Here is a 57671-nt window from a genome sequence, read left to right on the forward strand (position 1 = left end):
TTCAACTAAAAATTCCTGAAGAAACAGAAAATTAATAGATTAGTTATATTTTTTTACGATACATTTGCTTTGCCCTAACCAAATTAAAACCTACAAGTGATGTTGTCAAAAAAGAAAATGCATTTCGAAATTTCGGAGAGGAAGATATTGCTCCTTACTTTCGATGTTGTTTTTATTTTATTTGCTTTATATCTATTAAGCGCAATCTTTGATTATCATTATTTCACTTTTGATTTAAGTAGCTCGCTAAGTATACTATTATTAGTCAGCTATCTTTATGCCTTTGGTGTGATATTTGAAATCTATAATTTACAAGTAGCAAGCAATCATCTTCAGATTCTGCAGAATATCATTTTTACAGCTACTGCTACTGTTTTGGCTTATTTACTTACGCCAGTTCTATCTCCTGTATTACCCAAACAAAGATTAGTAATAGTAATATTTTATTTTACAATTCTAATTACATTATTGCTTTGGCGCTTATTTTATTGCTATTTTTTAGCCTCTCATCGTTTTTCGCAAAATGTTGTTTTGATTTGTGATCAAAGCGAAGTCGAAGAATTAGTTTTAGGATTGGAAAGCGTTGATCCTCATTACAAAATTGTTGGTTTTGTTAATTCTGATTCCATTACAGATGAGAATTTAGATTTTCATTATGTAAGCGAAATAAAGAAGGAAGATTTAGAACGTTTTGTGTCTACCCACTATGTCTCAGAAATTGTAATCGCCTCTCAGAAAACAGATGGTATTACTTCCGACTTATATCAGCAGTTGCTTCATTTATTGGAAAAAGGAAATATTATTCGCGAGTACACGCAAGTTTACGAAAGCAAAACACAACGAATTCCTGTTCATCATATAGAAAGAGATTTTTATAGATTTTTTCCCTTTAGCAGAAGTAATAGCAACAAACTCTATTTATTTTTCGTTCGTCTTATTGAACTTATGTTTTCTGTTTTAGGACTTTTGATTAGCTTGGTTTTTATTCCTATAATTTTTGTTTGCAACCTTTTTGCTAATAAAGGAAGCCTTTTTTATACCCAGGAAAGAGTAGGTAAAAATGGAGTAGTTTTTAAAATTTATAAATTTAGAACTATGACCGAGAATTCAGAAACCGATGGAGCTGTTTTTGCGACTCATAATGATAAAAGAGTTACTCCGTTTGGTAAATTTATGCGAAAGTCTAGAATTGACGAATTTCCTCAATTCATTAATATCTTAAAAGGAGACATGGGAGTAATCGGACCAAGACCTGAAAGACCATTTTTTGTTGAAGAAATTGCTGCTGTAATGCCTTTTTATGAGACACGCCATGTAATCAAACCCGGGCTTACGGGTTGGGCACAGGTTAACTACTCTTACGGAGAATCAATAGATGAAAGTTTGATAAAACTTCAGTACGATCTATATTACATCAAACACAGAAGTATATTTCTAGATTTGAGTATTACTTTCAAAACTATTACGACAGTTTTATTCTACAGAGGTCAGTAAAATTTTAAATTATAATCGGAATTGGTTTTTTGTTGCGAATTGCGGTTCGCACTAAAACCACTCCGCTTGTAATAATCAACGGTAAAGTGATAAAGAAATGTGCTTTATTGATTAAAAATAAAAAGTAAATCACTAAAAGCACAAAGTTGATTAACGAAAATCTATAAGTCCATAGTTTGTTTTTGAAAATTGAAAACAAAACTAGAACCAATAAAAGCGGACTAAAAAGTAATACGTTATAATTCATCGCCAGTTCTTGGTGAAATGAATAAAATCCCATAATAACGAAGAATATCCCAATTAAAGATAGAATCAGAAAATAGATTTTATCGACTGTTTTGTTTTTGGCGAAGATTACAAAAAGCAAAATAAAAAGATAGGTGTAAATGTTATTCCACCAAGATTTAGGTGTTTCTTTTGTAAACTCTAATAGTGTTTTGCTTTTAGCGGATAAAGGTCTGTTTTGGAAAGTAGTTTTGTCCAAACTGTTTTTCAATTCAAAAGGAAGAAAAATTCTGGTTCCCATTTGATCGACTTTAGTTCCAAAAATAATGCTGGTGCCCAATTGATCGTAAAAATGTCCATCAAAGTATGGGAATAGGATAGAACGATAAGTTTTGTCTGTATCTTCTTTTTTAACGATTACATTTCCGCCTAAAGTTTTATTCACCACATCAACAACCATCGAAGTGCAGTTTTTATCGATAAATTTATAAGTATAATAGCGCTCTTCAGAATCTAAAACAGCATTTAATTGGTTAAATAGCTTTTGTTTTATATCTTGAGAAATCAGTAGCTCCTGTTCATAAATACTTCTTTTTTCGTAAGTGTATTCATTAAAAAAATCAGCAAATGAATGCACAGTCGCAAAATATTGCAAATCTCCTTTAGCAAATTTCAAAACAAAATTTGGAGTTCTAAAATCAAAAGTTCCGTAATTATAAACAACGTCAAAATTGTTTGCAGGATCTAAAACTCTAATTCCGGTATGTCCAAAGTAGGAATACGTTTCATTTCCAAGACCGCAAGTCAAAATGCTTATTTTTGCGTCCTTCGATAAAGTTAAACTTTGGCTGAAGCCAATAAAACTGAATAAGAAGAATAAAATAAAAAATGCTTTTTTGAACATGACAGTTTTCATGATTTTAAAATTTTAATTGTTATGAGGGTTTCTAATCATTACCTAAAGATACCCAAATCTACTTTCAACGAAAAAATATTAGAATACAATGCAGTGCTTTGGTTTCCTAAATCGGTCAGTGCATAATCAATTTGTATGCCTTTATATCTAAATCCTACGCCAATATTAGGTTGAAAATTTACTTTTTCGGTATTGTCCAACTGCATTACATTTTGAAAGTTTCCTGCACCAGCTCTTACGAAAACCAAATCGGTATAGCCAAACTCAAACCCTAGAGCTGGGTCTATACTTACAGCTTTTGAGGAGATGATATCATTGGTTTGTTCAAATCTCATATTTAAATTAGCAGAAGTTACCAAACTGCATTCATTATGAAAATCAAATCGTTTTGAAACACCTAACTGTGCTTTTGGTAATGTAATTTCTGTGCTTTCTGGTAAAGTATTGTTTTCTCCTGGAATTGCATTTGCGATTTTTTGGTACTCTTCTTCATCAATATTCCAGACGTTATAAGTTGTAGTGATGTCGCGAAGCATTAAGCCAAACTTCCAATCATTTCTTTCAAACTGAAGTCCGATATCAAATCCAAAACCCCACGAATTGGCAAATTTTCCAATTACTCTTCGGATTACTTTAGCATTTACTCCATATTGGAATCCGTCAACAGGCAGTTTACGAGCGTAAGAAAAAGTAAAACCATAATCTGCAGTAGAGAAGAGGCTGATTCTATTGTAATCAATATTTCCTTGGTTATCGATTAATTGCGTAGTGTCCATGATGTCGTCTACTCCAAAACGAATCATCGAAATTCCCCACGCACTTCTGTCATCAATCGGACTTGCGTAACCTATATAATCGTACTGTGCAATATTGGCAAAATAACTGGCATGCATTAAAGCAATCTGATGATCTTCTAGATGTGTCAAACCTGCCGGATTCCAGTAAACTGCATTTACATCATTTGAAGAAGCAGTTACGGCACTTGCCATTCCAAGAGCAGCGGCATCAACCCCAATATTCATAAACTCATTCGAATATTTTCGAACGTTTTGTGCATATTGAAAAGTACAACTCCAAAATAATAAAAACACTAAATATTTCTTCAACTGATATGTTTTTGCAGATCGAGGCCTGTTTTAAATTTTCATCAAAAATATAATATTTTACTCATCTAATAAGTTCCTTTACTTAAATATTCCCAAAGTCGCACTTAGAAATAAAAAACTCTCAAAAAAACTCGTTTTTCATCGAGTTATTATACTAAATTTGTTCTCTGCCATTATCAAAAATTAAAGCTATGAACATTAAAAAGCATATTCCAAATCTAATTACATTAATAAATCTTTTCTGCGGCTGTGTCGCAATAGTTTATGTTTCTCAGAACAATTATTTAATGGCTTTTTATATGGTTTGTTTGGGAATCTTTTTTGATTTCTTCGATGGCTTTTTTGCTAGATTATTTAAAGTGTCAAGTCCGCTTGGATTGCAGTTAGATTCTCTTGCGGATATGGTTACGAGTGGTGTAACGCCAGGATATGTTATGTATAGCATGTTTACTAATAGTGCTCATGAATTTGGAACACATCCAGCAATTCCGTTTTTAGGATTCATTATCACTTTAGGATCTTGCTACCGTTTGGCTAATTTTAATATCGATACGCGTCAGACTGATTCTTTCATCGGACTGCCAACACCTGCGAACGCTTTGTTTATTTTAAGTCTTCCTTTGGTTATTTCGTTTTCAGATTCTTTGATGGTTTTAGAAATTTTAACTAATCAATGGGTTTTATTGGTGATAACTTTATGCAGCGCTTACATTTTAAATGCTGAAATTCCGTTGTTTGCTTTAAAAATTAAAAAATTCAGTTTTAAAGAAAACGCACTTCAAATTGTGTTTTTGATTATTTCTGTATTAATGATTGTTTTCCTTCAGTATATAGCAATTCCATTAATTATTGCTTTTTATGTATTGCTGTCGATCATTAATAATCTTTTTTTGAAAAAGTAATTCTGTTTAATGGCAAGAAAAACGACTTATCGTAAAACATATTCAAGAAAACCAGCAGGAAGATCTTTTCTAAGCAGACTTTTTCGAGATCTTTTATTGATTTTTTTCGCACTTTTATTTATTGGGATAATCTATCATTATCGCAAAGGACTTGCTTATTACTTAGGTTTTAAAACAGAAAAAGTTTTAGATGAAGATGAGGTTGGCAAACATCTTTCTGATGTTCGAAATATTCGAGTTCTAGAAAATCATAAAGGAAAAGTAATTGGAATAGACGTATCTGAATTTCAAGGAAAAGTAGATTGGGAAGAAGTCGAAATTTTGGACGAAAAATATCCCGTTCAGTTTGTTTTTATTCGTGCAACGGCAGGAAATGATCGTGTAGACAGGCAATTTAAAAAAAACTGGGAAGGCGCAAAAGAGAATAAAATAATGCGTGGTGCTTACCACTATTATCGTCCTAACGAAAATTCAATAGAGCAAGCTGATCTTTTTATCAAAACAGTGAAATTGCAGAAGGGAGATCTTCCGCCTGTTTTGGATATCGAAAAATTGCCTAAAAATCAATCTTTAGACAGTTTGAAAAAAGGATTAAAGCGTTGGCTCGTTAAAGTAGAAAAACACTATCAAGTTCGCCCAATCATTTATTCAGGAGAAAGATATTATTCTGATTTTTTAAAAGAAGAATTCGGAGATTATTTGTTTTGGATTGCCAATTACAATTTCTACAGAGAAAAAATTGAAGATGATTGGCTGTTTTGGCAGTTTACAGAAAAGGCTTCTTTACCAGGAATCAAACATCGTGTTGATGTTAATATTTACAATGGCGATTTAGAACAATTGCATTTTATTACGGTTGAGTAATAGTGATCAGTGTTCAGATTTTTAGTGTTCAGATTTTGTCAAAAAAACAGTTTTTTAGTCTTAGTTCAAAACTGAACACTAAAAATCTGAACACTGAATACTTTTTTAAAATTATTTGCATAAAACCAAAATGACAATTATTATAAAAGGCAATAAAAGCATTACAGAGTATGGATTGGCAAAATTTACTGTGTAGCCCATCCATTGAATCTTTTTGGGAGGAAGTAATCTTTTGTCTTTTGGGTTGTAATAAAAGCTATTGAAGAAATACCAATTTTTTGGGTCTTTATGCCAATTATCGTAATCTTCCTGAGTTGGTTTTTCTGATTTCATCATATTTTAGATTAGTAATCAGTGTTCAGTTTTTAGTGTTCAGTAAAAAAACTGATTACTTAAGGCTGAACACTGAACACTTTTCTTAAAATTCCAATTTCTTTTTACGAAGCTCGAAGTTTTGTCCAAGATAAACGCGGCGAACCATTTCGTCTTCTACCAATTCTTCTGGAACTCCGGCTTTAAGAATTCCTCCTTCAAACATTAAATATGTTTTGTCGGTAATTGCTAGAGTTTCCTGAACGTTGTGATCGGTAATTAAGATTCCGATGTTTTTATTTTTTAATTGTGCTACAATTCTCTGAATATCTTCAACTGCAACAGGGTCAACTCCTGCAAAAGGCTCATCCAACAAAATGAATTTTGGATCGGTTGCCAATGCGCGTGCAATCTCTGTACGACGACGTTCACCTCCAGAAAGCAAATCGCCTCGGTTGGTGCGAATATGTTCTAAACTGAATTCCTCAATTAAACTTTCCATTTTGGCAATTTGCTCTTCTTTAGAAAGTTTAGTTAATTGTAAAACACTTAAGATATTGTCTTCAATACTTAATTTTCTAAAAACAGAAGCTTCTTGCGCCAAATAACCAATTCCTTGCTGTGCACGTTTGTACATCGGATAATCAGTAATATTTAAATCATCAAGAAAAATATTTCCTTGATTTGGTTTTACCAATCCCACAATCATATAAAAAGACGTTGTTTTTCCCGCTCCATTTGGTCCCAAAAGCCCTACAATTTCTCCTTGATTTACTTCAACAGAAATTCCTTTTACAACGCTTCGTCCTTTATAGGTTTTGATTAAATTATCGGCTCTTAATTTCATTTTTTAAGTTTAATCGTTTAATCGATAAATCGTTTATTCGTTGCAAATTAACAAATAAACGATTCAACAGTTAAACGTATTAACAATTATTTATTTTCCAGCTTCTTCAAGCGCTTCCCAGAATTCGTAAGCTCTTCTTAAATGAGGAATTACAATTGTTCCTCCAACAAGAGTTGCGATTCCCATTGCTTCCATCATTTCTTCTTTAGAAACACCTTCTTTATAACTTGTTTCCAAATGGTATTTCACACAGTCGTCACATCTTAAAACTGCTGATGCTACCAAACCTAAAAGCTCTTTTGTTTTTACGTCAAGAGCGCCTTCAGCATAAGCATTGGTGTCAAGATTAAAAATTCGCTTTACAATTTTGTTGTTGTCAGCAAGCAGTTTTTCGTTCATTCTAGAACGATAGTCGTTAAATTCTTGAACTATATCAGACATTTTCTTTTAATTTATTTTTATAAACAATCTTCGAAATTAGAATACTAACCTCGTAAATAAGCAACATCGGAATTGCAACAATAGTTTGGCTCACAACATCTGGTGGCGTTACGATTGCAGCAATAATTAAAATAATTACGACAGCATATTTCCAATACTTTCTTAAGAATTCAGGAGTTACTAATCCTAATTTTGTTAAGAAATAAATAGCAATTGGAAGTTCAAAAAAGATCGCACTTCCAAGAATACTCGTTTTAACCATTCCCATATAAGATTCTAGAGTGAACTGGTTTTTTACGACATCACTGATAGAGAATGTGGCAACGAAGTTTACCGACATCGGAATTACGACAAAATAGCCAAACAATACTCCCAAGAAGAAAAGTAAAGAAGAAACAAAGATGAATAATTTAGCATTTTTTCTTTCTTTCTCATAAAGTGCAGGGCTGATAAACTTCCAGATTTCCCATAAAATATAAGGGAAACTCAAGATGAAACCCGCCAAAAGACACATCCAGACAAATATATTTACCTGGCCTTCCATTTCGGTATTTTGAATAATGAAGTTTAGCTCTGTAATGCAGATACTGTCTGCAAATCCTAATGAATGAGATAAGTCGCAAAACCAAACATACGTAAAGAATGTTGGTCTAATTGGACCTAAAATAATTTGATCAAATAAATAATCACTAATAAAATAAGTTACAATTGCCATAATAATTGTTGCAAGTGTACTTCTAACTAATAACCATCTTAGTTCTTCAAGATGATCCAAAAATGACATTTCGCCAAGATTTTTCTTTGCCATTATACGATTCCTTCTTTTAAAATGTCATGTAAATGTAAAACTCCTTTATATTCTCCGTTATCCGCAACGATCAATTGTGTAATCGAAAAGTCTTCTAAAATATTTAAAGCATCGACAGCCATAGTCTCAGACGAAACTACTTTTGGATTTTTAGACATAATATCCTTTGCAGTTAAGTCCGCAATACTATCTACGTCGTTTAGCATTCTTCGGATGTCTCCATCCGTAATAATTCCAACAATTTTATTGTCTTCAATTACTGCAGTAACTCCTAATCTTTTTTCAGAGATTTCAAAAATTGCTTTTTTGATAGAAGTTTCTGGAGTGACAGCCGGTCTTAATGAATGTTCGATCATATCTTTTACACGAAGCAGTAATTTTTTCCCTAAAGCGCCTCCTGGATGATAAACCGCAAAATCTTCGGGTTTAAAATCACGCATTTCCATTAAGCAAACAGCCAATGCATCGCCCATTACAAGCTGTGCTGTTGTACTATTTGTAGGAGCTAAATTGATAGGGCAGGCTTCTGTGTCAACAGTTGTATTTAAAACTAGATCAGAGCCTTTTGCTAAGAATGAAGTTGTGTTTCCTGTAATGGCAATCAAAGTATTTCCGAATCTTTTTAATAAAGGAACAAGCACTTTAATTTCTGGACTATTTCCGCTTTTAGAAATGCAGATAATGACATCATCATTTTGAACCATTCCTAAATCACCGTGAATAGCTTCTGCTGCATGCAAAAACATAGAAGGGGTTCCAGTTGAGTTAAAAGTAGCCACCATTTTTTGTGCAATGATCGCGCTTTTTCCAATTCCTGTAACGATCAGACGGCCTTTGGATTCGTATATGCGTTGGACAGCTTCGTAAAAATTTTCGTCCAAAAAATCAATTAGTTTTGTAATTGCTTCACTTTCAGAGAGTATTGTTTTCTTGGCGATCGCCAATATATTTTCTTTTGTGATCAAAACAGAATATTTAAAATTTGTATGTATAAAAGAAAGTTGTATCTTTATGTGTTGCAAATTTATACAAAATACCATTAATATAGAGAATGAATTCAAATGAAATTGAAATACATAAAGAATTAAAGAAGTATTTCGGCTTTAGCCAATTTAAAGGCTTGCAAGAGCAAGTCATTACGAGTATTTTAGACGAGAAGAATACATTCGTAATAATGCCGACTGGTGGAGGAAAGTCTCTTTGCTATCAACTGCCAGCTTTAATTCAAGAAGGAACAGCAATTGTTGTTTCTCCTTTAATTGCTTTGATGAAAAATCAGGTTGATGCAATTCGAAGCCTTTCGTCTGAAAATGGAATTGCACATGTATTAAACTCCTCTCTAACCAAAACAGAAATTGCTCAGGTCAAAAAAGATATTACTTCTGGATTGACCAAACTTTTGTATGTAGCCCCAGAATCACTAACAAAAGAAGAATATGTAGCCTTTTTACAAAGTGTACCTATTTCTTTTGTAGCCATTGATGAGGCGCACTGTATCTCAGAATGGGGACATGATTTTAGACCAGAGTACAGAAATCTGAGAAATATAATTAAGCAGTTGGGTAAAGTGCCAATTATTGGTCTTACGGCAACTGCGACACCAAAGGTTCAGGAAGATATTCTTAAAAACCTTGATATGGCTGACGCGAATACTTTTAAAGCGTCATTCAACAGACCGAACTTGTACTATGAAGTTCGCACAAAAACAAAAAACATTGAGTCGGATATTATTCGATTCATTAAACAGCATAAAGGCAAATCTGGAATTATTTACTGCTTAAGCCGTAAAAAAGTGGAATCGATTGCCGAAGTTTTACAAGTAAACGGAATCAGTGCTGTTCCTTATCACGCAGGTTTAGATGCAAAAACGCGGGCCAAACATCAGGATATGTTCTTGATGGAAGATGTCGATGTCGTTGTGGCAACAATTGCATTCGGAATGGGAATTGATAAACCAGACGTTCGTTTTGTAATTCACCATGATATTCCAAAATCGCTTGAAAGTTACTATCAGGAAACGGGTCGTGCTGGTCGTGACGGCGGAGAAGGGCATTGTCTAGCGTACTATTCTTATAAGGATGTAGAAAAGCTGGAGAAATTTATGTCTGGAAAACCAGTTGCTGAACAGGAAATTGGTTTTGCACTTTTGCAGGAAGTTGTGGCTTATGCCGAAACTTCAATGTCGCGTAGAAAATTCTTGCTGCATTATTTCGGAGAAGAATTTGACAGCGAAACTGGTGAAGGAGCCGATATGGACGACAACGTTCGTAATCCGAAACATAAAGTTGAAGCCAAAGAGCAAGTGGTTAAATTGTTGGAAATTGTTCGCGATACCAAACATATTTACAAATCAAAAGAAATTGTCTTTACTTTAATTGGCCGTATAAATGCGGTTATTAAAGCACATAAAACAGATACTCAGCCTTATTTTGGTGTAGGTTCAGACCACGACGAAAAATATTGGATGGCTTTATTACGACAAGTTTTGGTAACAGGACTTTTGTCAAAAGATATTGAAACCTATGGAGTAATAAAAATTACGAAAGAAGGTCTTGACTTTATCAAAAAGCCTGTTTCATTTATGATGTCTGAAGATCATGAATACAGCGAAGCAGATGATGAAACTATTGTAACAGGAGGTAAGTCTTCTGGAACTGCAGACGAAGTTTTAACGGGAATGCTTCGTGAACTTCGTAAAAAAGTAGCCAAAAAATTGGGAGTTCCTCCGTTTGTGGTTTTTCAAGATCCTTCAATCGAAGATATGGCTTTAAAATATCCAATAACAATTCAGGAATTATATAATATTCATGGTGTTGGTGAAGGAAAAGCTAAAAAATACGGAAGCGAATTTGTTGCTTTAATCAGTCGATATGTTGAGGATAACGATATTATTCGCCCAGACGATTTAGTAGTTAAATCTACAGGAGTAAATTCTGCCAACAAATTATATATTATTCAGAATATTGATAGAAAACTGCCGTTAAGTGATATCGCTTCCGCGAAAGGACTTTCTATGGATGCGCTTATCAAAGAAATGGAACAAATCGTTTATTCTGGAACTAAACTGAATATCAAATATTGGTTAGATGATATTTTAGATGATGATCAGCAGGAAGAAATACATGATTATTTCATGGAATCTGAATCTGATAAAATCGAAGATGCGCTGAAAGAATTTGATGGCGACTACGATATTGATGAACTGCGTTTAATGCGTATTAAGTTTATTAGTGAAGTAGCGAATTAAAGTAATCAGTGGTCAGTTTTTTAGTGATCAGTGAAATGGCCAATATGACTGTGAAAAGTATTTAGTGTTCAGTGACTATTAAAGCAGATTAGCGAAATAATTTATTTTATAAAAATCAGTAATCAGTTTTTAAGTACTCTCTGAACACTAAAAAACTGATTACTGATCACTATAAACTTCCCCACGATGCGGTTTCAAAGCATCTCTTACCTGAATCATATTTTCGTCAGTTACTACCATAAAAGCTATGGCGTACATTTCGTCTATGATTTTAAATCCAGTAATATTTAAAGGTAGCTTTTCTATTGCAATATATTCTTTAAGGTGTATTTCGTGATGTTCTGCTGTTTTTGCAGAAGCTGGTCCGCGGAAATCCCAGATTAGTTTTATTTTTCTAGACATTTTATTTAAAGGTGCAAAGGTTCAGAGTGACAAAGGTACAAAGTCTTTTTTAAAGGTTCTAAGGTTCTGAGATTCTAAGGTTCTGAGTTTTTTCTGTAGAGACGCACCGCAGTGCGTCTAAACGTTCTCGAAGAAATCTTTTTTAATCTAATTAATCTGTGGCTAAAAATAAATAATAAAGATTTTAGAAAGAGGAAATTTGCTGTGTAATTAACCGCAAAGTGCGCTAAGATTTATTATTTCTTTACTCATAGAAAACACAAAGTTCGCAAAGCTTTATTAATACAAAGCTTTGCGAACTTTGTGTTTTTCTACAACCATACCTTTAAAAAAAACTTAGTGACCTTTGCGGTTAATTACATAAAGTCAGTTCAAAATAGTACTTTTGCATCTTCTTTTCATAGAAAGAAAAGCTAATAGAATAAAAAAGACAAAATGCCAAAAGAACTTTTACTTCAAGTTACACCCGAAATTGCTGCAAACGAATCATTGCTAAAAGACTATTTGTCTAAGCAGATTAAAGTTTCTGCTCAAGAAATTCAGCATGTTTCAATTTTAAAACGCTCTATTGATGCACGTCAGAAAGCGATTAAAATTAATTTGAAAGTTCTTATTTATTTGAAAGGCGAACCTTTTCAAGAAACTAAAATCGAGCTTCCTATATATAAGGATGTTTCCAATGCACAAGAAGTTATAGTTGTTGGCGCTGGCCCAGCGGGACTTTTTGCAGCATTGCAATTAATTGAACTAGGTTTAAAACCAATTGTACTCGAAAGAGGAAAAGACGTTCGTGGCCGTCGTCGTGACTTAAAAGCGATAAATCGTGAGCATATTGTAAACGAAGATTCAAATTATTGTTTTGGAGAAGGTGGAGCAGGAACGTATTCTGATGGAAAATTATATACTCGTTCTAAAAAACGTGGCGATGTAACTCGAATTTTAGAACTTTTAGTGGCTTTTGGAGCTTCTGAAGATATTTTGGTAGAAGCGCATCCACATATTGGAACTAATAAACTTCCAAAAATCATTGAAGACATCAGAAATAAAATTAGAGAATTTGGCGGTCAGGTTTTGTTTGAAACACGTGTAAGCGATATTTTGGTAAAGAATAATGAAGTTGAAGGAATCGTAACGCATAACGGAGATAAAATTCACGCCAATAAATTAATCTTAGCAACAGGACATTCGGCGCGTGATATTTTTGAATTATTAGATAAAAAGAAAATTTTAATAGAAGCAAAACCTTTTGCTTTAGGAGTTCGTGCAGAACACTCGCAGGAACTAATTGACAGCATTCAATACAGCTGTGATTTCCGTGGAGAGCATTTGCCACCAGCACCATATTCTATAGTAAAACAAGTTAACGGTCGTGGAATGTATTCATTCTGTATGTGTCCAGGAGGTGTAATTGCGCCTTGTGCGACAAGTCCGGGTGAAGTGGTTACAAATGGTTGGTCGCCATCTAAACGAGATCAATCAACAGCAAATTCTGGAATTGTGGTCGAATTAAAATTAGAAGATTTTAAGCCTTTTGCAAAATTCGGCGCTTTGGCCGGAATGGAATTTCAAAAAAGTATCGAACAAAAAGCTTGGCATTTGGCAGGAGAAACTCAAAAAGTTCCAGCTCAAAGAATGATTGATTTTACGAAAAGCAAAGTTTCAGCAGATATTCCGAAAACTTCTTATGTACCAGGAACTACTTCAGTAGAATTGGGACAAGTTTTTCCAGGATTTTTAACTCAGATTATGCGTCAAGGATTTCAGGATTTTGGAAAATCAATGCGAGGTTATTTAACTAACGAAGCCATTTTACATGCGCCAGAAAGCAGAACCTCATCTCCAGTGAGAATTCCGAGAGATCCAATGACATTAGAGCATTTGCAAATCAAAGGTTTATATCCTTGCGGAGAAGGTGCAGGTTATGCTGGCGGAATTATTTCAGCAGCAATTGATGGCGAAAAATGTGCCTTAATGATTGCTGAATCCTTGAAATAACCTGTTTTTTTGTAGTAAAAGTTTTATATTTTTGTAAAATATTTTAAACTTTTAAATCTAATAAAAAATGACGCCACAGGATATTGAAAAGAAATATGGATTTGAATTTCCACTTTTGTACAAACAATTAGAAGCAGAAGGTATGCTTAATGTTGGAGAATACGGACCTAATTGGTCTTCTGAAGTATATCCAAAATTAAAAGAGAATCCGCCTTTGCTTTTGCATTCTTATGATTTTGAGCTGCTTACTCTAGAGGGAGTTAATGAGGAAATAAAACAACTTAGGGATCCAGAAGATTATCGTCAGATTAGAAAGGAATTTAAATTTATTCCTTTTGCACAAAGCTATGGCGGTGATCATTATTGTTTTTTCTTAAATGAAGAAAAGAATGGTGAAATGCCAATAGTTTTTCTCTCACATGATGCAGTTGAAGCAGATTATTTAGCAAAAAATTTACAAGATTTTATTTTTAAAATGTTTTTGACTGATATGGCATATTTTGATAATGAAGATGTTAGTGATCAAGAGCTTAAAAACAATCTTGAAAGTATGTTTAGAACTCATAAAAAATACTTAACACATCAACAACAAGACATTTTACAAAACATATTAAATCGGGAAATTATAGATTATGAAATTTCATTTTCTTATGGTAATGAAGAAGCAAAAGGATTATTAACTGATGATGAAAAGAATATTTTGCTTAATGAAATTATTCCTTTCGACAAAATGGGTACAAGTTTTGAATATTCAGATGAGGAATAAATTTAGTTTTGGATTCAAAATATGTACTGATGGTTGCGTAATCCTTGAAATAATTGGGCCTTAGGTTTTTCATGCAATAAAAAGATTGTTATCTTAGTATTCTGATTTTAATAGAATATTCCCCCAAAGATGACAATACAAGAAATCGAAAAAAAATACGGATTTGAATTTCCGCTCTTATACAAACAGTTAGACGCAGACGGCATGTTGGATGTCGGAGAATATGGTCCAAATTGGTATACAGAGGTTTATCCTACTTTAAAAGATAATCCACCTTTGCTTTTGCATTCGTATGATTTTGAATCGCTGAATTTGAAATCGGTTGCCGAAGAAATAGAAGAGCTCAGAGATCCAGAAGATTATCGAAATATAAATCCAGAATTTAAATTTATTCCGTTTGCTAAAAGTGGCGGCGGCGATCATTATTGTTTTTTCTTAAACGAAGAAAACAATGGCGATGTGCCGATTGTTTTTGTTTGGCACGATTCCAACGAGGTCAATTATCTGGCAAAAAACCTTCAGGATTTTATCTTCAAAGTTTTGTTGATTGATATGTCAAAACAAGATGTCTACAATGAACTGACGGATGAAGAGTTTAGAGATGATATTGAATCAGTTTTTAAATCGCATAAAAAGTATTTGACAGAACAGCAAAATACAATTCTGTCAGCTATATTAGAACGAGATATAATTGATTATGAAATACATGTTTCGCCAAAAATAGTAGAATCAGCAAGAGGATTATTGACAGATTTCGAATTAGAATCGATTGTTAATGAAGTAATTCCTTTTGATAAAATGAATCAGAGTTTTAAATATTCAAACGATTAACTTTTTAATGTAAAATATTTCATGGGCTTTTTCTCCAATTTATTTAATAGAAACAACGATCCGAAATCAATCATTTCTTTTGATGTCATTGATTCGATCTATAGTAATTTACATCACGTATCGAATAGTATAGAGTTCAAAGTAAAAGGAATTCATGACACGGTTACCGTAAATTTATATTCTGTTCCTTCTTCATTAGATCACGAAGAGGGAAGAGCAGAAGTTAAAAAAGCGGGATTTAATAATGCGTATGAAGTTCTGAACGAACTCTATAAAAAACTTAATATTGGAGGCCTGTCAGAAGAAGCGATGCAGGATGATTTACAGTATGATTTTATTCATATTCAGTTTTATTCAAGGCCAAGTGAGGAAATGAAAAAACACTTTACAAGTGTGATTAATAATTTCATGATTTTCTTTTGCTGCACCAATAGTTTAGAAGTAAACGATTTTAGAATGTTATATTCTAGCAGTCATTTTTCAGATTATGTAAAAGGTTTGCTAGATTCAGAATATCTTGATTTTAAGAACCCTCAAAATGAAACTCAGGAAATAGGAATTAAAGATTTTAAAAAAGTCTTGCAAGCCATTTGCCAGTATTTTAATATCGAAATTCCTGCTGATGTTGAGCTTCCGTCTTCAGAAAATCTAGTACTAGATGATAAAGCGGCCGTGGAGGATTTTGAAGAATTCGTCAAATTAGTTTCGAGAAATAGTATTGAGGAAAATGAGGTGAAAAAATATTCAGAGAAGCTTTTTGAAAGTTTCAATGCCGAAGCTAAAACGTATTATGAGACTACAGAAGATCATTTTAGTTTTTTTGACGAAATAAATACTTGGCATAGCGATTGGAAATTTGATCCAGAAGACGCAGAGTATTTTATTTCTGAGATGCTTGGTGAAGATTTCAAATTTGATTATCCAGAAGAAACCTATAGTCATGATTTGTTTCCATATATTCAAACTGAATTGGAAAAGTCAAATCTAGAGTTATTGACTTACGAAACGTATGGAGATAGTTATTTGTTTTTTGTGGTGAACAAAGATGAAGTAGAAAGAATTTTAGAACTATCTGACCGAACTAAAATTGAAGTTACTCAGCTGTAAAATATTGCCACGAATTACACCAATTTTCACGAATTGTAATTTTTAATATTAAAAAATTAGTGCAAATTGGTGTAATTCGTGGCGAAAAAAAATTAAGGAATCAAAATAATTTTTCCTGTGCTTTTTCTGCTTTCTAAGAAATCGTGCGCCAGTTTTCCTTCAGACAATTTGAAAGATGTCGGTTCTGAAAGTTTGATTTTTCCTTCTGTAATCCAGCTGAATAACTGAGTTGCTCTTTTGATTCGTTCTTCTTTAGAGTTTAAATAACTCCATAAATCGCCACCCGTTAAAGTTTTAGAACCGTCCATTAACATTCTTGGATCTACAGGTGCAGGATCGCCGCCTGCCATTCCGAAGAAAACAACTTGTCCGCATTCTTTAGTGACTTCAAAACTTTCCATTAAAGTGCTTCCGATACTGTCATAAACAACATCAACACCGTTTGGAGCCACTTCAAAAACTTGCGATTTCCAATCGTCATTATAAAGAAAAACATGGTCTGCACCTTGCTCAAATCCGATTTTTGCTTTTTCTGTAGATGAGGTTAAGCCAATAACGGTTGCGCCAAGAAGTTTACTGATCTGAGTTAGAATCTGTCCAACTCCGCCAGCAACCGCATGTATTAAAACAGTTTCTCCATTGGCAGTTTTATGGCTGTCTGTTGCAAGATAGTGAGCAGTTAAACCTTGAAGTAAAACCGAAGCCGCAGTTTCAAAAGAAATATTTTCAGACAACGGAATAATATGATTTACATTAACGGCAACCAATTCTGCATTGGCAAAAGGTGCATCGGCAAAAGCCACGCGATCACCAACTTTGTATTCTGGATGATTGTTGGCATCGACCACAATTCCTGCTCCTTCATAACCAGCAATAAAAGGTGGATTTCCTTTTAGATGATAATTTCCTTTTCGGCGGTAAACATCAGCAAAATTTAATCCGATGGCTTTCATCTCAACTAAAATCTCATCTCTTTTTAATTGTGGATTAGGGATTTCTATATATTCTAAAACATCTGATTCTCCAAAAGAAGAAAAGGTAAGTGCTTTCATTTTTAGTTTTTTGAGTATACAAAGAACGGAAAATATATTGGCTCCATTTTAAAGATAATCTTAAAAATAAAAAAAAGTAACAACTTGAATTCAGGTTGTTACTTTGAGTTAAATTAAACAGGCTGAGATACCTGTAATAGTTTATTTTTTAGGTTTTATTTCTGTTACAATCAAATTCACAGTTGTATCTCCTAAATTTTTTGCCATATGTGTAACTGCAGGTATAAACATGGCATCCCCAGCTTTAATATCCACAATAACGGGAGCTTTGCCTTTATCGGTTATTTCAATTTTTCCATCAGTTAATGCATAGATGGTGTGGTCAGGATGATGATGCCATGGAATTGTTTCTCCCGGAGTAATCTCAACTTGCAATATTCTTACTCTTTCATTCTCAAGAAGTACTTTTTTATATGCATTAGGTGCTGCTTTTAAAGGGTCTTGCGCATAGATATTCACACTTAATATCAAAAGTAATAGTATGAATAGAGACATTAAATTCTTTTTAATTGTTTTCATTTCATTTCTTTTTTATTGGTTAAATTTTTCCAGAATTGTTTATTGTGTGTTCTTTTTGAGAACTTTGTCTGGGTTGTGTTTTATGAAAAAGACAAAGCTCTCTTGCGATGCATTTTTTTAAATTAATGCGAAGAGGCAGAATTTTCCTGATTCGAAAAATTACAGTTAGGATGATATTTAACTAGAAAAATTGGATTTCATTTTGCAGATATGAGATCCTTGGATTTAGATACTGAAGATTCCCATGTTACCTGTTTGAATCCGTCGTTTTTTTTCGGCTTATCTTCACAGGTTTGGGAAATTGAAGTGCGATAAATAGTGTCCATTTTTGGGACTACTAATTTACAAAAAAAAGAGATGTGGAATGTTTTAAAATTGAATTATTAGTCTTGTTTTTGTTTGTAACTAGTTTGTTTTTAATTGTTTGTGTTTATTTTGATTCTGATATTTATGAAATTATAGAAAAACCCATTAGTAAATACTTTTTATTTACTAATGGGTTTATAATTGTTTTAAGCTTTTGTTTTTAACTTGCTTTTAAAACTTTTCAGAGATTATATTTTAGGCAATTTCATATCATTAAAAGTGCTTTTCTGTTTTGCTAAAGCTTCAATATCTTGCCATTTTCTAGGAGAATCAGCAGAAAGGTTTTCATATGAATCTTTTAGCATTAAAATATCATCTTCGATACGAACACCAATGTTCCACCATTTTTTATCGCATTTGCTGTTTGCTGGAATGTAGATTCCAGGTTCTACAGTAAGAATCATGTTTTCTTTTATAAGAGTTTGTGGCCCATTGTAAGTTCCTTTGTCGTGAACGTCTAAACCAAGAAAGTGTGAGCATGAGTGCGGATAATATAATTTTACATCTTTTGGGTCTGTAATAATTCCTAATTTAATTAAACCTTTTGCTATTACATCTTTTGCAGTTTCGTTTAAAGCCACTAGCGGAGTTCCTTCTTTACAGATTTTAAAAACCGCTTCTTGAGCATCATATACGATTTGATAAATCGCTTTTTGTTCTTCAGTAAATTTTCCGTTTGCCGGAATTGTTCTAGTTACGTCTGCAGAATAGCCGTGATACTCAGAACCAACATCCATTAATAATAATTGATTGTCAATTTTTGTGGCATTGTTTTCCCAATAGTGCAAGATGCATCCGTTTGCTCCAGCTCCTACAATTGGTCCGTAGCCTTCGCCTTCTGCGCCGTAATGTTTGTGAATATAAGCGTGAATTCCGTCAGCTTCGTTTTCACTCATATCTGGACCTACAGCTTTCATCACTTCATTGTGGGCAACACAAGAAAGTTTTACTGTTTTGCGCATCAAAATAAGTTCTTCTGGAGTTTTTATTTCACGAAGTGAACTGGTAATTTTATTGAATAATTCTGTTGAGGTTTCATTTGCTTGTGTAATTCCAGCTTTAGATTTAAATGATTTTAATAATGCATATAAATTATCAGGATTTTTGTTTTCTGCTACATCTGTTGGAAATTTATCATAGATTACTTTATCAAATTTTGCAAAATCAATGGCAAACGCATTAAAATCTTTTCCGTTATAAACAGTTGTAAAACCTAGTTTCGTTTTTGCGCCTTCAATTCCCAAACGTCTACCTGTCCACATTTCGTGCGCAGCATTTCTTTCTCTAACAAAAAGAACTTCATTGTACTTTTCTGTTCCTTGTGCTTCTTTAAAAATTAATAATATAGCATCTGGTTCTTTGTATCCTGATAAATAATACATATCTGGATTTGCATGGTAATTGTAATCGACATCTCTAGAGAAGACTCTTTCTGGATAAGAAAAAACAACAGCAACTGAATTAGCAGGCATTAAAGCTCTAAAAGCTTCGCGACGTCCTTGATGAAATTCTTTTGTGAGATAATCTGTTGGGAGGTTTTCTTGCGAATGAGCGAATGGCGCTGTCAAAGCAAATACAAACAAGAAGAGAAATTGCTTCATTTTTTGGTTTTTTATTAATGATTTTTGGTTTTTTGATCGATGCAAATTACAAAAAAAATAATGTCGCTTGTTTTATTTTAAACATTTGAGCCATAAAACTTTAAATAAATTGTAGTAACTTAGAGACAGAAAATTACGGTTTATGCTAAAAATAAAACTTCGATAAACCTGTAAGCGGGCACGAATATTGAGAAAAGAATTTTTATAGAATTATTTTAAACTTCAAAAAACAAATTATAAATCTTTAAAATCCACTTTTATGAAAAAATACACATTTGCAGTCCTTTCAGTTTTAACTTTATTATTTGCTTCATGTACGGCGTCAAAATCTGCTTCTAATGATGGCGATTTATTTGGCACAACTTGGGAGTTGGAATATATCTCAGGGCCAAGAATTGCTTTTGAAGGATTATACCCAAATAAAAAACCACAGCTTACTTTTGAACAAAAAGAAACAAAAGTTTATGGCAATAACGGATGTAACGGTTACAGTGCGTCTTATACTTTAAAAGGAAAGTCTTTGACTTTTGGACAAGAGGGGCCAACTACAATGATGTTTTGTGAAGGTGGTGGTGAACAAGTATTCTTAAAACAAATTAGACAAATTACAAGTTATTCTATTGATAAAGACGGTAAACTAAATTTAATTCAGGGCGATATTCCGGTAATGAGATTTAAAAAAGTGGCTAAACAATAGTTTTAAAACTAAAATAAAAAAAAAGGCTGTCTCTAAAGGGCAGCTTTTTTATTGTACGAAATGTTTTAAAGTTTATTTTATCTGTTAAAACCCCAGCGGGGTAAAATATTTATAGAATTGCAATAAGACAAATAAATAAAAGCTCCGGAGGAGCAACATATTTTTTTTGCAACCTAAATATATATCGCTCCTCTGGAGCTTTATGTTGTAAGAATTTGTTTTTTACTATAAATATTTCGCTTCTCTGAAGCTTACAAAAAAGAGTAATCTTTTTGAAATAGTTTTTATGCTAAAGCTAATTGGTTTTCAATTTCAACTGCTTAATATTTTTACTGATAATATTTTTATCGGATGCCGTTTTTGCTAAACCAAATGCGGTTTCAAAATGCTGTGATGCTTTTTTTGCATCAATTTCAGAATAAAGATTTCCGAGTAAAGAATAGTAAAAATGATTATCAGTTAAATTCAGTTTTTCAGCTTCTTTGATAGCTTCTTCTTTTCCGTTTACTTTAGACAAAGCATAAGTTCTGTTTAAAGCCACAATTGGTGAATATTCTAAAATGATCAGATTGTTGTAGAGTTCCAGAATATTTTTCCATTTCTCTGTGGTTTCTTTTTTAATAGTATGCCAATAGGCAATTCCGGCTTCTAAATGATATTTTGAAAGTGTGTTTCCTGTTGAAGATTGGCTTAAAAAATAAGTTCCTTTGTCTACTAATTCCTGATTCCAAAGTGATTGATCCTGATCTTCGTATAAAATAATTTCGCCGTTTAAACCCGTTCGCGCATCAAATCTTGAAGAATGAAAACACATCAAAGCCATCAAAGCATTAGTTTGTGGCAGATTTGTGCTTTCGTTTTGAATTAATAAAAAAGTCAGGCGCATGGCTTCGGTACAAAGATCTTTTCGTAAAGTGGTGTTTTGCGAAATAGAGTAGTAGCCTTCAGAATAAAGCAGATAAATGGTTTTTAGAACCGTTTGTATTCTGTCTTTTATTTCAGCGTTGTTCGGATGCTGAATTTTTATATTTTCTTCTTTGAGTTTTTCTTTGGCTCGATTAATTCTTTTGTAAATAACTTCTCTGTTAGATAAAAAAGCATCGGAGATTTCATTTATTCCAAAACCACATAATAAATTTAAAGCAAGAGCAATTTGAGCTTCTTCAGAATTACACGGATTACAAACCGTGAAAATCATAGCAAGCTGACTGTCGGCAATATTCTGATCAGATAAATCGATATCTATTTCAGGATTGTTTAATGGAGTGTTGTGTTTTATTTCGGTAACTATTTTGGTTTCAAAAACGTTATTTCTTTTCAGGTAGTTTTTGGTTTTGTTTTTGGCAACGGTATAAAGCCAAGCAGAAGGGTTTTCTGGAATTCCTTTAATAGCCCAAGTTTCTGAAGCGGTCAAAAAAGTATCGCTTACAATATCTTCTGCAATTTCGATATGCTGAATTCCGAATAAGCTGCAGAGAACTGAAACTATTTTTTGATATTCGGTTCGGAATAAATTGGGTAAAAGTTCTTTGTGATCCATATTTTTAAGAAAAAATGCCTAAGTAAAGATACAAAGGCATTTTTATTTCAGTTGGTTTATTATTAAACACCCATTCTAATTTCAACATTTCCGCCAAAATTTAAAACTGGACATCCTTGTGCAATTTCCGTTGCCTCGTCATAATCTTTGGCTTTAATGATTATTAAGCCACCGATTGATTCTTTAATTTCAACAAATGGACCATCAGTTACTCCTTTAGAATTGACTAGTTTTCCTTGTCCGTCCCAACGCTGCAAAGGTCTAGCCAGTTTATCTTGAGCGGCAAGGCTTCCAAACCAGTTTTGCCATTGTTGCAAGTGCTGTTGGTATTCTTCTGGAGAGGGCTGTGCTTCTTTTGTTTTAAAATCTCTTCTGAAAATCAATAAAAACTCATTCATTTTTTCATGTTTTTATAATTGAATAATCTGCTTTAAGTTGTATAAAGTTAATTGTTTTTAGAAAATAAAAACCAATTATTATTTATCCAAACTGCCCAACTCTATAAGTTCCAGGTACATTAGCAAAAGTAATATTAAGACGATTCCAAGCATTAATTGCTGCAACTGCAAGTGTAAGATCGATTAATTCTTGCTCTGTAAATTCAGCTTTTGCAATTTCGTAAATTTCGTCTGGAACATCGCAGGCATTTACTGCTTCTGCTAGAGCAAGAGCAACTCTTTCTCTTTTTGTGTAATAAGGAGCTTCTCTCCAAACACTTAATCCAAATAAACGTTGTGGTGTTTCTCCAGCGGCTAAAGCTTCTTTTGAGTGCATGTCTAAACAATAACCGCAGTTGTTGATTTGAGAAATTCTGAAATTTATTAATTCCATAAGAGATGCTTCAATTGTTCCTTTTTTCAAGTAACCGCTGATTCCAAATAATGTGCTAACTGCTTTTTGACCTTGTTCGAATAAATTAAGTCTAGTTTCCATGATGTATATTTTTTAATTGTTTATACCCTAATAACAATCGAACTTTCAGGATTGGACAAAAAAAGATGAAAAAAGTGAAATTATTTTTCAATTAAGAGGAGAAGCCAATATTTATAAGGAGTTAGTAAACAAAAAAAGAATGATTAAATCGAAGAATTTATAAAATTATCTTGTCAGCAAGCCCCAGCGGGGTAAAATATCTATAGAATTTCAATAAGACAAATAAAAAAGCTCCGGAGGAGCGACATATTTTTTATTAATCTAATATATGTCGCTCCTCCGGAGCTTTATGTTGTATACATTTATTCTTTACTATAAATATTTCGCTTCTCCGAAGCTTGAAAAAAAAGAGACTGTCTCCGAAAAGACAGTCTTTATAATATAGGTTAATATTCTTTATTTCTTTTTGAGTTTATCTTTAAAAACCTTTTCAAACTTTTCTATTTTAGGCTGAATCACCATTTTGCAATACGGCTGATTTTTATTGTTGGCATAATAGTTTTGATGATAATCTTCGGCTTTATAGAAAACTTTAAAAGGTTCCACTTTTGTTACGATTGGACTGTTATACACTTTTGCTTTGTTGAGGTCGGCAATAATGCTTTGAGCCGCTTTTTTCTGTTCTTCATTTTTATAAAAGATAACAGAACGGTATTGTGTTCCTACATCAGCTCCCTGACGATTTAAAGTTGTGGGGTCATGAACAGTAAAAAAGACTTTGAATATTTCGTTAATATCGGTTACATTTTTGTCGTAAGTAATCTGGACAACTTCAGCGTGACCGGTTTCTCCTGTACAAACTTCTTCGTAAGTTGGATTTGCGACTTTTCCGCCAGAAAATCCAGAAACAACAGATTTTACTCCATCAAGATTTTCGTAAACGGCTTCAACGCACCAGTAACATCCTCCGCCTAGTGTTATAGTTTCTAGATTCGCTTTTTTGTTTTGAGAAATGCCATTTAGCGAAAGCGCAAAAAGGCATATTAAAAGTATGTTTTTCATTTTGTGATTATTTATTATCAGGAATAAAATCAAGAGCAATCGAGTTCATGCAGTAGCGTTTTCCTGTAGGTGGAGGGCCGTCGTCAAAAATGTGGCCTAAATGTCCACCACAGCGTCCACAAAGTGTTTCAATTCTTTCCATTCCAAGAGAATTATCTTCTTTAAAGACAATACTTTTTTTATTCTCTTGTTCAAAAAAACTTGGCCATCCGCAGCTGCTGGAAAATTTTGCTGTAGATCTAAATAGCAAATTACCGCATGAAGCGCAATAGTAAGTTCCTTTTTCGTCAGTATTCCAATATTTTCCTGTAAAAGGTCTTTCTGTGTCGGCTTCGCGCATTACAGCATAAACATCTTCAGGTAAAACCTTTTTCCATTCGGCATTGCTTACGTTTAGCTTTGTGGTGTCGGTATTTGAATAATAAGGATTTCCGGGCTTGCTGATTTTATTTTCCATAACAGCTGTTTTTGCAGGTTGTTTTTTTGTGTTTTGTCCGCATGCCTGAAAAATAAAAAGCGGAATCAAAAAACAAAGGCTGAAAATTAGGTTTTTAGATTTCATAAGTTCTTAGGTGCATTAATCTGTATATCAAAGATACGTCGAGAACTAGCTTCAAATTACAGACTCTGTTATTATTGAGATTTTTTTAAGTGTGTTTTAACTTTTTATTAGTTACGTAAAACAACGCAATGTAGTTTTTATGTCTTAATTTTAACTGCTTTTAAAATTTAGCATAAAATATAGTGTTGTAAATCAGTAGAATAGAAATAGGATGAAAAGCTTAACTTTTGTCAAACGGAATTAGCATTTTTAAGCCATTTCTTTTTTCGTATTTTTGTTTGCTTAAGAAGCATTATGATAGAAGAAAACGTAATACTGGTTAATCAGAACGATGAACAGATTGGCTTGATGCCAAAATTAGAAGCACATGAAAAAGCGCTTTTGCACCGTGCCTTTTCGGTTTTTATTTTAAATAGTAAGAACGAAATTATGCTGCAACAGCGTGCTCATCATAAATACCATTCTCCGTTGCTTTGGACAAACACTTGCTGCAGTCATCAGAGAGAAGGGGAAACAAATATTGAAGCGGGAAGCCGAAGGTTGTTTGAGGAAATGGGGTTTAAAGCTGAATTGAAAGAGCTATTTCATTTTATCTATAAAGCACCTTTTGATAATGGTTTGACAGAACATGAGCTGGACCATGTGATGATTGGTTACTATAATGATGAACCAAACATAAATCCAGACGAAGTAGAAGACTGGAAATGGATGAGTATTGAAGATGTTAAAGCAGATATTGAAAAACAGCCTGAAATTTATACCGTGTGGTTTAAGATAATTTTTGACGAATTTGATCATTATCTTGAAGACCATAAATTATAGCCAAACTAACCAAAAACATAAATGAGAGTAACCATATCAAGAAAAGCACATTTTAATGCTGCACATCGACTGCATCGAAAGGATTGGTCGTTTGAAAAAAACGATGCTGTTTTTGGAAAATGCAATAATCCTAACTTTCATGGTCATAATTATGGTTTAACAGTAAGTGTTACAGGAAAGATTGACCCGGAAACTGGTTTTGTTTTAGATGTGAAAGTATTAGCGGATATTATACGAGAAGAAGTAGAAATTCCGTTTGATCACAAAAATCTTAATCTGGATGTTCCAGAATTTGCAGATTTGAATCCGACTGCAGAAAATATTGCTGTTGTGATATGGAATAAAATTAGACAACGAATTCATACCGACTTTGATCTTGAAGTCGTTCTGAACGAAACGGACCGAAATTTTGTAACTTATAAAGGAGAATAAAAAATGTCATTAAAAATAGGAGATATAGTTCCGAATTTTACTGCGAAAGACAACAATGGTGAACTTTTTGAAAGCCAAAGCGTTTTAGGAAGAAAGCCGCTGGTGATTTATTTTTACCCAAAAGATAATACACCAGGATGTACAACCGAAGCCTGCAGTTTTCGGGATCAATACGAGGATTTTAAAGATTTGGGAGCTGAGGTAATTGGTATTAGCAGTGATAGTGTAAAGTCACATCATAAATTTGCTGCTAAACATAAATTACCTTTTATTTTGCTTTCAGATCAAGATAAAAGATTAAGAAAACTTTTTGGTGTCCGTAATATTTTATTTGGACTTCTTCCAGGACGCATTACCTATATAATTGATAAAAATGGTTTGGTGATTTCAATATTTGATAGCGCAAATGCTGCTAAACATATACCGAAAGCGTTAGAAGCCGTACAGGAATTAGTATCATAGAATACCAAAAAAGTATCAGAATAGAATTAATTAAACAAATATATTAGCCTAAAAAACATGAGTCAAAATTTATACCCTTTGCAATTTGAACCGATTTTGAAAGAAAGAATCTGGGGAGGAGAAAAATTAAAAACAATTCTGAATAAGCCAATCGTTTCTAAAATTACGGGCGAAAGCTGGGAATTATCTACTGTACAAGGAGATGTAAGTGTGGTTGCAAATGGAGTTTTAAAAGGAAAATCTTTAATGGATTTAATCGATGAAACGCCAGATGCTATTTTAGGAACTAAAGTTTATGAAAGATTTGGAAAACAATTTCCGCTTCTTTTTAAATATTTAGATGCAAGAGAAGATCTTTCTATTCAGGTGCATCCAAACGATAAATTGGCAAAGGAACGTCACAATTCATTTGGTAAAACTGAAATGTGGTATGTAATGCAAGCTGATGCTGATGCTAGAATTATTGTTGGTTTTAAAGAAGATTCTAGTAAAGAAGAATACTTAAAACATTTGCACGACAATACTTTGGTTTCAATCTTAGATGATGTGAAAGCAAAATCGGGAGATGTTTTCTTCTTAGAAACAGGAACTGTTCATGCAATTGGAGCAGGATTGGTAGTTGCAGAAATTCAGCAGACTTCTGATATTACATATAGATTATATGACTTTGACCGTGTAGATGCGCAAGGAAATAAAAGAGAATTACACGTAGATTTAGCTCTTGATGCTATAAACTACAATAAAGTTGATACACAAAAGAAATACGATTCAAAAACCAATACATCAAATGTTGTTGTAGATTGTCCTTATTTCACGACAAATTTTATTCCGTTAGAAGATAAAGTGGAAGTTTCAAAATCTGGAGAAACATTTACAGTTTATATGTGTATTGAAGGAAGTTTTGAAATCGAATATGACGGTTTTAAACATACTTACATTAAAGGAGATACTGTCTTAGTTCCAGCTGCGATAAATGCCTTTGTTTTGAGCGGAAAAGCTTCAATTTTAGAAATTTACATTTCTTAGCACTTATTCTAAAGATAATATGTACTTTTGCAGACGCAAATTAAAATAAAAATAAAAATGGCAAACGTTAAAAATTTAAAGAAAGACATCAATTTTGTATTAGGAGATATTATTGAGGCAGTTTACTTGTTTGAGATGTCTACAACAGGAAATCCTACTCCAGAGACGAATGCTTTGATCGATGAAGCTATCGCTGCATTCGATACTTTGATTACAAAAGTGAACGCTAAGAACGTTGAAAATAAAAAAGCACACTTCAAACAAATCAATGTTGAATTAGAACAAACTGCTAATCAATTGATTGAAAAAATCAACGCGCTTTAAGCAAAAAAAAGTGTAAAAAAGTGCAAAAATATTTTGGGAAATTGAAAAACCGCTTTATATTTGCACCCGTAATGACGCCGATGTAGCTCAGCTGGCTAGAGCAGCTGATTTGTAATCAGCAGGTCGTGGGTTCGAGTCCCTCTATCGGCTCAAAAAACGGAAACCATCACAGAAATGTGGTGGTTTTTTTAATTATAGAGAGAGGTGTGAAATTTTTTTTGGAATATTAAAAAACATTTATATCTTTGCACTCGCAAAATAGGCCGATGTAGCTCAGCTGGCTAGAGCAGCTGATTTGTAATCAGCAGGTCGTGGGTTCGAGTCCCTCTATCGGCTCAAAAACCATCACAGAAATGTGGTGGTTTTTTTTGTTCCAAAATGAAAATTTCAATAATAAAAATTCCAAATCCCAATTTTTCGACGAAGAAAAAAAACACATTAATGAATCGAACAAAGATGGGTGATTTTTGTTGCGGAAGTTTTTTAAATATAAACCACGATTTTAATCACGGAAAACGTATTGTGTGATAATTGCATAATTAGTATATAATTGCGTTCTAACGCTTAGAAATGTTGGGTATGGCACTAAGTCTGTAATTGCTAATATTTTTGGATTTAAGCATAAAAAAACGCCCAGATAATTCAGGGCGTTTTTTATTGTTGTTTTTATGCTTTATTTTGCTGGAGTTGGAGTTGTTGCGGCTGCAGGAGCTTTTTGTTCTTCTTTTTTAATTTCAGCAACATACTTTGTCAATTTCTTTCCGTAAAGCGATTGGGCTACTTTTGGAGTCATTGATTTTTGAATTGTATCAAGAAATTTCAAATTGATATCATAAATCTCTGCTAAAGCAATATAAGGTGATACTTCGTGATCTTTGTTGTTGATGGCAAAGTTTGTAGCGTATAAATATTTTCTTTTGATGTTTGACTGTTGTTTTGCGTCAATACTGTCAATTGCTTTTTGATCTTTTCTTTTTAATGCTTTAAATTTTGATTCAACCATAGAAAGGTTTTCATCTCTAAAACGGGTGTTTATTTTTTGATATTCTTCGTATAATTCTTGATTTTTAGATCCAGTAATTTTTGCGCCAGCGATAAAGTTATCCAAATTGGTTTCGATATTAATATTTCCCGGTTCAGCAAAGAATAAAATATTATTGTCTAATGAATTTGTTACACCTCGATCTAAATATAGATATAACATTTCAGGAGATTCTAATTTAATGTCTCTTTCAAAAGCTGAATTTCCGTCAATTTTAATGCTGTCAATAGCAACAAGTGAAGTGTCAACAACTCTTTGGATATATAAAGTTCCGGTTTTTAAACCTTTAATGTTTCCTGTGATGTGTAAATTATCAGCAGCTGTTTCTTTTTTGCTGCAAGATGCTAATACTGCAAGAGTAACAAAAGCAATTAATGTTTTTTTCATTGGTTTTTGAGATTTTGGTGCAAAATAAAGAAAATAGTTTAAATGTAAAGAGATGGCTGTTTTATTTTTATAAAAAAAAATAATCCCAATCTATTTCTAAATTGGGATTTTAAAATCATGCAGGAAAAGGTCTTACATCGATAAATTGAATGAAGAGCCGTTCTCGTGCGTATATGTATAAAGGGCATCGCAGTCGTTATTTCCGTAATCTATCACGCCATTTAAAATGCCTCCTTGAACTTTTAATTGTCCTTTAGAAATAAATAGGCATGAATATTTTTTAATAAGCGGTTCTTTTACAGTTAAAGTAAGTGTTTCTCCATTTGAAGCTGTTACTGTGTGTGTGCCTTCTGTAACTTCGTATACATTATCAGATAAAACAAGCGGTGTGTCTACGCCTGCTGTTTGTTTAGTGGTGTAAATACCAGAATTAGTATAAACTCCTCCTTGTAGATCAGTTAGTTTGCCATTTGTAACTTTTCTTGTCCATTGCGGCACCCCTTGAACGGTTGTGGTATTGGTGTATTCAATAGTTCCTTCAAGTTTGATACCTTTTATAGAGTAGTCAATTCTTTCAATTGTCATTTTACTTCCTGTTGTAGTAATTGGTCCCGAAAGTGTCACTTTTAGTTTTCCTTTTCGTAGAAGATTATTTCCGTCTGTGCATCCCGCTGTTCCAAAATCGGCTAAAAAGACTTTAGGATAATCTGTTCCGTTTGGTGTAGTAATTGTGATCGTTGCGCAAACTCCAGGAGCTGTTTCAGCGGTTTTTCCTGTCGTTGAGGTGCTTGTGCTGATTGAAAGACCAGTGTTAAGATCCATTTCGTTTGAAGTGTCAACAGCAACTGAAGCTCCAATACCTGTAAGGCTTGTTGAAACGGTATCTTCATGATTGTCACTTGAACAAGAAACGTATAAAAGTGCTGTTGCACAAATAGCGGTTAATAAAATAGCAGTTTTTTTCATAATGGGTTTTGTTTTGGATTAGATTAATAAGGCATTCAAATGTAATAAAAAAAATAAATTGCAAATAAAAAATCCTGTAATGCTTAGATTACAGGATTTTATAACGTTTTTTTTAAGAAAAAATTATAATAAACGCTTTTAGCTTCTCTTGTTTTTTTGATTCCTCCTAATCACAGTGATTTGAAAATCCCACTGTCTTTTGTGTTTATGAAAATTTCCGAAATCAAAGTTTAGGCGAGTATAATTTGTTGTTTGTGTAAAAAAAAAAAAGAGTTTTTTATAATTGAGCTAATACGAAGTGGAGAAACTAGTTTTTTTGCGCTTCAACTCCTTTCGTAGCATAATCTAGATATCCGAAGATTGAATAATCAACAAACATATTACCTGTTAAATCTGGCACATCTTGTTTGTCTCTAATTCCATTAGGGTAATCTAATTTTTCTATAAAAGAGCTTAAATAATAACCGACTTGGTCGTCTTTCTTGTTTTTTGCTATGTCTAAAATTACTCCGACAACCAATTTTGAAAGTTCAACCACAGCACCGCTTACAGGATTAGTCGTTTTTGCTAGCGCTTCAATGCCTTTTGTTAGGACATTAATATTTGAATCTGTTAAAATGGCTTTAATTAATGCAGCATTATCTCGCATTTTTTTATCCAATTCAACTCCAACTATTTGCCAGCTAAAATCTTGCGGTATTTTATCATCTTTGTAAACAATATAGCCAGTATCGCCAAATGTGATGATGCTTTTGTCTTTTACTTTATAAATTGTCATTAATATTCTTGACTGAATGACCTGAGATACAGAATCCTTTATGATTTCTTTCTTTCTGTTTTCGTCATTAGTTTCAAAAAACTCATTCAAATTTGGAAAACTATCACTTGATTGGTTTATAAAACTCATAAATTGTATTTCTCCTTTTCCAATCAGATCTCCATTTTTAATGATTCTTAATTTATTTAATCTAACGTAGAACATATTTTAAAAATTTAATTGCCTACTCGTTTTAGGATTTTTGGCTGGCTCCTCTTGATTTTTTAAAATGGGTTTAAATTATTTTGCACTTGTTTTGTAGATTAATTAAAACAAAGGTTAAAAGTAAAAGATTAATTTGGATTTGAGTCGAGTGTAACTACTTGATTTTTAGTAAATAAAAAATCCTGCAAAACTTAATTTGCAGGATTTCTGAGTTTTATTTTTCGAATGATTATTTAATCATTTCAAAACTTCTCTTAACAAAAGCAGTAAGTGCTTCACCTTTTAATAGGTTTTGAGATAATTTAGCCAAATCTAAAGCTTGTTTAACTAAATGTTCTTGATGCGTTTTGTCTTCTGTATTTAAGATGCTTGAAGCAAGATCAGAATTTGTATTTACAACCAAATTGTACATTTCTGGCATATTACCCATTCCGAACATTCCTCCACCGCCAGTCTGGCTCATTTCTTTCATTCTTCGCATAAATTCTGGTTGCGTGATAATGAATGGAGCAGCCTGAGAATCCATAGCTTCTAACTGAACGCTGTATGCTTTTGGAATATAAGCTTCTAAAGAAGTTTTTAAAGCTGCTTTTTCATCATCAGATAATTTAGAAATAGTGTTTTCTTCTTTTTTGATCAAATTATCGATGTGATCAGAATCTACACGTACAAAAGTTAATCCGCTATTATCATTTTCGATTTTTTGGATTAAGTGTGAAATAATCGGAGAATCTAAAAGCAATACTTCGTATCCTTTTTCTTTCGCTGCTTCAATGTAAGAGTGCTGAGCATCTTTGTTTCCAGCATAAAGAACTACAAGCTTACCATCTTTATCAGTTTGGTTTTCTTTTAGTTTTTCTTTTAATTCTTCTAAAGTAAAATATTTATCGTCTACAGTTGGGTATAAAACAAATGCACCTGCTTTTTCGTAGAACTTTTCTTCAGAAAGCATTCCGTACTCTAAAACGATTTTAATGTCGTTCCATTTTGCTTCAAAATCAGCACGATTTTCGTTAAATAAAGCTTTTAATTTATCTGCTACTTTACGAGTAATGTAGTTTGAAATTTTCTTAACAGCTCCGTCAGCTTGTAAACCAGAACGAGAAACGTTTAACGGAATATCTGGAGAATCGATTACACCTTTTAGCATCGTCAAGAATTCAGGTACAATTCCTTCTACGTTATCTGTAACGTAAACTTGGTTTTGGTACAATTGAATTTTGTCTTTCTGGATTTGCATGTCGTTTCCTAATTTTGGGAAATACAAAATACCAGTTAAGTTAAACGGATAATCTACATTTAAATGAATGTGAAACAATGGCTCCTCAAACTGCATTGGATACAATTCTCTGTAGAAGTTTTTGTAATCTTCATCAGATAATTCAGAAGGCTGTTTTGTCCAAGCTGGATTTGGGTTGTTAATGATGTTGTCAATTTCGACAGTTTCATTAACGTAATCTTCTGGAGCATCTTCTGGTTTTGGAAGCGTTTCAGTTCTTGTTCCGAATTTAATCGGAATAGGCATGAATTTATTGTATTTGTTTAATAAACCACTGATTTTAGAATCTTCTAGGAACTCCAAGGAATCTTCTGCAATATGAAGAATGATTTCTGTTCCGCGTGAAGTTTTGTCAGCAGGTTCTAAGGTAAACTCAGGACTTCCGTCACATGTCCAATGCGCAGCTGGCTCATCTTTGTATGATTTTGTGATGATTTCAACTTTTTCAGCCACCATAAAAGCAGAGTAGAAACCAAGACCAAAATGGCCGATAATTCCAGAATCTTTAGCAGAATCTTTGTATTTGTCTAAGAATTCTTCGGCACCCGAAAAAGCTACTTGATTAATGTATTTTTCAACTTCATCAGCCGTCATACCTAAACCTTGATCGATAATGTGGATTTTTTTACCTTCTTTGTCCACTTTTACCTCGATAATCGGATTTCCGTATTCAACTTTAGCTTCACCAATGCTGATAAGATGTTTTAATTTTAAAGTAGCATCAGTACCATTAGAAACAAGCTCGCGCAAGAAAATTTCGTGGTCGCTGTATAAGAACTTTTTAATTAAGGGAAAAATGTTTTCTACTGAAACATTAATTTTACCTGTTGCCATATTTTTTAATTTTTGATTTAATTTGATGATTTTCATTTGTTCAAATAGAATACCAATTGTTTTTTGGGTGACAAAATGTCGCAAATGTTAATTTTGAAAGAAAATAAATGGATTGTAAAACAAAAAATATCTGAACGAATCGTATATTTGTGGTACAATAATTGTTAAAAAGACAAATATTAATCTAAAAAAATTGTACAAAATGAAGAAGAGTATTTTAATGTGTATGATTGCCGCTCTGTTTTTTGCGTGTAAATCATCTTCGTCCACAACAGCTTCATCTTCTGAGGCTACTACACTTTCAACTAAACTTGACAAGAAAACTCAGGTAGCTCTAAAAGGGAATTGGGTTCTAACTAATGTATCTTATCCAGGGTCAGATTATATCAAAGTAAATTCTTTTGATCTTGCCGATTCTAAATGTTTTATTGGAAGTACTTGGAGTTTTATTTCTAATAATAATAAAGGAAATATGGCTTTAACATCACCAAGTTGTACTGGATTTTCTTCTCCAATTGTATGGAGTATAAACAGCCAAGGTTTGTTTGTGCTTAAAATTCTTAATGCAGGCGAAAAAGCTAAGAAAGTAAGAGATGGTTATTTGCTAAAAGTAGCTGGAGTAACAGAAAGTTCATTTCAGTTAGTAGATAATATAAATGTTGGAGGTCAGGTAAAAGATGTGACTTACCAATTTCAAAGAGCTAATTAATATTTTAAAGGTATAAAAAATGAGAAAGATAAAGGTTTTAGGTTTAAGCAGTTTATTGGTATTAGCTAGCTTTTTTACAAGTTGCGATTCAGTAAAAAATGCAAATAACACGCAAAAAGGAGCAGGAATTGGTGCTGTAGCAGGTGGTGTTATTGGTGGTATTTTAGGAAATAATATTGGTCGAGGCGGTAACGCTGCATTAGGAGCTGTAATTGGAGCTGCTGTTGGAGGTGGAACTGGAGCTTTGATTGGTAACAAAATGGATAAACAAGCTCGTGAAATCGATCAGGCACTTCCTGGTGCTGATGTTGAAAGAGTTGGTGAAGGAATTCACTTGACTTTGAACGAAAATGCTGTTCGTTTTGATACTAACAAATCATCTTTGACTACTCAGGCAAAAGCTAATTTAGATAAATTGATTCCTGTATTCACTGAGTATGGAGATACTAATATTGAAATTTTTGGTTATACTGATAATACAGGAAAACCAGAATATAACTTGACACTTTCAGGACAAAGAGCTGCGTCTGTTCAAGCTTATTTAGTTGCTAAAGGATTAAAAGCAAGCCGTTTCAAAACTTCAGGTTTAGGTATTGCAGATCCAATTGCAACAAATGATACTCCAGAAGGAAGAGCGCAAAACCGTCGTGTTGAATTCTCAATTACAGCAAACGACAAAATGGTAAATGATGCTAAAGCGGAAGCTGGAAAATAATTTCAAAACAAAATAAAATCTAAAAAAAAGCTGTTTCATAATTGAAACAGCTTTTTTTTGTTAATGGTTCTTTTGTTTTGATTTTTCATAAAAAGCATAAAGTTGATTGCAGTTTTCAATGACATTTTCTAAATCATTTTCTTTTAGAAATTTTTCTACAACAACTGCCTCTTCGGAATTGTTCTTAATAGCTAAATACTTTAAAAACCAATATTGATAATCGTTCAGTTCGTTAATTTCTTCTGCTTTAATTGCTGAGATTTTTTTGTTCAGCTTTTCAAAATCAAAGCGATATGCTAATTCGTAAAGGACTAAAAGTTCAAGTTTTTGTTTCTTTTGCAAATAGTTTTCGTCACTTTTCTTTAATTCATCTTTAGCATCTTTTAAATATTCATTAGCAACACGAACTATTCTTCCTTTAATATTGTTATTTACTAATAGAGAATAATTGTAATATTTCTGCGATATCCGAATAGCTGTATTGTATTTTTGAGTTTGGTAGAAACCAATTAATTCTGTGGCTAGATATTCTGTAGATAAACTATATTGTATTAACTCTCTTCTTAGATCAGAAGCAGTTTGATAACCTGTAAATTGATGAATAATTTTTCCGTTAGGATCAATAATAAATATACTGGGAAGAAGCCTAATCTGGTATTTATAAGCAATGTCCCGATTCACATCGACATCTATTTTTAAGGTTACAAAATCTTTAAGAATTGTTTGAATCTGGATATCATTCCAAGCATTTAAATCCATTTGCTTGCAAGGACCACACCATTTTGCAGTAAAATCTACAAGTATCAGTTTGTGTGTGCTTAAAGCCGCCTTTTGTGCATCTTCCATAGAAGTAAACCACGCTGCCTCAACTCTATATGATGTAAAAAGCAATACTATTAAAGGGAGCAATTTTTTCATAAGTTAATTATAAATTTCAAACAAATAAAGTAAAAAAAAGATTACAAATAAAATTTCAATGTTAATTTTTTGATTTATTTTCTCACAATAAAGTATCTTAATATAAGTTTCTTAATTGAAGCAGCTTTTTTTTGACTTTAGAAATTAAACATTGTAAATTTGACGTCTCATATTACAACTCATGCTCGACATACAAAATATATCTTTTTCGTACACCGAAAGCCCCGTTATAAAAAACATCTCTTTTTCTATTGAAAAAGGCCAGAACATTGCCATTATTGGCGAGAGTGGCTGCGGAAAAAGTACGCTGCTCAAGCTTATATATGGACTTTACGATCTGGATGAAGGAAAGATTTTTTATGAAGATAAACCAGTTTTGGGACCAAAATTTAATTTGATTCCCGGAATGCCTTACATGAAATATCTGGCGCAGGACTTTGATTTGTCTCCTTACGAAACAGTTGCAGAAAATGTTGGTAAGTTTCTATCAAATGGTTTTGCAAACATGAAAAAACTTCGTGTTCAGGAATTATTAGAGATGGTAGAAATGGATCAGTTTTCTAATGTAAAAACAAAATTCTTAAGTGGAGGACAACAACAGAGAGTTGCTTTAGTTAGAGTTTTGGCTTTAGAACCAGAAGTAATTTTGCTAGATGAGCCATTCAGTCAGATTGATGCTTTTAGAAAAAATGCATTGCGACGTAATTTATTTCGTTACTTAAAGCAAAAAGGAATTACCTGTATTATTGCAACTCACGATAGTACCGATGCTTTGTCTTTTGCAGATCAGGCAATCGTCATGCGAAATGGAGAAGTCTTAGTTAAAGACGATCCTTCAAAAATATATGAAGATCCACAAATTAAATATGTTGCTTCTTTGTTTGGAGAAGTAAATGAAATTCCAACTCATTTATTACTGTCTTATGAAGACGAAACTCATAAAACATTAGTTTATCCGCATCAGTTTAAAATGGTTTCAGAATCAAAACTGATGGTAAAAATTAGAAGAACTTATTTTAGAGGAAGCCATTATTTAATTGAAACTGTTTATAAAAGACAATTGATTTTCTTTGAAAGCGAAATAGATTTACCGCTTGAACAAGAAGTGTTTTTAGCTTTAAATTATTTATAAAATAAAACCCGATAGTATTTTTCTATCGGGTTTTGTTTTTTGTAATCAAAAGAAATTTAGTTTTTCAGATATTTTTCTAAGAATTGATCTTGTTCCCAAAGCAAATGAAGAATGTTTTCTCTAGCTACATAACTGTGAGATTCTTTTGGAAGAATAACCATTCTTGCAGGCGCTCCTAAACCTTTTAATGCTTGAAAATAACGTTCTGTCTGCAAAGTAAAAGTTCCAGGATTGTTGTCAGCTTCTCCGTGAACTAATAAAATTGGCGTTTTCATTTTTTCGGCATTCATAAATGGAGACATTGTATTGTAAACTTCTGGCGCTTCCCAGTAATTTCTCTGTTCAGATTGAAATCCAAATGGTGTTAGAGTTCTATTGTAAGCACCACTTCTAGCAATTCCGCAAGCAAAAAGATCAGAATGTGTCAATAAATTTGCTGTCATAAATGCTCCGTAAGAGTGTCCTCCAACAGCCACTTTTTTGCGGTTAATATAGCCTAAAGCATCAACAGCATCGATTGCAGCTGCGGCATTGTCAACTAACTGTGAAATAAAATTGTCGTTTGGTTCTGTAGTTCCTTCACCAATAATTGGAAAAGCGGCATCATCTAAGACAACATATCCTTTTGTAACCCAATACACAAACGATCCATAATAAGGAAATGTGAATTCGTTTGAATTTTGAGTCGATTGCGATGCGCTGTTTCGATCTTTATATTCTGCAGGATATGCCCAAATTAATAGCGGCAGTTTTTCTTTTTTAGTTTTATCATAACCGGCAGGAAGGTATAAAGTTCCTGAAAGCTCTAATCCGTCTTTACGTTTGTATTTGATAACTTCTTTACTAACGTTTTTAATGCTTTCAAATGGATTTTTGAAGTCAGTAACTTGTGTTAAGCTATTTTGTTTTTTAATATTTCTAAAATAGTAATTTGGATATTCGCTTTTTGACTGAATCTGAACTAAAACTTTTCCAGACTTAAAATCTTCAATTTCTAAAATATCCTCTTTTTTATCTTTGTATGGAGAAGTATAAATACGTTTTGATTTTAAAGTTTCCAGATTGAATTCGTCAACAAAAGGAAATTGTCCATCTTTGGTGTAACCTTCGCCAATTCTATACAAGTTGTTTTTTTCGATAGCTAAAACATATTTATTATAGGCATTTTTTCTTGTTTCAAAAACTCCAGGATCTGAATAAACATCTTGAGAGTTTCTATCGGTAATCAGTTTTGGCTGCTGACTTGGATTTGATGGATTTATTAAAAATGTTTTGGTATTTCTTGTATCGTACCATTCTTCTGAAAGAACCGCTAAATTGTCATTCCCCCAAGTAATATCACTGAAACGCTGTGGTGTTTTTGCTAATGAAGATGCTTCTTTGTCGAAAGGTGCATCCCAAAGAAAAACTTCATCTCTAAAATCAACTTTGTTAGCAGGATCACCTTCATCTAAAGCTACAACATAAGATAATGTTGCAGGTTTGTCGTTTCTCCACGCCATTTCTCTTTTTCCTTTTCGAACAGCCATAAAACCTTTTGGCATAATTTCATTTAAAGGAACTTCATTTACCGTTTTAATTTCTCTTCCGCTTAAATCATAAACAACGGTTTTGAATGGAAATCTATTCAATGGAACTACATAAGAAAATGGTTTTTGAATTGTTGTCAGCATAATGTAATTGCCATCTGGTGAGATTCTTTCTCCTGCAAACATAGCGGCGTCTTTATACAAAACAGCATCACCATTTAGTTTTACTTTGTATAATTCAGAAGTTATGCAGTTTTCAAAATTAGCTTCGTCATTTTTGTTTTTCAACATATCAGGATAGGTTCTGTTTTGCGATTTCTCTCCTGAGGTATTCGAAATAATTGGGCCAGTAGGCAGATCTTTTTTAGAATCCAAAAGTGGCTGTCTATTTTTAGGAAGCATTTTTACTAAGATAGTCTCGCTGTCCAAAAACCAACTAAACGGATTTCCAAGATTTGCGTTTACTCTAGCCTCTGTAAGTTTTGTTGCTTGTGCTGTTGCCACATCCAAAACCCAAAGCTCAACGCCAGAATTTGTAGTATGAGAGAATAAGATTTTTTTGTCGTTTGGCGACCAAAGAATGTTTGTTATTTTTGGGTTTTCAGGAAGGCCTTTAACCTGAATTTCTTCCTTACCGCTTATTTTTCTTAGTTTTAGATTGTTTAGGTAGGTTACAGTACTTGAAATATTAGTAACAGGATTAATTCTTAAACCTGCCAAACGTACTTCATCCTGATTGAGATCATCGAGTGTTTTGTAGGTATTGCGATACATTAAGAGCATGTTTTCTTTTTTCGTGTCCATAGACACAGAAGGTGCTCTTTGGTAATCTGCCAAATCCAAAATGGATTTAGAAGGTTTTTGATAAGTAAGATTTTCTTGGGCAAAAGAGAAAAAACTTATATTTAAAAATAAAAACAGCGTAGCCTTTAATTTCATAGTTTAAATTTTTGGAGTTTATAATAGTATTCAAAATGTTTGTCTAAAATACTTTTATGTTGTTACATCTTGCATCTGATTTTTAATTTTTTTCAATATTTGTGTCTTAATATTGCCTTTTCAAGAAGTAAATGATGATAAGTCACCGTAGAATTAAAATATATTAAATTGCTAATAACGAAAAAAATAGTATTTTGTGTACGTATATTTTAAAGTATGCGTAAATTTGCAATCCAATTTTTTAATAAATAATAATAGATTATGTATCATTCAAAAATAGCTGGTTTAGGATATTATGTTCCTTCCAATGTCGTAACTAACGATGATTTGTCTAAGATAATGGATACCAATGATGAATGGATTCAGGAAAGAACCGGAATTCAAGAAAGAAGACACATTATTCGAGGTGAAGACACTACGACTTCAATGGGAGTAAAAGCAGCTAAAATTGCAATAGAGCGTTCTGGTGTTGCCAAAGAAGATATTGATTTTGTAGTTTTTGCTACATTAAGTCCAGATTATTATTTTCCAGGACCAGGTGTTTTGGTTCAAAGAGATTTAGGTTTAAGAACAGTCGGAGCCTTAGATGTTAGAAATCAATGTTCTGGTTTTGTTTACGCAATTTCTGTTGCAGACCAATATATTAAAACCGGAATGTATAAAAACATTTTGGTAATTGGTTCTGAGGTTCATTCTACTGGTTTGGATATGACAACACGTGGACGTGGAGTTTCTGTAATTTTCGGAGATGGAGCAGGAGCTGCAGTTTTAAGCCGTGAAGAAGATTTAACAAAAGGAATTTTATCTACTCACTTGCACTCTGAAGGAGAACATGCAGAAGAATTGGCATTGCAGGCACCAGGTATGGGGGCACGCTGGGTAACTGATATCATTGCAGATAATGATCCAAATGACGAAAGCTATTATCCATATATGAACGGGCAGTTTGTATTTAAAAACGCTGTAGTTCGTTTTGCTGAAGTAATCAATGAAGGATTAGAGGCAAATGGTCTTCAGGTTTCAGATATTGATATGTTGATTCCGCATCAAGCAAACTTGAGAATTTCACAATTCATTCAAAACAAATTTAAATTAACAGACGACCAAGTTCATAATAATATCCAGAAATATGGAAACACGACAGCAGCATCTATTCCGATTGCTCTGACGGAAGCGTGGGAACAAGGAAAAATCAAATCTGGAGACACTGTAGTTTTAGCAGCCTTCGGTAGTGGTTTCACTTGGGCAAGTGCTATCATTAAATGGTAAAATAATCATCTTACATTATATTTTTTTTAAAACCTGTTTCTTATTAGGAGCAGGTTTTTTTTATACTTTAGTGTTCAAAATTAATTGCACAATTTTTGTTATTCTTTGCGATAACAAACCAGAAGAAATTATTCTATTAAATGAAAAAAAATCAACTAGAAATAGCTTGTTTTAATTATGAATCGGCATTAATTGCTCAAGCAAATGGTGCGGACAGAATTGAGCTGTGTGAAAATATGAAATTGGGAGGGACTACTCCAAACTCTATTTTGGTAGTGAAAGTCCGTGAAAGTTTAAATATAAAAATGCATGTCATTATAAGACCTCGAGGAGGAGATTTTGTTTATTCGGATGAGGAGCTTACTGAAATGAAACAAGATATTAAACAGTATAAAAAACTAGGTGTTGACGGTTTTGTTTTCGGAATTTTAAAGGAAAACGGAAAGATTAATAAAAAGCAGAATAAAGAATTGGTGCATTTGGCGCATCCGCTGTCATGTACTTTTCATCGTGCCTTTGATGTGGTTAAAAATCCTGAAAAATCTCTCGAATCAGTGATTGATTGCGGTTTCAAAACAATTCTAACTTCTGGTCAGGGAGTAAATGTAGAGGAAGGGATTCTGGCTCTAGAAAGACTTCAAGAGTTGGCAGGAGATCGAATAGAAATTATGCCGGGAGGTGGTTTAAGGTCTTCAAACATAAAATTGCTACAAGAAAAATTAGATCTGACTTTTTATCATTCATCTGCAATCACAGATAATTCTGAAATTGCAAATCCAGAAGAAATAAAAGAATTACGCAATTTTTTATAGTTTTTACTAAAACAAAAAAAGTCTGGAGTTGGCAAGCTCCAGACTTTTTTTCTACAAGAAATTATTCAAAAATTATTTAAAATCTTCTCAGGCTTAGAACATTCCGCCTCCGCCTTTGTTAGTATTGTCTTCTCTTTGTTTACGCTGTAAATTTTTGATTTTTCCACCTCCAAAATTGTAAGTTAAACCAAAATACACTGTTTGGCTTTCCCATTTAAACTGTCCAGCTTGAGGGTAAGGATTCTCAGTATCGAAAGCATATTTCATAGTATTAAAGACATCATTGAAACGAACACTCAAGTTCATTTTGTTGTCTAATAATGTATATCGCGTACCAATATCCATTTTGTACATTTCGTGACTATTGTTCTGAAGCCCGTCTGTTGCGCCTCTATAGAATCCGAAAGCTAAGAAACTTAAGCGTTTGTTTACTTTGAAGTTAGAATTCATACGTCCGTTAAATGCGGCAATAGTAACTGTTTTGTTTTTAGGTCCAATTTGATTTTTTTCTGGAATAAAACCATAAATAACTCCTGATTGATCAATGCTAGAAAAATCAATCGATGGCTGAATATCCCACCATTTTGTGATTTTATAATTCAATGACATTTCAAAACCATAAGCAGTATTATGATCAAAATTGGTATAACTCATAATTTGCTTTTGCTCACTTGCATCGTTAGGATCAGGATATAAAATTCTACTGATTTGGTCATTAATGCTTCTCACGAAAACCCCAGCAGTAAAACTTCCTTTTTCAAGAGTTTTAGTGTAATTTACTTCAATAGAGTTGGTAAATTGAGGTCTTAATTCAGGATTTCCTATCGAAGTAACTAACGGAGTAGCAAATTCACGAATTGGTTTTGTCTGCTCCAAACTCGGACGGTCTACACGACGGCTGTAGCTTAATTGCAAAGTATTTTTCTCAGTCAAATTATAGGTTAAATAAGCTGATGGATACAAAGTGATGTAATCATCATCAAATTTAGTCTGTCCATAATTTAAATTCGCTTGAACCTTATAACTTTCAAAACGCGCTCCTACTTGATAACTTAGCTTTTTGAATTTCTGTCCAAATGTTACATAAGCAGAATAAATATCTGTATCATAAGTATAATGAGATGTTTGATCTGCAACAGGTAGTAAAGGATTTCCAGTTATATAATCATTATCAGTTCTTGTGATTCTTGCTTCAGCTCCAGCCTCAAGAGTTGTTTTTTCGTTTAACGGATTAACATAATCTACGTTTACTGTACTTAGTTTTCTGCCACCTTTTAGAAAATCATCATAAACTACAGCGGAACTTGTATTATCAATGTTAGTTGTTTGAGTGTCGAATGAAGCATTTTGAGTTTTTTTGTTGTCGCTATAATTTGCCTCAAAATCTAATGTATGACCTTCTTTTTTAAAGATGTGTTTGTATGCCAAATTATAAGTGCCAACTCGGTCTGGACCCCAATATTTTGATTTTTGTAAAATATTTGAAATATCAGAATCCGTTACATTATTGTAATCAATATTAGTATCTACATAACCTTTTCCGTCAGATTTGTTTTGGTTGGTATAAATAGATATGGTATTGTGATCATCGATTAAATAATCCATTCCAATTTTGTATAAATAAGACTCATTATCATTCAAAACATCTATATTTTGAGTGATATCTTCATCAAATCTTTGAATAAAACCTTTATTGTGGTATGTTCCAAAGTTTTGCCCTACGTTTCCAAAGAAATTTACTTTCCCTGTTTTATAGTTCAAATCTAAAGATTGATTGTATTTTGCAGTTTCACCAAAGGTAATACCACCGCTGTAGCTTCCATTAAAACCAGTGTTGGCATTTTTATGCAAAATAATATTGATGATTCCAGACATTCCTTCTGGATTATATTTTGCGCTTGGATTGGTAATCAGCTCGATTTTTTTGATAGAAGTTGATGGAATCTGTTTCAATAATTGAGCAGGATCAATATTCGTTGGGCGTCCATCAATTAATACACGAACATTGTCATTTCCGCGAAGCGAAAGTTTTCCGTCCTGATCCACATTTACAGAAGGAATATTATTCATAATATCTGACGCAGAAGCACCAGCTGTCGTCAAATCTTTACCAACAGTAACTACTTTTCTATCAATTTTTTGTTCAATAGTAGAACGTTCGTTAACAATGTTTACACCTTTTAATTGTGTTGCTTCTTCTTCAAGAGAAACATTTACCGTAGCAGTTTTTCGGTTCTCACTTAAAATTACAGAACCAATGTATTTTTTGAATCCAATATACTGAATTTCGATAGTGTAATTTTTTAAAGCAATGTTTTTAAATGAAAAGTCTCCGTTGTCATCTGTATTTACTCCAGAAACTACTTTTCCATTTTCTTTAAGTGAAACAGTTGCATAAGAAATCGGCGCATTGTTTGACTTTTCTGTAATTTTTCCAGAAACATTTCCAGTATTCTGGGCCTGTGCAGTTGCGATTATACCTAATAACGCAAACAGAAAGAATTTTAATTTCATGATTTTTTACTGATTATTTTTTGATTTGATTGATGATGATTTCGTTTTGTTAGTTTTTTTCTTTTTTGTTTTTCCTGACTTCAAAAAAATTAAAGTCTCTATTAAGACTATTTTACGGCTGATATGTTACAAGAAATTTCAGAAAAAAGAATATTTTTTTTCTCATAGGCTGTTTTGTAATAGATTAGCATTTTGATTTTTTGATAATTTTAACAATTAGTATTTGTGTTTTTTTGTCAAATTGAAACTCTTTTCTTGAATTTAATATGTTTTTGATTTTCTCTAATTGATGAATAAGCATTATCTTTGCTCACTTTAAAATAAGTTTACATGTCATTACAACAAATTCTTACACCCTCTATACAAAAAGCAATACAAGCATTATTTGATGTTACTATTGATAAAATCGAGTTTCAAACTACTAGAAAAGAGTTTGAAGGAGATATTACAATGGTAATTTTCCCATTGCTAAAAGTGACTAAAAGTAATCCGGCTGAATTGGGAAATAAAATTGGAAACTATCTTGTAGAAAATGTTTCTGAAGTTGCTCGCTTTAATGTAGTTTCTGGTTTCTTGAATATTGTGATTTCAGACAGTTATTATGTAAATTTCTTTAATGGAATAAAAGACCAAAAACAGTTTGGCTTTGTAGCTCCAAATCTTGCAGAAAAAGCAATAATGGTAGAATATTCTTCTCCAAATACAAACAAACCTTTGCACTTAGGACACGTTCGTAACAATTTGTTGGGATATTCTGTTGCAGAAATTTTAAAAGCTTCGGGTAAAAAAGTCTACAAAACGCAAATTATCAACGATAGAGGAATTCATATCTGTAAATCGATGCTGGCTTGGGAGAAATTCGGAAACGGAGAAACTCCAGAAACTTCTGGTTTAAAAGGTGATAAATTGGTTGGTAAATATTATGTTGAGTTTGATAAAGCTTACAAAAATGAAATTAAAGGTTTAATCGAAACTGGAAAAACAGAAGAAGAAGCCAAAAAACAAGCGCCAATTATTATCGAAGCGCAAGATATGCTTAAGAAATGGGAAGCTGGCGATGAAAAAGTGATTTCCCTTTGGAAAAAAATGAACGAATGGGTTTATGAAGGTTTCGAAACAACTTATACAAATCTTGGAGTTAATTTTGATAAAAATTACTACGAAAGCAATACTTATCTTTTAGGAAAAGATGTTGTTCAAGTAGGTCTAGATAAAGGTGTCTTCGAAAAGGACCCAGACGGTTCTGTATGGATTGATTTGACCGACGAAGGTTTAGATCGTAAAATTGTTTTACGTTCTGACGGAACGGCGGTTTATATGACGCAAGATATTGGAACCGCAATTCAGCGTGTAAAAGATATGCCAGATGTTGGAGGAATGGTTTACACTGTTGGAAATGAGCAAGATCATCACTTCAAAGTTTTATTCTTAATCTTGAAAAAATTAGGTTTTGATTGGTCTTCAACTCTATATCATTTGTCATACGGAATGGTAGATTTACCTTCTGGAAAAATGAAAAGCCGTGAAGGAACTGTTGTCGATGCTGATGATTTGATGCAAGATATGACAGACACAGCAAAACAAATTTCAGAAGATTTAGGAAAACTGGACAGCTATTCTGATGAGGAAAAAGCAAAATTGTACAAAACGATTGGTTTAGGAGCTCTAAAATATTACATTTTGAAAATAGATCCTAAAAAACGTATTTTGTTCAACCCAGAAGAATCGGTAGATTTTGCAGGAAATACAGGTCCGTTTATTCAATATACATACGCAAGAATTCAGTCAATCATCCGCAAAGCCGATTTTGATTTTTCTAATAAAATTGAAGTTGAAGAATTACACGAAAAAGAGAAAGAATTGGTAAAACAAATCGAACTTTTCCCAGAAGTAATTCAGAATGCGGCTCAAAATCATAGTCCAGCATTAATTGCCAATTATACTTATGATTTAGTAAAAGAATATAACTCTTTTTACCAATCTGTACATATTTTAGGAGAGGTTGATTTGACAAAAAAAATATTCAGAGTGCAGCTTTCTCAAAAAGTTGCCGAAGTAATTAAATCTGCATTTCAATTATTAGGAATTGAAGTTCCTGAGAGAATGTAAGAATTAAAAATACATACAAAAAGTAGAAAGCCAGTAGTTTTAAAACTATTGGCTTTTTTTATTGTTTTTTTGGCTTCAAAAGCATAGGTGTGCTAAAATTCCTATATAATTTTGCAGTGGCTTTGTAAGTATTACAATGCAAGTGATAAAATTATAAGTCAACTCTTCTAATATTCATTTTTAACTATTTTGAATTAGTACGCTTTTAGTAAAGATGATAGAGAAAAAAAAGAACCGTCTAGTAGTAGGACGGTTTTTTTTCTCAATTGTTTTTATTTTCCTTCTTATCTAATTCTATATTCCATTTTTTTTCTAAATAACAAATATTGTAGTATAAGTATTATATTTTTAATTGTTAAAAGTAATGTAATACTTGTTAAAATTATTTAAATTTTTTAAGTTCGCCCTCTCTAATTAAAAAACAAAATAATGAAACAAAAATTTAAAGGATTAGCAATTCTTGTGTTTCTTCTTTTTACGCAAGTATTTTTTGCACAAGAGAAAACAATATCAGGAATTGTATCAGATGGAAGCGGACCTATTCCATGTGCGAATGTTGTGGTAAAAGGAACCAGTAATGGTGTTCAAACTGATTTTGATGGAAAGTATAAGATAAACGCAAAGACAGGTGATGTTTTGGTTTTTTCTTATATGGGAATGAAAGATCAGACTATTATTGTTGGTAATTCGTCTTCTGTAAATGTTAAATTGCAAGAAGGAGGTGAGCAATTGGAAGAAGTTGTGGTACAGGTAGCTTATGGTAAGGCAAAAAAAGGCACATATACAGGATCTGCTACTCAAATTAAATCGGAGCAACTAGAAAATAGACCTTTAACCAATGCTCTTTCTGTTTTAGAGGGGAGTACTTCGGGAGTTCAAATTCAAAGTTCAGCAGGTCAGCCTGGAGCTGCGCCTGAGGTAAGAATACGTGGTTTTAGTTCAATCAATGGCTCAAACACTCCTTTATATGTTGTTGACGGGGTTCCTTATTCGGGAGATATTAGTAGTTTAAATTCAAGTGATATTGAAAGTTTAACCGTCTTAAAAGATGCTTCTTCAACATCTTTATATGGATCAAAAGCTGCAAATGGAGTTATTATAATTACGACTAAGACAGGAAAATCTATAAAAGATAAATTTTCTCTTAATTTGAGTACTGGAATGACTTCTCGATCTATTAAAGATTATAGTAGAGTAAACGCCTTTGATTATTATCCGCTAGAATGGGAGGCCATTAGAAATAGTCGCCCAATGGGGAATCAAGCAGAAATAGATGCTGCAAATGCTTACGCATCTGCAAGAGTTCCTGTTGTATTGGTAACAAATCCATTTAATGTTCCCAATGGAAGTATTGTTGGAACTGATGGAAAATTGAATTCAAATGCAAAATTATTATACCCACAAGATCTTGATTGGGCTAAACAATTGGAGAGAGCTGGAGTTAGAAAAAATGTTGATTTTTCATATCAAGGAAAATCTGAAAAATCGAACTACTTTGCATCTTTAGGTTATTTGGATGAAGAAGGATATATACAAAAATCAGGTTTTGAAAGAACAACAGGAAGGTTAAATTTAAATACGAGCTTAAAAGAGTGGTTTAAAACAGGTGCAAATCTATCTGGAACTTTAACGAATTCAAAATTAGGTACTGATGGAGTTGAAAATACAAGCTCTTTTAAAAATCCATTTAGAACTATTAGAACAATGGGGCCAATTTATCCTGTTTTCGACCATACATCAAATGGCGATTATGTACTTGATGCAAATGGTGATCGCGTTTATTCGACTGTTCGTGGTTCGGGGGCTTCTAATGGACGTAATGTTGTTTATGAAACTTTAAATGATACTGATGTATTAAAAGGATTAGCTCTTTCAGCGCGAACTTTTTTTGAAATTTCATTCACTAAAGATTTAAAATTCACAACAAATGCCTCTATTGACAAAACATATAGAAATAGAACTTATTCCTATAATACTAAAATTGGAGATGGAGCGCCAACTGGATTGATGGCGAAAGAAGATAAAATTCTAACTGGAATTACATACAATCAACTATTGAATTATTCGAAGAAAATCGGAGAACATTCATTTAATGTTTTATTAGGACATGAAAGTTTTGATTATGAAACAAACTGGACAAGCAGCAGTAAGACAGGACAGGTAGCACCAGATATTATTGAATTTGTTAACTATGCAACAACTACGGGTTTAACATCTTTTACAAGAAATTATGCAACAGAGTCATACTTTTCAAGAGCTGGCTATGATTATATGAATAAGTATATTTTTTCAGCATCACTAAGAAGAGATGGATCTTCAAAATTTGCTAATAATAATCGTTGGGGTAATTTTTGGTCTTTAGGAGGAGCTTGGGTACTTTCTAAAGAAAATTTCTTAAAAAAACATACTTGGCTTGATGATTTAAAATTAAGAGCTTCAATTGGGCAAGTTGGAAATGATTCTCATATAATTGGAGATACTAATGATGCAGGTTCAAAAATTAATGGTTTAAATTACTATGTCAATCAGCCTACCTTTAGTTTAGGTTATGATAATGGAAGTGAAGGTGGTATTGTTACTTATGCAGCCGCGGCACCAGATTTAAAATGGGAGGTTAATACTCAAAAAGATATTGCTATAGAGTTTAGCTTGTTTAAAAACAGATTAAAAGGAAGTGTAGAGTATTATAATAGAAATACTGACGGGTTAATTTTTTCAGTGCCTAACCCTTTGTCTTCAGGCCTAGATAATAGAATAGAAAATATTGGTTCTATGGTCAATAAAGGATTTGAAATCTCTTTAGATGGTGTTATCGTTAAAACAAATGATTTTTCGTGGAGTTTAAATGTTAATGCATCAACAATTAATAACAAAATTACAAAGCTCCCTCAGGGAGAAATTATTGATGGAACTAAAAAACTTTCAGTAGGCCATTCAATTTATGACTATTGGCTAAGAGATTGGTATGGGGTAGATCCTTCAGATGGATATGCTTTATTTGTAGCAGATCCAAAATTTGTAAATCCAACTGACACTTCAATAAGAGTTGTAGATGGTGTAAATGTGACTACAGATCAAAATAAAGCATTATACCATTACGCAGGTTCTGCTATTCCAGATTTGTTTGGAAGTTTTGGAAATACATTTAAATATAAAGGACTTCAGTTAGATGTTGTTTGTTCATATCAAATCGGTGGGAAAATGTACGACACTAATTATGCTGTTTTAATGCATACTGGTAATAATTATGGGTCTGCTTTAAGTACAGATATTTTTAGAAGATGGCAGAAGCCTGGTGATATAACTGATGTACCTCGATTGGACGTTAATAGAAATACTTCTGCAAGTGCAGCTTCTGATAGATGGTTAATAGGTTCTGATTATTTATCATTAAGACAAGTCAATTTATCATATAAAATGCCTTCAGAATTTATCTCAAAATTAGAAATTGATAATGCCTCAGTTTATATAAACGGAGAAAATTTAATGCTATTTACAAAACGCCAAGGAATGGATCCAACTCAAACTTTTAATGGAACGACTCAAAATAGATATATACCATCTCGAGTAATTTCGTTAGGAGTGAATTTAAATTTTTAATATTATGAAATCAAATTATATAAAAATATTATTAGCATCTATAATGCTGACTTTTTTAGGCTCATGCTCTGACGATTTTTTAGATAAAAAGCCAACAGAGTTTGTTGATTATGATGGAGCGACAAAAACAACAGAAAATTTAATGACCCTTTTGAATGGTATTCATAGGTCATTATACTATAATTATGAAGATCAGAGCCAGGCAGGATTAGGAGGCTTAATGGAGCAAACTGATATCGCAGGTGATGACGTGGTTTTTCCAATTACAAATGGCTGGTTTTTGACAGTATATAATTGGAGTGCAATGAATAATGAAAATTCTACAGAAGTTCGTTTTGCTTACAGGACTTATTATAGAATCATTAGAAATGCAAATACAATAATAAATGCAGCAGATGTTGCAATTGGCTCTGATGATGATAAGAAAATTGTAAAAGGACAAGCTTTGCTTTACCGCGCATTTTGTCACTATCAATTGGTACAATTATTTGGCAAGAGATATGTAAATGGTGAAACAAATTCTCAGCTTGGAGTGCCTATTATATTGACGGTAGGGAATGATAAATTTCCACGCTCAACTGTTGAAGAAGTATATGCTCAAATTAATAAAGATCTGGATGAAGCAAATGCTTTATTAATTGATTATACAAAACCAAATAATTCACATTTAGACCTGAAGGTAGCTCAAGGTTTAAAAGCAAGAGTAGCTTTGACTCAAGGAAATTGGTCAATTGCGGCCGAATATGCAAATAAGGCTAGGGCTGGAAAGACTTTAATGCCAATAGCAGAATATGCTTTAGGGTTTAATGATTATAATAATAAAGAATGGATGTGGGGAAGTCATATTAATGAGGTTCAAACTCAGTACTTCGGGAATTTTGGAGCTTATATGTCTAGAAATTTCAGTTCAACGGTTATACGTTCTTGTCCAAAAGCAATAAATAGTAAGCTGTATAATATCATACCTTCTACTGATGTTCGTTCTACGGTTTTTGATAAAACAGGAAAGCATACTTCATTGGCACTTCCTTCGAATTTTGCTAAATTTCCTTATACTAGCCAGAAATTTTTAGCCATAAGTACAGGAGATAGTCGATGTGATGTTCCATATATGCGTGTTGCCGAAATGTATCTGATAGAAGCGGAAGCAAAAGCAAGACTTGGAAACGCAGATGCCGCTGCAGTACTTTTTGAATTCGAAAAAACAAGAGACCCTTCTTATACTTTATCTACAAATTCTGGACAAGCATTAGTTGATGAAATTTTACTTCAAAGAAGAATTGAATTGTGGGGAGAAGGCTTTAGATTTTATGATTTAAAAAGAACTAATACAGCATTAGACAGAACTGATTCTAATCATGATGTTGGTATTACAAATGGAGTAATGAATGTAGCGCCTTCAGATAAAAGATGGCAATGGTTGATCCCAAAAGTTGAAATTGACGCAAATCCGTTGATTATACAAAATGAATTGTAAATTTTTATAACTAGCGAGCTCGAAAAAAACGAGCTCGCTTTGTTTATTAATGTATTTAATAGAATGTCTCTTAATCGTTAAATTTAATTAATGAGAACTTTAAGAAACTAAAGGTGGATTTTCGTGTAAAAAAGTATTAACAAGATTTGTAAGTGTAAAATTTATAATTATGTTTACGGTAAGAAATAATTGGTTATTTTTTAGCTGAAAGTATCAATAAATCAAGAGAGAACCAATTGGGGTTAGCGTTAAAATAAATACGAGGAAGCCGAAAATCGCGAGAGTAGGCAAAATTTTAAACCCAAAAACAAATGATTAAAAAAACTTTACTTTTAATGATGCTTCTTTTGGCATTTACAGCAACAAAAGCTCAAGATTTAATTAATCCATCTTATGGATTTTCACACAGTAAAACAGCTTATATTACACTAACAGATGGAACAGAACTTAGCGGAACTATCAGGGATATTGATAGAGATAAGGGGTTAATCGAATTTATTAAGTTACAAGACGCTGCTGGAAAAAAACACAAACTTAAGCCAGAGGATATTAAGCACATGTACTTACCACCAAGTGGACTTGATAATTTAACCAAAAAACTAGATTTCATTTCAGATTACCAAAAATGGAACGACGATAAATTGAACCAAGAGTACCTTAAAGAAGGTTACGCTTATTTTGAAACAGCAGATGTACAAGTAAAGAAAAAAACTTCAAAACTTTTAATGCAGTTATTGAATCCAGCATTCAGTAAAGAACTTAGAATATATTGTGATCCACGTGCAAAAGAAACTGCTTCTTTTGGAGTTGGAGGTGTTAAATTTGTTGGTGGAGATGCTAAATCTTACTATGTTGCTAAAAAAGATGCACCTGCATTTTTATTAAAGAAAAAAGAATACAAAAAAGAATTTGCAACATTGTGGAGTGGATGTGATAAATTAATCACTGCATCTTCAGCAGATCCAAAATGGACAGATTTATCAAAACATGCTGTTACCTATTCTGAGTGTGCTCAGTAATTGTTTCGAAAAAATAAAAAAAAGCCGGAAGTCTCAAAACTTCCGGCTTTTTCGTTTTAACAACTAATTCTAATTACTTAACAAATTTGTCAATGATTTTATCTGTTTCTGCTTTTGAAGCATCTGGTTTCAAATCAAATAGAAGAGAGTAAAGTGCTTTTCTATCAACTTTAGCTTCTAGGTTTAAGTCTTGGTGTCTGTCAAAGAGAGTCTGCCATTTGTCACGAACGTTTTTCCAAAGTGCGTTATTTTCCTTCCACCATTTTTGTCCTGCAATACATTTTGAATCAGGAACTTTAGTGTAAACATCAAATCCTTTTTCTTGAGCTAATAAAACATCTTTTCCAGCGTCGTCGCGAACCAATTTATCATTGTCTTGTTCGTGATTCCAACCTGTAGAAGTGATTTCGTGGATGTTTCTTCTTTTCAAAACATTATAATCGTTACGTTTTGTCTGCTCTCTTCTTGGAAGTGGAGCATCTGCAACGTTTGCCCAATAATCTTGTCCGTCAACATGTACCCAAGTTGAAGATCCCTCATATCTTGGACTATCGTCTACTTGATATACTTTTTGAGTCCACTGACCTTTAACCGCTTTTTTATCTAATTTCTTGTATTTCCAAGAATTCCCCTTGTCAAAAGTGTATAAGTCTGTGTTTTCGTAAAGCCAATCTTGTCTCCAGTGTTTGATAATCATATCAGGACTTACAATAAGTAAATGCTGCATTACGATTTTGTTTGGAGTGTCTTCTAATAGTTCTACCCATTCTAAAGCAGATTCGTGTTTAGTTTCAGAAGGTTTATAAGTAAGAGAATCTTTTGGGTATGAGAAAGTTTCTGTGAAATTGAACTTCACCTCATAACAACCACACATCGATTTAATAGATTTTATGTCTTGTTGTTTCTTGTCCTGACTAAAACCAAGACCACATGTTAAAGCCATAGCGGCTGACAAAAAAAGGCTTTTTGAAATCATAACTTATTGTTTTGTTTTTAAAATTTTCGCAAATATATAAATTTTATTTAGAACAATTAAAAATAGTTATATATTCGCATCGATTATTAAGACTGAATAAAAATAATGAATTTTAGAATTACTCTTTTTGCTGTTGTGCTTTTTTGTCAAATTTCTGTATCTCAGAATGTTAAAAAAGATAGTGTGGAAACAAATGAATTATCGGAAGTTAAAGTTACTACTGCAACTAGAACAGAAAGAGTCCTTTCATCATTGCCTTTGCCCATGACAATTATTACATCTGAAGCAATTATGAAGTCTGGTGTTACAAGATTAAATGAAATTTTAAGTGAACAAACCGGTATTATTTTAATTCCTGACGAGAGTGGTTTTGAAGGAATTCAAATGCAAGGATTGGATGCAGCTTATACTATGATTTTAATTGATGGAGTGCCGTTAGTAGGTAGAAGTGCTGGTGTTTTGGACTTATCAAGGGTTTCTGTGGGAAATATAGAAAGAATCGAAATTGTTAAAGGAGCTTCTTCAGCATTGTATGGTTCTGAAGCAATGGGAGGAGTAATAAATGTAATTACAAAAAGACCGAAGAAGGATACGTTTACAGGAAGTCTTTCTTATAGATACGCAACTTTTAATACTAATGATGCTAATACGAATTTGCTTTGGAAGAAGAAGAAATTCTCAGCTAATCTTTTTGCCAATTTTTATTCTACAGATGGTTATGATTTAGATAAAAGTACGCCATTAAAAAATGTGGAACCGTTTTATAATTTTACAATCCAACCTAAGATATATTACGATTTTTCGGAGAATCTAAAGTTAATTGTAAACAACCGTTTTTACGATATGAAAATGGATAATGTGGCAATTATAGATTCTCAAAACTACAAAGGTGATGCAAAAGAAAAAGAATGGAATTCGCAAATTAAATTTGAGCATAAATGGAGCTCAAAAGTGTATTCTGAATACGAGTTTTACACCACAAATTACAAAAATGATTCCTTTTTAAATGATAAGAATAACGCTCTTTATGAGAGTGCTTATTACAATCAATGGTTAGTTCGACCAGAAATTCGAACAACGCTTTCATTGAAAAATGACAAACTAACAGGTGGAGTTGGATTAAATTATGAGACTTTAGACAGAACTTATTTTGAAAAGCAAGTCAATTTTAATTCACAATATATTTACCTGCAATATGATTACAATCCAACTGAGAAATGGAACGTTCTTGCTGGATTTAGATATGATAATCATAGTGAATACGCCTCACAGTTTAGTCCAAAATTAGCGGTCAACTATAAGGTTAATGAGAATTTTTCTTTAAAATCTTCGGTTGGTTATGGATATAAAGCACCAGATTTTCGTCAATTATATTTTGACTTTACAAATCCGTCAGTTGGATATACGGTTTTGGGGTACAACGTCGCTGAAGACCGCTTAAATCAACTTGAAGAACAAGGGCAACTTTTGTCTAGAGTAAATGGAGTAAATTTTGGTGAGCCGTTGAAGCCAGAAAGTTCAATAAACGTAAATCTTGGAACTTTTTATAAAAAAAATAAATTAAGACTAGACGTGAATGCGTTCTATAATTCAATCGAAAATTTAATTGATACTCGAGTTGTTGCTCAAAAAACGAATGGTCAGAATGTCTTCAGTTATTTTAATATTAGTAAAATCTTTACCTATGGTCTAGAGTTTAATTCAACTTATGATTTTACAAAACAATTATCAGTATCATTTGGTTATCAGTTTTTAACAGCAAAAGACAAATCTGTTTTGGATAATTTCGAAGATTACCAATACATCCGCAATTCAGATTTACAAACCGTTCAGATTAAAAAATCAGATTATTTTGGATTGTTTAACAGGTCAAAACATACGGCCAATGTTAAGTTCGCCTACAATATCCCTAAAATAAAAACAGACATCAACTTGCGCGTTTTTTACAGAAGCAAGTACGGAATGTTTGATACAAACGGTAATCAGATACTTGACAAATATGACACATTTGTCGATGGTTATTTCTTAACAAACCTGTCAATTTCAAAATACATCGGAGATAAATTTATGCTTCAGGCAGGAGCCAATAATTTATTTGATTTTACAGACCCTAGCCAAATTAGCAACTTGGCCGGCAGGCAGTTTTTTGCACGAATTCAATATAATTTTTAATCAATATTTATTTAACACCTTTTCAAAATGAAAACAAAATTCTTAAAACTTTCGCTTTTAGCATTATTTATTTTTACAGCATCTTGCAGTAGCGATGATGATAAAAATACAGTAGCACCAGTAGTAACTACAAAAGTTTCTAATATTGCTGCACCACAAACGGGAGGTCAAGGACAACCAGCTGGAGGAGCATTTGCAAAATTTAGTTTTTCTCAAAACAAATTAGTAACTGATAATAGTTGGGATATCGCTTTTCGCGGTACTACAATTATTGTAAATGGGGGAGCTAAAATTGGTCTTACAGATGAACCAGAAAGAACAGGATCTGGTGCTGTAAGTATCGTGTCTGGAACATTTGGTGGTGTAACAACATTTCCTGCTTCTAGTACTTTTGCTCAAGATGCATCTACTGTTTATTCAATCCCAACAGGAAGCGGAAAAGGGTGGTATTCTTACAATGCAGAAACTCATATTGTTTCTCCTATTGCAGGAAAAGTATTTGTTGTAAAAACACATGATGGTAAATATGCAAAATTTGAAATATTAAGCTATTATAAAGATGCGCCTGCAAGTCCAACACAAACTTCTGAGTCGCCATATTATACTTTTAATTTCGCGTACCAAGCAAATAGCACTACTACATTCTAATTAAAGAGTAATAAGCTCTGATAATTTATTTTATACAAGCACTTTTAAATAAAAACACAAAAAATCTAGTTAATCATTAGCTTTGTTTTTTTTATTTTTTTTTTGACAAGAGGTTAGAATTTTTCTAGCCTCTTTTTTTTGTTCTACTTTCTTGTTAAAATGAAATAGAAACAAAATGTTATTCTATCTTTGCACAAATTTTTTCTGCAGTGAGTTAACCATAATTTAATTGGTTTAATTTTTGAATGCAGTTCCTCATATTTTATTATAATTATTTAAGTGAATACAAAGTCTTATTTTTTTCAGTCTTTTGCGATAGTTGCTTTAGCACTGGTTGCTTTTATTGGGTTTAAACAAATCCTTCCAGATAAAATATTTTCTGAGACTAAGTTAGATTCTAAAAATATATTAATAGATAGTATGCTTTTAGAGTCTGTTGCCGACGATTCATTATCTCTAGATAAAGACAGTATTGCAAAAAGTGAGCAAGCACTAAACGGGCAGAAAATTGTTTTTGATGAAACAGAAGGAATTGAATTTCCTGCTGAGACATTCGAAAACTATAAAGGATATCAATACCTGATTTCTTTCTATGAGAAATTATATCAGTTAGAAAAAAATCCGCAGAACAAAGTTCGAATCGCTTATTACGGAGATTCTATGACCGATGGAGATTTAATCGTTCAGGACGTTCGTACCAATTATCAGGAACGTTTTGGAGGAAACGGTGTTGGTTTTGTTTCTATTACTTCAGAATCCGCAGCATCGAGAGGATCTGTAAAATCAACTTATTCTAAAAACTGGAAAACGCAGTCTTACTTAAACGTAAAAAGACCAACGAGCCCTTTTGGAGTTAACGGACATGTATTTTTTGCAAATGATAAATCCAATTCAACTTGGGTTCAGTACGAAGCTGGATTGAACAAATTTTCAACTTCTTTAGATAATGCAACATTATTTTATGGGCGCTCATCTAAACTAGGGAAAGTGAATTTCATTATAGGAAAAGATACACTTAAGAAAAGCCTTTCTCCGAATAGTTTAGTAAACACATTGAAAGTTTCATCAGGAAGTTTAAAAGCTTTTAAAGCAAATTTTGTACAAGCAGATTCTATTCCGATTTATGGATTTAATTTTGATAACGGAAGCGGAGTTCATGTTGACAATTTCTCTCAGCGAGGAAATTCAGGACTTCCAATTTCGATGTTTAATGCCGATGTAATGAGAGCTTTTAATAATAGCTTAAAATATGATTTGATTATTCTGCACTACGGAACCAACGTTTTAAATTACGGAACAAAAAATTATTCTTGGTATGAAAAAGGAATGACAAAAACCGTTAATAAAATAAAAGAATCTTTCCCTGGAGTTTCTATCTTAATTGTTTCAACAGCTGATAAGTCAACAAAATATGATTTAGAAATGAAAACCGATTCGGCTGTAGTTCCTTTAATGAAAGCGCAAAAGCACTATGCATTAGAAACACATGCAGGATTTGTAAACCTATATACTTTGATGGGTGGAGACGGTTCTATGATAAAATGGGTTGATGAAACTCCAGCCAAAGCAAATAAAGATTATACGCATTTTAACCAGCGTGGCGCAAAAGCCATTGGTAATTTGCTTTATGGACAATTAAATAAAGGATACGAAGAATATAAAGTACTCAGACAAAAAAGAGATGCTGAAGGGACTAAGCCAAAACCAGTAAAAAGAGCCAGACCGGATTCCGTTTCAGTAACAAAAGATAGTGTATGATAAATAAACTTATGGTTTTCTTTTGTTGTCTTTTTTTTACAACAAATGAAAAAAATCCAAAAACAGACGTACAGCCAATACCAAAAAGCATGATTCAAAAAGTGGATACCGCAGCAATTGATGCGCCTATAGATGGTCAGATTTATAATGCAAAAGCAATAAGCGATCTTTTTCTGAAGCTGGAAAAAAATGAAGGTGAGAAAAATCAAAAAATCAATATTGTACATATTGGAGATTCGCATATTCAAAGTGATTTGATGACGAATGAAATCAGAAAAAAACTG

52 protein-coding genes and 2 tRNA genes (2 of these 54 running past the window's edge) are annotated in these 57671 nt (G+C 32.7%); 30 read left to right on the plus strand and 24 right to left on the minus strand.

The genetic code is table 11. The annotated features are described in order from the left end of the window. Both DMA14_RS09385 and DMA14_RS09390 read left to right on the plus strand, forming a co-directional pair. Positions 1-35: the end of an O-antigen ligase family protein gene (locus DMA14_RS09385; protein ID WP_111424442.1), read on the plus strand. 1306 nt of this gene lie to the left of the window's left edge; only the last 35 of its 1341 coding nucleotides appear in the window; the start codon falls outside the window, past its left edge; the stop codon is at positions 33-35. A gap of 64 nt (positions 36-99) precedes the next feature. Next, positions 100-1494 (plus strand): exopolysaccharide biosynthesis polyprenyl glycosylphosphotransferase, encoded by a 1395-nt coding sequence (locus tag DMA14_RS09390; protein WP_111424443.1) that lies wholly within the window; start codon positions 100-102, stop codon positions 1492-1494. Positions 1495-1498: 4 nt separating this feature from the next. Here the strand turns inward: DMA14_RS09390 and DMA14_RS09395 are convergent, their stop codons facing one another. Together DMA14_RS09395 and DMA14_RS09400 are read right to left on the minus strand one after the other, a co-directional pair. Then, positions 1499-2635: a lipoprotein N-acyltransferase Lnb domain-containing protein gene (locus tag DMA14_RS09395; protein ID WP_111424444.1), complete on the minus strand. Its 1137-nt coding sequence runs from the start codon at positions 2633-2635 to the stop codon at positions 1499-1501. Between the two features lie 38 nt (positions 2636-2673). Then, positions 2674-3741, minus strand: coding sequence for a putative type IX sorting system protein PorV2 (locus tag DMA14_RS09400; RefSeq protein ID WP_238989938.1), 1068 nt, complete (start codon positions 3739-3741; stop codon positions 2674-2676). A 191-nt stretch (positions 3742-3932) separates the two neighbouring features. Here DMA14_RS09400 and DMA14_RS09405 point away from each other — a divergent pair, with 191 nt between their 5' ends. After that, the gene (locus DMA14_RS09405; RefSeq protein ID WP_111424446.1) at positions 3933-4643 is read left to right on the plus strand and encodes a CDP-alcohol phosphatidyltransferase family protein; all 711 of its coding nucleotides are present in this window, start codon (positions 3933-3935) and stop codon (positions 4641-4643) included. Positions 4644-4652: 9 nt separating this feature from the next. After that, on the plus strand, positions 4653-5507 hold the full coding sequence (locus tag DMA14_RS09410; RefSeq protein WP_111424447.1) for a glycoside hydrolase family 25 protein: 855 nt from the start codon (positions 4653-4655) through the stop codon (positions 5505-5507). A gap of 111 nt (positions 5508-5618) precedes the next feature. Here the strand turns inward: DMA14_RS09410 and DMA14_RS09415 are convergent, their stop codons facing one another. From DMA14_RS09415 to DMA14_RS09435, 5 genes are all read right to left on the minus strand, one after another. Next, on the minus strand, positions 5619-5843 hold the full coding sequence (locus DMA14_RS09415) for a DUF5808 domain-containing protein (protein ID WP_238989939.1): 225 nt from the start codon (positions 5841-5843) through the stop codon (positions 5619-5621). Positions 5844-5925: 82 nt separating this feature from the next. After that, positions 5926-6666 carry an LPS export ABC transporter ATP-binding protein gene (gene lptB / locus DMA14_RS09420; protein ID WP_111379889.1) on the minus strand — a complete coding sequence of 247 codons (741 nt, stop codon included), beginning with the start codon at positions 6664-6666 and terminating at the stop codon, positions 5926-5928. Positions 6667-6756: 90 nt separating this feature from the next. Continuing rightward, positions 6757-7107, minus strand: a complete 351-nt coding sequence (locus DMA14_RS09425) for a carboxymuconolactone decarboxylase family protein (protein WP_111424448.1) — start codon at positions 7105-7107, stop codon at positions 6757-6759. Further along, positions 7100-7915, minus strand: coding sequence for a twin-arginine translocase subunit TatC (gene tatC / locus DMA14_RS09430; RefSeq protein ID WP_111379892.1), 816 nt, complete (start codon positions 7913-7915; stop codon positions 7100-7102). The genes DMA14_RS09425 and tatC overlap by 8 nt, the downstream gene beginning before the upstream one ends. Beyond that, positions 7915-8880, minus strand: a complete 966-nt coding sequence (locus tag DMA14_RS09435; protein ID WP_162536281.1) for a KpsF/GutQ family sugar-phosphate isomerase — start codon at positions 8878-8880, stop codon at positions 7915-7917. The genes tatC and DMA14_RS09435 overlap by 1 nt, the downstream gene beginning before the upstream one ends. A gap of 86 nt (positions 8881-8966) precedes the next feature. Here DMA14_RS09435 and recQ point away from each other — a divergent pair, with 86 nt between their 5' ends. Next, on the plus strand, positions 8967-11162 hold the full coding sequence (recQ, locus tag DMA14_RS09440) for a DNA helicase RecQ (protein WP_111424449.1): 2196 nt from the start codon (positions 8967-8969) through the stop codon (positions 11160-11162). Between the two features lie 159 nt (positions 11163-11321). On the opposite strand, the gene DMA14_RS09445 is transcribed toward recQ, so the two are convergent. Then, positions 11322-11564: a hypothetical protein gene (locus DMA14_RS09445; protein ID WP_111424450.1), complete on the minus strand. Its 243-nt coding sequence runs from the start codon at positions 11562-11564 to the stop codon at positions 11322-11324. 435 nt (positions 11565-11999) lie between these two features. Between DMA14_RS09445 and DMA14_RS09450 the strand changes: the two genes are divergently transcribed. From DMA14_RS09450 to DMA14_RS09465, 4 genes are all read left to right on the plus strand, one after another. Next, the gene (locus DMA14_RS09450; RefSeq protein ID WP_111424451.1) at positions 12000-13559 is read left to right on the plus strand and encodes an NAD(P)/FAD-dependent oxidoreductase; all 1560 of its coding nucleotides are present in this window, start codon (positions 12000-12002) and stop codon (positions 13557-13559) included. Between the two features lie 67 nt (positions 13560-13626). Next, on the plus strand, positions 13627-14325 hold the full coding sequence (locus tag DMA14_RS09455) for an SMI1/KNR4 family protein (protein ID WP_111424452.1): 699 nt from the start codon (positions 13627-13629) through the stop codon (positions 14323-14325). Positions 14326-14454: 129 nt separating this feature from the next. Beyond that, positions 14455-15156: an SMI1/KNR4 family protein gene (locus DMA14_RS09460; protein WP_111424453.1), complete on the plus strand. Its 702-nt coding sequence runs from the start codon at positions 14455-14457 to the stop codon at positions 15154-15156. Between the two features lie 21 nt (positions 15157-15177). Then, positions 15178-16263 carry a DUF6630 family protein gene (locus tag DMA14_RS09465; protein WP_111424454.1) on the plus strand — a complete coding sequence of 362 codons (1086 nt, stop codon included), beginning with the start codon at positions 15178-15180 and terminating at the stop codon, positions 16261-16263. Positions 16264-16355: 92 nt separating this feature from the next. On the opposite strand, the gene DMA14_RS09470 is transcribed toward DMA14_RS09465, so the two are convergent. The 3 genes from DMA14_RS09470 to DMA14_RS09480 all read right to left on the minus strand — a co-directional run bounded on the left by DMA14_RS09470 (position 16356) and on the right by DMA14_RS09480 (position 19801). Further along, positions 16356-17315 carry a quinone oxidoreductase family protein gene (locus DMA14_RS09470; protein ID WP_111424455.1) on the minus strand — a complete coding sequence of 320 codons (960 nt, stop codon included), beginning with the start codon at positions 17313-17315 and terminating at the stop codon, positions 16356-16358. Between the two features lie 141 nt (positions 17316-17456). Then, positions 17457-17834: a cupin domain-containing protein gene (locus DMA14_RS09475; protein ID WP_111424456.1), complete on the minus strand. Its 378-nt coding sequence runs from the start codon at positions 17832-17834 to the stop codon at positions 17457-17459. Between the two features lie 554 nt (positions 17835-18388). Continuing rightward, positions 18389-19801: an aminopeptidase P N-terminal domain-containing protein gene (locus DMA14_RS09480; RefSeq protein ID WP_111424654.1), complete on the minus strand. Its 1413-nt coding sequence runs from the start codon at positions 19799-19801 to the stop codon at positions 18389-18391. A gap of 259 nt (positions 19802-20060) precedes the next feature. On the opposite strand from DMA14_RS09480, the gene DMA14_RS09485 reads away from it, so the two are divergent. Further along, complete coding sequence (locus tag DMA14_RS09485) at positions 20061-20498, plus strand: META domain-containing protein (protein WP_111424457.1); 438 nt, start codon at positions 20061-20063, stop codon at positions 20496-20498. 295 nt (positions 20499-20793) lie between these two features. On the opposite strand, the gene DMA14_RS09490 is transcribed toward DMA14_RS09485, so the two are convergent. The 5 genes from DMA14_RS09490 to msrB all read right to left on the minus strand — a co-directional run bounded on the left by DMA14_RS09490 (position 20794) and on the right by msrB (position 24535). After that, a complete protein-coding gene (locus DMA14_RS09490; protein WP_111424458.1) occupies positions 20794-22038 on the minus strand; it encodes an RNA polymerase sigma factor in 1245 nt (414 codons plus the stop codon). 62 nt (positions 22039-22100) lie between these two features. Beyond that, entirely contained in the window at positions 22101-22436 is a 336-nt protein-coding gene (locus tag DMA14_RS09495; RefSeq protein ID WP_111424459.1) for a YciI family protein, read from the minus strand. 82 nt (positions 22437-22518) lie between these two features. Next, complete coding sequence (locus DMA14_RS09500; RefSeq protein WP_111424460.1) at positions 22519-22971, minus strand: carboxymuconolactone decarboxylase family protein; 453 nt, start codon at positions 22969-22971, stop codon at positions 22519-22521. A gap of 396 nt (positions 22972-23367) precedes the next feature. Continuing rightward, a complete protein-coding gene (msrA, locus tag DMA14_RS09505) occupies positions 23368-23973 on the minus strand; it encodes a peptide-methionine (S)-S-oxide reductase MsrA (protein ID WP_203418280.1) in 606 nt (201 codons plus the stop codon). Positions 23974-23980: 7 nt separating this feature from the next. Next, the gene (msrB, locus tag DMA14_RS09510) at positions 23981-24535 is read right to left on the minus strand and encodes a peptide-methionine (R)-S-oxide reductase MsrB (protein WP_111424461.1); all 555 of its coding nucleotides are present in this window, start codon (positions 24533-24535) and stop codon (positions 23981-23983) included. A 294-nt stretch (positions 24536-24829) separates the two neighbouring features. On the opposite strand from msrB, the gene idi reads away from it, so the two are divergent. The 7 genes from idi to DMA14_RS09545 all read left to right on the plus strand — a co-directional run bounded on the left by idi (position 24830) and on the right by DMA14_RS09545 (position 27937). Continuing rightward, positions 24830-25357: an isopentenyl-diphosphate Delta-isomerase gene (gene idi / locus DMA14_RS09515; protein WP_111424462.1), complete on the plus strand. Its 528-nt coding sequence runs from the start codon at positions 24830-24832 to the stop codon at positions 25355-25357. Positions 25358-25378: 21 nt separating this feature from the next. Next, the gene (locus tag DMA14_RS09520) at positions 25379-25789 is read left to right on the plus strand and encodes a 6-carboxytetrahydropterin synthase (RefSeq protein WP_111285162.1); all 411 of its coding nucleotides are present in this window, start codon (positions 25379-25381) and stop codon (positions 25787-25789) included. Between the two features lie 3 nt (positions 25790-25792). Further along, positions 25793-26251: a peroxiredoxin gene (locus tag DMA14_RS09525; protein WP_111424463.1), complete on the plus strand. Its 459-nt coding sequence runs from the start codon at positions 25793-25795 to the stop codon at positions 26249-26251. A 57-nt stretch (positions 26252-26308) separates the two neighbouring features. Beyond that, positions 26309-27277: a type I phosphomannose isomerase catalytic subunit gene (locus tag DMA14_RS09530; protein ID WP_111424464.1), complete on the plus strand. Its 969-nt coding sequence runs from the start codon at positions 26309-26311 to the stop codon at positions 27275-27277. 57 nt (positions 27278-27334) lie between these two features. Then, entirely contained in the window at positions 27335-27601 is a 267-nt protein-coding gene (locus tag DMA14_RS09535; protein ID WP_012022371.1) for a hypothetical protein, read from the plus strand. 76 nt (positions 27602-27677) lie between these two features. After that, a tRNA-Thr gene (locus tag DMA14_RS09540) sits at positions 27678-27751 on the plus strand. 112 nt (positions 27752-27863) lie between these two features. Beyond that, positions 27864-27937, plus strand: a tRNA-Thr gene (locus DMA14_RS09545). 337 nt (positions 27938-28274) lie between these two features. On the opposite strand, the gene DMA14_RS09550 is transcribed toward DMA14_RS09545, so the two are convergent. From DMA14_RS09550 to htpG, 4 genes are all read right to left on the minus strand, one after another. Further along, a complete protein-coding gene (locus DMA14_RS09550) occupies positions 28275-29030 on the minus strand; it encodes a DUF4369 domain-containing protein (RefSeq protein WP_111424465.1) in 756 nt (251 codons plus the stop codon). 132 nt (positions 29031-29162) lie between these two features. Continuing rightward, positions 29163-29996, minus strand: coding sequence for a hypothetical protein (locus DMA14_RS09555; protein ID WP_111424466.1), 834 nt, complete (start codon positions 29994-29996; stop codon positions 29163-29165). Between the two features lie 307 nt (positions 29997-30303). Further along, complete coding sequence (locus DMA14_RS09560) at positions 30304-30978, minus strand: hypothetical protein (RefSeq protein ID WP_111424467.1); 675 nt, start codon at positions 30976-30978, stop codon at positions 30304-30306. 229 nt (positions 30979-31207) lie between these two features. Next, complete coding sequence (gene htpG, locus DMA14_RS09565; RefSeq protein WP_111424656.1) at positions 31208-33091, minus strand: molecular chaperone HtpG; 1884 nt, start codon at positions 33089-33091, stop codon at positions 31208-31210. Between the two features lie 202 nt (positions 33092-33293). Here htpG and DMA14_RS09570 point away from each other — a divergent pair, with 202 nt between their 5' ends. Together DMA14_RS09570 and DMA14_RS09575 are read left to right on the plus strand one after the other, a co-directional pair. Continuing rightward, complete coding sequence (locus DMA14_RS09570) at positions 33294-33800, plus strand: lipocalin family protein (protein WP_111424468.1); 507 nt, start codon at positions 33294-33296, stop codon at positions 33798-33800. A gap of 19 nt (positions 33801-33819) precedes the next feature. Continuing rightward, positions 33820-34515, plus strand: coding sequence for an OmpA family protein (locus DMA14_RS09575; RefSeq protein WP_111424469.1), 696 nt, complete (start codon positions 33820-33822; stop codon positions 34513-34515). 60 nt (positions 34516-34575) lie between these two features. Here the strand turns inward: DMA14_RS09575 and DMA14_RS09580 are convergent, their stop codons facing one another. Next, positions 34576-35433, minus strand: a complete 858-nt coding sequence (locus DMA14_RS09580; protein ID WP_111424470.1) for a thioredoxin family protein — start codon at positions 35431-35433, stop codon at positions 34576-34578. Between the two features lie 181 nt (positions 35434-35614). On the opposite strand from DMA14_RS09580, the gene DMA14_RS09585 reads away from it, so the two are divergent. Continuing rightward, a complete protein-coding gene (locus DMA14_RS09585) occupies positions 35615-36565 on the plus strand; it encodes an ABC transporter ATP-binding protein (protein WP_111379933.1) in 951 nt (316 codons plus the stop codon). Positions 36566-36621: 56 nt separating this feature from the next. Here the strand turns inward: DMA14_RS09585 and DMA14_RS09590 are convergent, their stop codons facing one another. Continuing rightward, positions 36622-39033 (minus strand): alpha/beta hydrolase family protein, encoded by a 2412-nt coding sequence (locus tag DMA14_RS09590; protein ID WP_111424471.1) that lies wholly within the window; start codon positions 39031-39033, stop codon positions 36622-36624. A gap of 261 nt (positions 39034-39294) precedes the next feature. Here DMA14_RS09590 and DMA14_RS09595 point away from each other — a divergent pair, with 261 nt between their 5' ends. Further along, positions 39295-40302: a 3-oxoacyl-ACP synthase III family protein gene (locus DMA14_RS09595; RefSeq protein WP_095929390.1), complete on the plus strand. Its 1008-nt coding sequence runs from the start codon at positions 39295-39297 to the stop codon at positions 40300-40302. Positions 40303-40442: 140 nt separating this feature from the next. Continuing rightward, entirely contained in the window at positions 40443-41114 is a 672-nt protein-coding gene (locus DMA14_RS09600; protein ID WP_111424472.1) for a copper homeostasis protein CutC, read from the plus strand. A 93-nt stretch (positions 41115-41207) separates the two neighbouring features. Here DMA14_RS09600 and DMA14_RS09605 read toward each other — a convergent pair whose 3' ends face one another. Next, positions 41208-43628 (minus strand): TonB-dependent receptor domain-containing protein, encoded by a 2421-nt coding sequence (locus DMA14_RS09605; RefSeq protein ID WP_111424473.1) that lies wholly within the window; start codon positions 43626-43628, stop codon positions 41208-41210. 330 nt (positions 43629-43958) lie between these two features. On the opposite strand from DMA14_RS09605, the gene argS reads away from it, so the two are divergent. The 4 genes from argS to DMA14_RS09625 all read left to right on the plus strand — a co-directional run bounded on the left by argS (position 43959) and on the right by DMA14_RS09625 (position 51833). After that, positions 43959-45737, plus strand: a complete 1779-nt coding sequence (gene argS, locus DMA14_RS09610; RefSeq protein ID WP_111424474.1) for an arginine--tRNA ligase — start codon at positions 43959-43961, stop codon at positions 45735-45737. Between the two features lie 429 nt (positions 45738-46166). After that, entirely contained in the window at positions 46167-49337 is a 3171-nt protein-coding gene (locus DMA14_RS09615) for a SusC/RagA family TonB-linked outer membrane protein (RefSeq protein ID WP_111424475.1), read from the plus strand. A 4-nt stretch (positions 49338-49341) separates the two neighbouring features. Continuing rightward, positions 49342-50814: a RagB/SusD family nutrient uptake outer membrane protein gene (locus DMA14_RS09620; protein ID WP_111424476.1), complete on the plus strand. Its 1473-nt coding sequence runs from the start codon at positions 49342-49344 to the stop codon at positions 50812-50814. Positions 50815-51125: 311 nt separating this feature from the next. After that, positions 51126-51833 carry a hypothetical protein gene (locus DMA14_RS09625; protein ID WP_111424477.1) on the plus strand — a complete coding sequence of 236 codons (708 nt, stop codon included), beginning with the start codon at positions 51126-51128 and terminating at the stop codon, positions 51831-51833. A gap of 73 nt (positions 51834-51906) precedes the next feature. Here DMA14_RS09625 and DMA14_RS09630 read toward each other — a convergent pair whose 3' ends face one another. Beyond that, positions 51907-52809: a DUF6607 family protein gene (locus DMA14_RS09630; RefSeq protein WP_111424478.1), complete on the minus strand. Its 903-nt coding sequence runs from the start codon at positions 52807-52809 to the stop codon at positions 51907-51909. A gap of 105 nt (positions 52810-52914) precedes the next feature. Between DMA14_RS09630 and DMA14_RS09635 the strand changes: the two genes are divergently transcribed. From DMA14_RS09635 to DMA14_RS09650, 4 genes are all read left to right on the plus strand, one after another. Next, a complete protein-coding gene (locus DMA14_RS09635) occupies positions 52915-54981 on the plus strand; it encodes a TonB-dependent receptor plug domain-containing protein (protein ID WP_111424479.1) in 2067 nt (688 codons plus the stop codon). 27 nt (positions 54982-55008) lie between these two features. Then, on the plus strand, positions 55009-55629 hold the full coding sequence (locus DMA14_RS09640) for an HmuY family protein (protein WP_111424480.1): 621 nt from the start codon (positions 55009-55011) through the stop codon (positions 55627-55629). A gap of 279 nt (positions 55630-55908) precedes the next feature. Beyond that, positions 55909-57387 carry an SGNH/GDSL hydrolase family protein gene (locus DMA14_RS09645; RefSeq protein WP_111424481.1) on the plus strand — a complete coding sequence of 493 codons (1479 nt, stop codon included), beginning with the start codon at positions 55909-55911 and terminating at the stop codon, positions 57385-57387. Continuing rightward, positions 57384-57671: the 5' end (the start) of a GDSL-type esterase/lipase family protein gene (locus DMA14_RS09650; RefSeq protein WP_111424482.1), read on the plus strand. The gene runs 1134 nt beyond the window's last position; the window shows 288 of its 1422 coding nt (coding positions 1-288); the start codon lies at positions 57384-57386; the stop codon falls past the right edge of the window. The genes DMA14_RS09645 and DMA14_RS09650 overlap by 4 nt, the downstream gene beginning before the upstream one ends.

The organism is Flavobacterium sharifuzzamanii, from assembly GCF_003254585.1.
In the GTDB taxonomy this organism is placed as follows: domain Bacteria; phylum Bacteroidota; class Bacteroidia; order Flavobacteriales; family Flavobacteriaceae; genus Flavobacterium; species Flavobacterium sharifuzzamanii.

Bases quoted from the DNA above. Each gene is read 5' to 3' on its own strand.
- DMA14_RS09550 (WP_111424465.1), bottom strand. From the start codon at position 29,030: ATGAAAAAAACATTAATTGCTTTTGTTACTCTTGCAGTATTAGCATCT.
- DMA14_RS09405 (WP_111424446.1), top strand. From the start codon at position 3,933: ATGAACATTAAAAAGCATATTCCAAATCTAATTACATTAATAAATCTT.
- DMA14_RS09600 (WP_111424472.1), top strand. From the start codon at position 40,443: ATGAAAAAAAATCAACTAGAAATAGCTTGTTTTAATTATGAATCGGCA.
- DMA14_RS09570 (WP_111424468.1), top strand. From the start codon at position 33,294: ATGAAGAAGAGTATTTTAATGTGTATGATTGCCGCTCTGTTTTTTGCG.
- DMA14_RS09410 (WP_111424447.1), top strand. From the start codon at position 4,653: ATGGCAAGAAAAACGACTTATCGTAAAACATATTCAAGAAAACCAGCA.
- DMA14_RS09390 (WP_111424443.1), top strand. From the start codon at position 100: ATGTTGTCAAAAAAGAAAATGCATTTCGAAATTTCGGAGAGGAAGATA.
- DMA14_RS09470 (WP_111424455.1), bottom strand. From the start codon at position 17,315: ATGAAAGCACTTACCTTTTCTTCTTTTGGAGAATCAGATGTTTTAGAA.
- argS (WP_111424474.1), top strand. From the start codon at position 43,959: ATGTCATTACAACAAATTCTTACACCCTCTATACAAAAAGCAATACAA.
- DMA14_RS09475 (WP_111424456.1), bottom strand. From the start codon at position 17,834: ATGAAAACAATTAAAAAGAATTTAATGTCTCTATTCATACTATTACTT.
- DMA14_RS09575 (WP_111424469.1), top strand. From the start codon at position 33,820: ATGAGAAAGATAAAGGTTTTAGGTTTAAGCAGTTTATTGGTATTAGCT.
- recQ (WP_111424449.1), top strand. From the start codon at position 8,967: ATGAATTCAAATGAAATTGAAATACATAAAGAATTAAAGAAGTATTTC.
- DMA14_RS09500 (WP_111424460.1), bottom strand. From the start codon at position 22,971: ATGGAAACTAGACTTAATTTATTCGAACAAGGTCAAAAAGCAGTTAGC.
- DMA14_RS09460 (WP_111424453.1), top strand. From the start codon at position 14,455: ATGACAATACAAGAAATCGAAAAAAAATACGGATTTGAATTTCCGCTC.
- DMA14_RS09520 (WP_111285162.1), top strand. From the start codon at position 25,379: ATGAGAGTAACCATATCAAGAAAAGCACATTTTAATGCTGCACATCGA.
- DMA14_RS09555 (WP_111424466.1), bottom strand. From the start codon at position 29,996: ATGAAAAAAACTGCTATTTTATTAACCGCTATTTGTGCAACAGCACTT.
- DMA14_RS09560 (WP_111424467.1), bottom strand. From the start codon at position 30,978: ATGTTCTACGTTAGATTAAATAAATTAAGAATCATTAAAAATGGAGAT.
- DMA14_RS09630 (WP_111424478.1), bottom strand. From the start codon at position 52,809: ATGATTTCAAAAAGCCTTTTTTTGTCAGCCGCTATGGCTTTAACATGT.
- DMA14_RS09590 (WP_111424471.1), bottom strand. From the start codon at position 39,033: ATGAAATTAAAGGCTACGCTGTTTTTATTTTTAAATATAAGTTTTTTC.
- DMA14_RS09495 (WP_111424459.1), bottom strand. From the start codon at position 22,436: ATGAATGAGTTTTTATTGATTTTCAGAAGAGATTTTAAAACAAAAGAA.
- DMA14_RS09535 (WP_012022371.1), top strand. From the start codon at position 27,335: ATGGCAAACGTTAAAAATTTAAAGAAAGACATCAATTTTGTATTAGGA.
- lptB (WP_111379889.1), bottom strand. From the start codon at position 6,666: ATGAAATTAAGAGCCGATAATTTAATCAAAACCTATAAAGGACGAAGC.
- DMA14_RS09465 (WP_111424454.1), top strand. From the start codon at position 15,178: ATGGGCTTTTTCTCCAATTTATTTAATAGAAACAACGATCCGAAATCA.
- idi (WP_111424462.1), top strand. From the start codon at position 24,830: ATGATAGAAGAAAACGTAATACTGGTTAATCAGAACGATGAACAGATT.
- DMA14_RS09395 (WP_111424444.1), bottom strand. From the start codon at position 2,635: ATGAAAACTGTCATGTTCAAAAAAGCATTTTTTATTTTATTCTTCTTA.
- DMA14_RS09525 (WP_111424463.1), top strand. From the start codon at position 25,793: ATGTCATTAAAAATAGGAGATATAGTTCCGAATTTTACTGCGAAAGAC.
- DMA14_RS09450 (WP_111424451.1), top strand. From the start codon at position 12,000: ATGCCAAAAGAACTTTTACTTCAAGTTACACCCGAAATTGCTGCAAAC.
- DMA14_RS09480 (WP_111424654.1), bottom strand. From the start codon at position 19,801: ATGAAGCAATTTCTCTTCTTGTTTGTATTTGCTTTGACAGCGCCATTC.
- tatC (WP_111379892.1), bottom strand. From the start codon at position 7,915: ATGGCAAAGAAAAATCTTGGCGAAATGTCATTTTTGGATCATCTTGAA.
- DMA14_RS09585 (WP_111379933.1), top strand. From the start codon at position 35,615: ATGCTCGACATACAAAATATATCTTTTTCGTACACCGAAAGCCCCGTT.
- DMA14_RS09625 (WP_111424477.1), top strand. From the start codon at position 51,126: ATGATTAAAAAAACTTTACTTTTAATGATGCTTCTTTTGGCATTTACA.
- msrA (WP_203418280.1), bottom strand. From the start codon at position 23,973: ATGAAAAACATACTTTTAATATGCCTTTTTGCGCTTTCGCTAAATGGC.
- DMA14_RS09615 (WP_111424475.1), top strand. From the start codon at position 46,167: ATGAAACAAAAATTTAAAGGATTAGCAATTCTTGTGTTTCTTCTTTTT.
- DMA14_RS09490 (WP_111424458.1), bottom strand. From the start codon at position 22,038: ATGGATCACAAAGAACTTTTACCCAATTTATTCCGAACCGAATATCAA.
- DMA14_RS09425 (WP_111424448.1), bottom strand. From the start codon at position 7,107: ATGTCTGATATAGTTCAAGAATTTAACGACTATCGTTCTAGAATGAAC.
- DMA14_RS09580 (WP_111424470.1), bottom strand. From the start codon at position 35,433: ATGAAAAAATTGCTCCCTTTAATAGTATTGCTTTTTACATCATATAGA.
- DMA14_RS09635 (WP_111424479.1), top strand. From the start codon at position 52,915: ATGAATTTTAGAATTACTCTTTTTGCTGTTGTGCTTTTTTGTCAAATT.
- DMA14_RS09530 (WP_111424464.1), top strand. From the start codon at position 26,309: ATGAGTCAAAATTTATACCCTTTGCAATTTGAACCGATTTTGAAAGAA.
- DMA14_RS09445 (WP_111424450.1), bottom strand. From the start codon at position 11,564: ATGTCTAGAAAAATAAAACTAATCTGGGATTTCCGCGGACCAGCTTCT.
- DMA14_RS09595 (WP_095929390.1), top strand. From the start codon at position 39,295: ATGTATCATTCAAAAATAGCTGGTTTAGGATATTATGTTCCTTCCAAT.
- htpG (WP_111424656.1), bottom strand. From the start codon at position 33,091: ATGGCAACAGGTAAAATTAATGTTTCAGTAGAAAACATTTTTCCCTTA.
- DMA14_RS09640 (WP_111424480.1), top strand. From the start codon at position 55,009: ATGAAAACAAAATTCTTAAAACTTTCGCTTTTAGCATTATTTATTTTT.
- DMA14_RS09485 (WP_111424457.1), top strand. From the start codon at position 20,061: ATGAAAAAATACACATTTGCAGTCCTTTCAGTTTTAACTTTATTATTT.
- DMA14_RS09455 (WP_111424452.1), top strand. From the start codon at position 13,627: ATGACGCCACAGGATATTGAAAAGAAATATGGATTTGAATTTCCACTT.
- msrB (WP_111424461.1), bottom strand. From the start codon at position 24,535: ATGAAATCTAAAAACCTAATTTTCAGCCTTTGTTTTTTGATTCCGCTT.
- DMA14_RS09605 (WP_111424473.1), bottom strand. From the start codon at position 43,628: ATGAAATTAAAATTCTTTCTGTTTGCGTTATTAGGTATAATCGCAACT.
- DMA14_RS09620 (WP_111424476.1), top strand. From the start codon at position 49,342: ATGAAATCAAATTATATAAAAATATTATTAGCATCTATAATGCTGACT.
- DMA14_RS09415 (WP_238989939.1), bottom strand. From the start codon at position 5,843: ATGATGAAATCAGAAAAACCAACTCAGGAAGATTACGATAATTGGCAT.